The sequence below is a fragment of the Laribacter hongkongensis DSM 14985 genome (assembly GCF_000423285.1).
Classification (GTDB): Bacteria; Pseudomonadota; Gammaproteobacteria; order Burkholderiales; family Aquaspirillaceae; genus Laribacter; species Laribacter hongkongensis.
Genome location: NZ_AUHR01000007.1, coordinates 1 through 54,539, shown reverse-complemented (window position 1 = coordinate 54,539; position 54,539 = coordinate 1). Strand labels below are relative to the sequence as shown.

Here is a 54,539-nt window from a genome sequence, read left to right as displayed (position 1 = left end):
AGCTTCTTCCTGTCGCGCGTAGACAGCCTGCTCGACCCGAAACTGCCGGCACCCTTGCAGGGCAAGACGGCCGTCGCACTGGCCCGCTCGGTCTACCAGCGCTACCAGGAACGCTTCCGCGGTGCCGAATTCGCCCCGCTGCGTGCCCTGGGCGCCCAGCCGCAGCGCCTGCTGTGGGCCAGCACCGGCACCAAGAACCCGGCCTACCCGGACGTGCTGTACGTGGAAAGCCTGATCGGACCGGAAACCATCAATACCGTGCCGGACGCCACGCTGGATGCCTTCCGTGACCATGGCGTGGCGGCGGCCACGCTGGTTGCCGATCCGGCCGGAACCGAAGCCCAGCTGGCTGCCGTGGCGGCCGCGGGCATTGACCTGGCCGCCGAAGGCGAGCTGTTGCAGCAGCAGGGACTGGTGCTGTTCGACAAGGCCTACCAGGCGCTGCTCGACCTGACCGCCTGACCATCACCGGCCAGCCTGCACGACCCCGCCATGCGGGGTCGTGGTATTTGCGGCAACGGATTTGATACCGGCATGCAGCCGATGCACCAAGGATGAAACAGAAATGACCCAGGGATTTTTCCTGACCGGCACCGATACCGATGTCGGCAAGACCTACGCCGCCGTGCGGCTGATCCGGCGCTGGCAGGCCGAAGGCCGGCGGGTGGCGGCGATGAAGCCGGTGGCTTCGGGATCGGTCCGGCGGCCGGACGGCGGGCTCGACAACGGTGACGTGAGCGCGCTGATGCAGGCCACCGGCCAGACCGACCGGGCGCTGATGAATCCTTACTGCTTCGAGCCGCCGGTGTCGCCGCATCTGGCTGCCCGCGAAGCCGGTGTCAGCATCGACCTGCTGCGCATCGTGCAGCAGTACCGCGAACTGGCCGCCGGTTGTGACACCGTGCTGGTGGAGGGCGCCGGTGGCTGGCTGGCACCGCTGACCGACGAGCACGACGTGGCGGCACTGGCCGGTGTACTGGGCCTGCCGGTGATCCTGGTGGTCGGCATGCGGCTGGGCTGCGTCAACCACGCGCGGCTGACCGCAGCAGCGATCCTTGCCAGCGGTTGCCGGCTGGCGGGCTGGGTGGCCAACGCGATCGACCCGGACATGGCGCGTTATGCCGACAATCTGGCCTGCCTGACCGAACGCCTGCCGGCCCCGCTGTTGCTGGAAATCCCGCACGGAAGTTGAGCGCGGCTGTCGTCTGCTGCCGTTGCGGGCTTGCGGCAGCCGGCCTCCCCTGCATATACCGGAGTTACCACTCCGTCATGCCGTGATGCGACGGGTCTTGCGAACCCGTCCTTTCATATCCGGGGGAAGCCATGCACCGACTGTCTGCCGTGCCGTTGTCGCTTCTGCTGCTGGGAAGCCGGCCAGCCATGGCCGAATGGCAGCTGAACCTGCAACCGCCGGTCACCGAGCTGGCCGGGCGCATTTTCAACCTGCACAGCCTGCTGCTGCTGATCTGCGCCGGCATTTTCTTCGGCGTGCTCGGCGTGATGTTTTACGCCATCTTCCGCCATCGCAAGGCGGCCGGGCACACGGCACGGCATTTTCATGAAAACCCGTGGGTTGAAGTGCTGTGGACGGTCATTCCCTTCCTGATCCTGATCGGCATCGCCGTGCCGGCCACCCGCATGGTGCTGGCGCAGAAGGACGCTTCCGGGGCCGAGCTCACCATCAAGGCCACCGGTTACCAGTGGAAATGGGGCTACGAATACGTCGGCGAAGGCGTGCAGTTCATGAGCCACCTGGCCACTCCGCGGGCGCAGCTCACCGGCCAGGAGGGCAAGTCGGCGCACTACCTGCTGGAAGTGGACGAGCCGCTGGTGGTGCCGGTCGGGCAGAAGGTGCGCCTGCTGCTGACGGCCAACGATGTCATCCACTCGTGGTGGGTGCCGGCGCTCGGGGTCAAGCAGGATGCCATTCCCGGTTTTGTGCGCGATGCCTGGTTCAAGATTGACCGCCCCGGCATCTATCGCGGCCAGTGCACCGAGCTGTGCGGCAAGGACCACGGCTTCATGCCCATCGTGGTGGATGCCCGGACGCCGAAGGACTACGCCGCCTGGCTGACAGCCCGCAAGCAGGCCGTGGCGGACGATCCGGGCAAGGTATGGACGATGCCGGAACTGCGGGCACGCGGCGAAAAGGTGTTCCAGCAGAACTGCATGGCCTGTCACCAGGCCGACGGGCGCGGCATTCCCGGTTCGTTTCCGGCGCTGGCCGGTTCCCGGATTGCCACCGGTGACCCGGCCGCACACATCGAGATCGTGCTGTACGGCAGCAAGAAGAATCCGGCCATGGCGGCGTTCGGGCGGCAGCTGTCCGATACCGACATCGCTGCCGTGATTACCTACGAGCGCAATGCGTTCGGCAACCAGACCGGCCAGATGATCGAGCCGGCCCGCATCGCCGCTGCCCGCCAGGGCAAGGGCTGACCTGACGGAGGCCGTGATGAGCAGTGTTGTCGATTCCGCGCTGGAACCCCGCCTGACCAGTCATGCCGGGCATCCGCACGGCTGGCGCCGCTGGCTGTTTGCCACCAACCACAAGGACATCGGCACGCTGTACCTGTGGTTTGCGTTTGCCATGTTCCTGTCCGGCGGCGTGATGGCGCTGGCGATCCGGGCCGAGCTGTTCCGGCCGGGCATGCGGCTGCTGGAGCCGGAACTGTTCAACCAGTTCACCACCATGCACGGTCTGGTCATGGTGTTCGGCGCCATCATGCCGGCCTTTACCGGGCTGGCGAACTGGATGATTCCGCTGATGATCGGCGCGCCGGACATGGCGTTTGCCCGCATGAACAACTGGAGCTTCTGGCTGTTGCCGCCGGCTGCGGCGCTGCTGCTGCTGTCGTTTGCCGTGCCGGGCGGCGCGGCGGCAACGGGCTGGACCATGTACGCGCCGCTGTCGACCCAGATGGGCATGGGCATGGACATGACCATCTTTGCCGTCCACATCCTTGGCATCAGCTCGATCATGGGCGCGATCAACATCATCACCACCATCCTCAACCTGCGCGCTCCGGGCATGGGACTGATGCAGATGCCGATGTTCGTGTGGGCCAGCCTGATCACGGCCTACCTCATCATCGCGGTGATGCCGGTACTGGCCGGGGCGGTGACCATGGTGCTGACCGACCGTCATTTCGGCACCCATTTCTTCAATGCCGCCGGAGGGGGGGACCCGGTGCTCTACCAGCATGTTTTCTGGTTCTTCGGTCATCCTGAGGTCTACATCATGGCGTTGCCGGCCTTCGGCATCATCAGCCAGGTCATCCCGACCTTCGCCCGCAAGCCGCTGTTCGGCTATGCCTCGATGGTGTATGCCACTGCCAGCATCGGTATCCTCAGCTTCATGGTGTGGGCGCACCACATGTTCACCACCGGCCTGCCCGCCGTTGCCCAGCTGTTTTTCATGTACGCCACCATGCTGATTGCGGTGCCGACCGGGGTCAAGGTGTTCAACTGGATCGCCACCATGTGGGAAGGCAGCATGACGTTTGAAACGCCGATGCTGTTTGCCATCGGTTTTGTCTGCCTTTTCACCATGGGCGGGCTGTCCGGCGTGGTGCTGTCGGTGGCGGCAGTGGACGTGCAGCTGCATGCAACCTACTACGTGGTGGCGCACTTCCACTACGTGCTGGTGGCGGGGGCGCTCTTCAGCCTGTTTGCCGCGCTGTATTACTGGTTTCCGAAAATGACGGGCCGCATGTATTCGGAGCGCCTGGGCCGGCTGCATTTCTGGTGGTCGCTGGTGTGGTTCAACGTCACCTTTTTCCCCATGCATTTCCTCGGGCTGGCCGGCATGCCGCGGCGTATTCCGGACTATGCCCTGCAATTTACCGGGTTCAACAGCATTGCCACTGTCGGTGCCTTCATGTTCGGGTTCGGCCAGCTGCTGGTGCTGGCCAACATCCTCTGGAGCCTGCGCTACGGTCCGCCGGCCCCGGCAAAACCGTGGGAGGGCGCCGAAACGCTGGAGTGGACCGAACCCAGCCCGGCCCCCTATCACTCGTTTGCCGATCCGCGCGAAGTCGAACACGCCGAATTCGGCCTGAACGGCGTGGTGGTCCGGCGATGAGGCGCGCGCATCGCACCGCCTGGGTCCTGGCGTCGGTGGCGGCGGCGTTCTTTGCCGGCATCGTGCTGCGGCAGTGGCTGTTCGGAGGGCTGGGCGGATGAATGCGGCAACCGAGCGTGCCAACCGTCACCTGCTGGCACGGCTGATGGTGGTGGCCGTCGTGATGTTCGGCTTTGCCTGGGCGCTGATTCCGTTTTACCGGGAAATCTGCGCCGCACTGGGGCTGAACCAGCTGGAAAAACCGGCTGCCGCTCCGGTCAATACCCAGGTGGACTGGTCGCGCACGGTCGGCGTGTCTCTGGATGCCAATCCGCAGCCGGGCTCTCCCCTGCTGCTGGTGCCGATGACACGCGCAGTGACGCTGCATCCGGGCGAACTGGGCCGGGTGGACTACCTGATCGTCAACCAGAGTGCGCATCCCGTCTGGGCGCAGGCGATTCCGGCCTACGTGCCGACCCATGCCGCACAGTGGTTTCACAAGCTGGAGTGTTTCTGTTTCCGCGAGCTGCTGCTGGCACCGGGCGAGCAGCGCAAGCTGCCGGTGGTGTTCGTGGTGGACCGCTCCCTGCCGGCTTCGGTCGGGCAGGTGACGCTGTCGTACCGCGTCATCGAAGTGGCCGGCAGGCAGGCGACCTGAAGATGAAAAGCCTGCTGGCCATCCTGTCGGCGTTTTTCGGGGTGCGGGGCAGCCGTCGGGCCGCGCAGGACAGCCGCGACCTGTCGGTGCGGCAGATTCTGGTCACGGCCATGGTGCTGGCGCTGCTGCTGGTTGCCGGGCTGATCGTGCTCGCCAGTCTGGTGGCGACCTAAGGAGGGGCAGTCATGCAACGCGATCCGGATGTTCCGGCCGGCTATTACGTACCGGCACCCAGCCGCTGGCCGGTCATTGGTGCGGCAGCGCTGTTCCTGATCGGCCTGGGCGCGGCGCTCAGCGTCAATGCGCTGGTGCCGGGCTACTGGACGCTGGCGGCCGGCGTGGCCGTGCTGCTGTGGATGCTGTGGGGCTGGTTCCGCGACGTGATCCGCGAATCGGTGCGCGGCAGCTATGCCCGGCAGGAAGACCAGTCGTTCCGCTGGGGCATGGGCTGGTTCATTTTTTCCGAAATCATGTTTTTCGGCGCGCTGTTCGGTGCGCTGTTCTACGTCCGGGTGATTGCGCTGCCGGATCTGGGCGGCCCGGGGGGCACCGGGCTCTGGGACGGTTTCCGGCCGGACTGGCCTGCCGTCACCGGCCCGGGCGACATCCGGCCCTACCGGCCGATGGCGGCGTGGGGGCTGCCGGCCGTCAATACCCTGATCCTGCTGTCGTCCGGGCTGACACTGACGCTGGCGCATCTGGCCCTGCTGGCCGGCCGGCGCCGCCGGGTGCAGTGGTGCCTGGGCGCAACGGTGCTGCTGGGTGCGTTGTTCCTGGGCCTGCAGGCATGGGAATACCGGCACGCCATGCACGAGATGGGACTGTCGCTGGCATCAGGTGCCTACGGCATGACGTTTTACCTGCTGACCGGTTTTCACGGCCTGCACGTTTTCCTGGGCGCGCTGATCCTGTCGGTGGTGTGGTTGCGGCTGATGCGCGGGCATTTTGACGAGCGCCACCATTTCGCCTTCGAGGCCGCCGCCTGGTACTGGCACTTCGTTGACGTGGTGTGGCTGGTGCTGTTCGTCTGCGTCTACTGGCTGTGATCAGAACGCCCGGTGCGGTGCCCACCAGCCCAGCCCGGCGCCGGTAAATAGCAGCAACAGCAACAGGGCCGACAGACCGACCCGCCACATCAGCCGGCGGGCCAGCCGGTGCGAGCCGGCCGGTTCGAGCAGCAGGGCCAGCAGTCCGGACAGCAGGGTGAACACGATCAGCAGGAGCAAGGCAAGGATGAGGGCAGTCATGACAGGGCATCCCGGAAGGCCGCAACGCCTTGAGTGTAGGCCAGTCCGGCAGCACGGGGGCTGGCGGCTGGTACTGGTCGGGCTGACCGTGGTGTTGTGCTGCGGGCTGGCCGTCTGGCAATGGCAGCGGGCGCAGCAGCAGGCCGGCCTGGCCGCAGCCTGGCAGACCCGGCAACAGGCGCCGGTCCGGCAGGTGGTTTCTGCTCCGGCCGTGCCGGTGGCGGACTGGACCGGACGGCGGGTGGTCCTGCACGGGCAGTGGCATGAGGCTCGCCTGTGGCTCGACAACGTGACCGAAGAAGACCGGCCGGGCCGGCGGCTGTACGGGATTTTCGTGCTGGCAGACGGGCTGGCCGTACTGGTGGAGCGCGGCTTTGTCGGCCGGGGCGAGGCGGCTCCGCCTGTTTCCCTGTCGTCCAGCGTGTCCGGCATCGTGCAGGGCTGGCCCGGTCGGCGGCTGGTGCTGGCCGGGCCGGTGCGGCAGGGCGAGGTCTGGCAGGCGCTGACGCCGGAAGAGGTGATGGCGGTCTGGCCGGTGCGGCTGGCGCCGTGGCTGGTCCGTGAGGGCGCCGGCACGGCCGTGCTGCCTGGGTTGCCGGCCGAGCGGCATCGCGCCTATGCCGTGCAGTGGGCCGTGCTGGCGCTGGTGCTGGCAGCGAGCGGTGTTTTCTGGATACGACGGACGGGGAGACCGGCATGACACGTACTGGCCGTGCGGGCGGACGCCTGCTGTTGCTGGGGCTGCTGGGGCTGTCGGCCTTGCCGGTCCTGCTGGCGACGCTGGCCTACCTGGTCTGGCCGCCGGACGGAGGGCGCAGCTACGGTGAGCTGGTGGCGCAACCCTTGCCGTTTCATCCCTTGCCGGGGCGCTGGCTGCTGGCCCGGCCGCTGGCGGAGCCGCAGTGCGATGCGGCCTGCCGGACCGCCCTGCAACAGGGGCAGCGCATCCGGCGGGCCCAGGGCGAAGACGGGCAGCGGCTGGTGGTGGCCGGACTGGGTCGCCAGCCGGTGAGCGGCGTGCCGGCCGGCGTGACGACGCTGGTGCGCGCCGACTGGCCGGCAGTCTTGCAGGTGCCGGGGCTGGTGCTGATTGATCCGCACGGCAATCTGGTACTGCGTTATCCGCCCGATGCGGAGCCGGAGCGGGTGGCGAAAGAAATCGGACGTGTCCTGAAAACCAACCAGGGGCTCTGAAATGACGGCAATACGGCGTTGGGCGCGGCTGGCCTGCCTGCTGGCGATGATCGTGGTGCCGCTGGGGGCTTATGTACGGCTGTCGGATGCCGGTCTGGGCTGCCCGGACTGGCCGGGCTGTTATGGCCATCTGGCCGTGCCGGACCAGCCGCACGAGCAGGCGGCGGCTGCCCGGGCATTTCCGGGGCTGCCGCTGGATGCCGGCAAGGCGGCCAAGGAGATGCTGCACCGCTATCTGGCCGGAGGGCTGGGATTCATGATTGCCGGGGTGGCCTGGCTTGACTGGCGGCGTGCCCGCCGCCGGGGCGAGGCCGGCTGGCGGGCAAGCCAGACGCTGGTGCTGGTGGTGACGGGGCAGGCGCTCCTGGGCATGTGGACGGTGACGCTGCTGCTGAAGCCGGCCATCGTCACCCTGCACCTGCTGGGCGGCATGCTGGTCCTGAGCCTGCTGGCGTGGCTGGGCTGGCGCGATGGCCGGCCGGTCGGGCCAGTGTCGAAGCGGGAACGCCGGCTGGCATGGCTGGCCGTGGCCGTGGTGGGGGGGCAGGTGGTGCTGGGCGGCTGGGTCAGCAGCAACTATGCCGGACTGGCGTGCGGTACCGGCGTGCCGCAGTGTCGTGGTCAGTGGTGGCCGGACGACATGCGGTTTGCCGACAGCTTTCACCTGTGGCGCGAACTGGGACAGACCGCGGACGGCGCGATGCTGGATCTGGCGCACCTGACGGCCATTCACTGGCTGCACCGGCTGGGGGCGCTGGCCGTGGTCCTGCTGGGCAGTGTGTGGATCCGGCATTTGTGGCAAAGGACGGAGCGACGGCCGTTTGCCCTGTGGCTGGCGGTCTTGCTGCTGGGGCAGGTGGCTTTGGGGGTGCTGAACGTGGTGTGGCAGTTGCCCCTGCCATTGGCCGTGGCGCACAACCTGGTCGGGGCCCTGCTGTTTGCCAGCGTGTTCTGGCAGGCCTTGCAGTGGCAGACCGCCGGCCAGCAGGTACTGCGTGCACGCCGGCTGGCGGTGATTCCGGATTTTGCACGGTGATGGTCAGGTTGCGGTCTTGCCTGGTGCATGACTGCATGGACGGCCGGTAACAAGGCGTTTTCCGGTGCAGGTGATGCGGCGGGGGAACAGGGCCGGCGAGGCATTGTCCTGGCTGGCAGGTGTGCAGTTGGATTGTGTGGAGGAGCTTGTCATGGCCAGCGTTCCGTTGTCGTCTTCGGGGGTTCCGCTACGGGCGGTGGTGGCCGGGTTGTGGTCACTGACCAAACCGCGGGTGGTGGCGCTGATCGTGTTCTGCGCTGCCATCGGTTATGTGCTGGCGGTGCCGGGATGGCCGGCGGCCGGGCCTCTGCTGCTGGCCATGACGGGTATTGCGGCAGTGGCGGGCGGTGCGGCGGCGGTGAACTGTCTGGTGGAGCGCACCATTGATGCCCGCATGGGACGCACGCGCCGGCGGGCGCTGGTGGTGGGGGTGGTCTCGCCGCGGCTGGCGCTGGCTGCAGCGCTGGGGCTGACTGGTGCCGGGCTGCTGTTGCTGTGGTTCGGCTGCAATCCGTTGACGGCGGTGCTGACGCTGTTGACGTTTTTTGGCTATGCCATCGTTTATACCCTGTGGCTGAAGCCGGCCACGCCGCAGAACATCGTGATCGGCGGCGCCAGCGGGGCCATGCCGCCGGTACTGGGCTGGGCGGCGGCAACCGGCGACACCGGGGTACTGGCCTGGCTGCTGTTCGCCCTGATCTTTGTCTGGACGCCGCCACACTTCTGGGCACTGGCGCTTTACCGGCGGGCCGACTATGCCGCTGCCGGCCTGCCGATGCTGCCGGTGACGCACGGGGAGCAGTTCACGACCCGGGCAATCGTGTTGTACAGCTGGCTGTTGCTGGCGGTCAGCCTGCTGCCGGCTGCGCTGGGGCTGGCCGGCTGGTGCTATCTGCTGGCTGCGCTGGGGCTGGGTGCGCGCTTTGTCTGCCTTGCACAGTCCATGCATCGTGGTTATTCTCCCAGCGTTTCGCGCGCAGTATTTGTTTACTCCATCCGGTATTTGTCCGGGATCTTTGCTGCGCTGTTGTTTGACCATTACGTCTTCTGGCCCCTGGCCTGAGCTTCGCGCCATGCGGGGCCTTCCTCACGATGACACACCTGTTGCGCGCCCTGACTGTCGCGTTGTTCGGTTTGATGCTGGCCGCCTGTTCTCCGCAACCGGGGGCCGCCGGGCCGTCCTTTGCTGCCACCGACGTGACCGGTGCCGGTTACGCGCAGGCGCTGACGCTGGATGGCACAGATGGCCGTCCGCGTTCCCTGGCCGATTTCCGGGGCAAGGCCGTGGTGGTGTTCTTCGGCTATACCCATTGCCCGGACGTCTGTCCGACCACGCTGTCCGAGCTGTCGCAGGCCATGCGCGACATGGGGCCGCTCGCCGACCAGGTGCAGGTACTGTTCGTGTCGGTTGATCCGCAGCGCGATACGCCGGAGCTGCTGCACAGCTATGTCACCGGCTTTGACCGGCGGTTTGCCGCGCTGACGGGATCTGCCGAAGCGATTGCCAGGACTGCCCGTGCCTACAAGGTGGTGTACCAGCAGGTTGCCGGGCCGGTTCCGGCCGATTACACCATCGACCACAGCGCCGGTGCCTATCTTTACGATCCGGCCGGCAGCCTGCGCGTGTATGTGCCGTACGGCAGTGGTGCTGCCGTATTCCGTCATGACCTGACCGTGCTGCTGGGACAGACTCCGCCGCCGTTGACCGCCACGAAGGCCCAATGAACGAGACCTTTTCTGTGACCGACCTTTCCTCTGACCAGGATCCGGCTGTCCCGCACGGGAGCCACAGTGCGCCATTGCCGTCTTCCGAGGACCTGGCCAAGTATGCAATGACCTCGCCGCTGGAGATCGGCCAGCACCTCAAGCGGATCATTTCTGCCAACGTGCTGGTGACGGTATTCTCCAACCACGGCAAGAGCTTCATCCTGACCAAACTCCTGGCCATCGACCTGAAATCGGGCCGTTTTGCCTTCGATGCCGGCAGCAGCGATGACGCCAACCGCCAGTTGCTCAAGAGCGAGCGCAACGTGTTCGTCTGTACCCCGGACGGCATCAAGACCCAGTTCGTCACCGGACCGGTGCAGTCGTTCATCTATGACGGTGCGCCGGCCTTTCTGGCCAGGCTGCCTCCGGAAGTGGTGAAGTTGCAGCGGCGCGAATATTTCCGCATCCAGACCCCGATTGCCAACCCGGTGGTGTGCCGGGTGCATGACTACCCGAACCCGGACGGCAGTGCCGGCATCGTGCTGCCGATTTACGACATCAGTCTTGGCGGCATGTCCCTCGTCCTGCCGGGTGAAATTCCCGGGATGGAACTCGGCAAGATTTTCCGGGACTGCTCGATCGACCTGCGGCAGGTGGGATCGCTGCCGGTGGAAATCGAAGTCCGCAACAAGCTGGTCATGCAGCAGAAAAACGGCCATGAACAACGCCGGATCGGCTGCCAGTTTGTCAACCAGAACAGTCGTGTGCAGAACCAGCTGCAACGCTATATCGCCCAGCTCGAGCGCGAGCGCCGTACCTTGCTGGATTAGTAGGAAGCCGTATGTTGACCATTGCCCTGTCCAAGGGACGCATTTTTGACGAAACCCTGCCGCTGCTGGCTGCCGCCGGTATCGAACCGCTGGAAAACCCCGAATCGTCGCGCAAGCTGGTGATCGGTACCAACCTGCCCGAGGTGCGCCTGATCATCGTGCGCGCCAGCGACGTACCGACCTATGTGCAGCACGGTGCTGCCGATCTGGGCATCGCCGGACGCGACGTGCTGATCGAGCATGGCGGAGCCGGCCTGTACCAGCCGCTGGACCTGGAAATCGCCCGTTGCCGCATGATGGTGGCCGTGCGCGAAGGCTTTGACTACGGGCATGCCGTACAGCAGGGTGCCCGCCTGCGCGTGGCGACCAAGTACCCGCACATTGCCCGCGAGCACTTCTCCAGAAAGGGCGTGCACGTCGACATCATCAAGCTCTACGGCTCGATGGAACTGGCGCCGCTGGTCGGCCTGGCCGATGCGATCGTCGATCTGGTGTCGACCGGCAACACCCTGCGCGCCAACCAGCTGGTGGCGGTCGAGCACATCGAGGACATCAGCTCGCGGCTGGTGGTGAACCTCGCCGCCCTCAAGCTCAAGCACGAGCGCATCCGTCCCCTGCTCGACGCTTTTGCCGCCACCGTGGCGGCCTGACCATCATGTGGGAAAGCCTGGTTTCCATTACCGTGATCGCCGCACTGGCGATGATGAGCCCCGGCCCGGATTTCATTCTGGTGCTGAAAAATGCAGCCCGGCTGCCCCGGCGCGAGGCGCTGGCAACCACGCTGGGCATCAATCTGGGCGTGGCCGTGCACATGAGTTACTGCGTGGCCGGCATCGCGTTCATCATTGCCACCACGCCGTGGCTGTTTTCGTTGCTGAAATATGCCGGCGCCGGCTACCTGATCTGGATCGGCGTGCAGGCTCTGCTGAGCCGTGGCGGCATGGTCCAGGTGCAGGAAAACGGCCAGGAGTTTGCCTCGATCGGCGTCTGGCGCGCCTTCAGCCAGGGGCTGGCGTGCAACCTGCTCAACCCCAAGGCCACCCTGTTTTTCTTCAGCGTGTTTACCCAGCTGATCGACCCGGCCTCCAGCCTGAGCCAGAAGGCGCTGATCGGCGGCATCATCTTCATCCAGGGTGTGCTCTACTGGCCGCTGGTGGTGCTGGCATTGCAGCACCCGCGCGTGATCCGGGCCATCCGGCGCGTCCAGCGGTCGGTGGACCGGCTGCTGGGCGGCCTGCTGCTGGCGCTGGGCATCAAGGTAGCGCTGTCCTGAATCCGTTATTGCAAGGTGCATTATGACTGTTCGTCGACTTTCCACCCGTAGCGCCGGCTTTGCCGACGCGCTGGCCTCGCTGCTGGCATTCGAATCCGCCCAGGACCCGGCTGTTGATACCGCCGTGGCCGGCATTGTCGAAGACGTGAAACAGCGTGGCGATGCTGCTCTGGTGGAATATACCCACTGCTTTGACCGCTTTGAGGTGGCCAGTGCCGCGGCGCTGGAACTGACCCGCGACGAGCTCAGGAGTGCGTTCGACCGCCTGCCGTCTGCCACCCGAGAAGCATTGCAGGCCGCAGCCGAACGGGTGCGCCGCTATCACGAAAAGCAGCTGGCCGGTTCGTGGTCCTACACCGAAGCCGACGGCACCGTGCTGGGCCAGCAGGTGACGCCGCTGGACCGCGTCGGCATCTACGTGCCGGGCGGCAAGGCCGCCTATCCGTCGTCGGTGCTGATGAACGCCCTGCCCGCGCACGTGGCCGGCGTCGAAGAGATCATCATGGTGGTGCCGACACCCGGCGGCGAGCGCAACGACCTCGTGCTGGCCGCCGCCTATATCGCCGGCGTCAGCCGCGCCTTCACCGTCGGCGGCGCACAGGCCGTGGCGGCACTGGCTTACGGCACGGCCACCATCCCGGCCGTGGACAAGATCACCGGACCGGGCAACGCCTATGTCGCCGCCGCCAAGCGCCGGGTGTTCGGCGTGGTGGGCATCGACATGGTGGCCGGCCCGTCGGAAATCCTCGTGGTGTGCGACGGCAGCACCGATCCGGACTGGATTGCCATGGACCTGTTCAGCCAGGCCGAGCACGACGAAATCGCCCAGGCAATCCTGCTCTGCCCGGATGCCGCCTACCTTGACCGGGTGCAGGCCAGCATCGACCGGTTGCTGCCCGGCATGCCGCGGCGCGCCATCATCGAAGCCAGCCTGCGCAACCGCGGTGCCCTGATTGAAGTGGCCGACCTGGCCGAAGCGTGTGCCATTGCCAACCAGATTGCCCCCGAGCACCTCGAGCTGTCGGTGGCCGACCCCGATGCCTGGCTGCCGCAGCTGCGCCATGCCGGCGCCATCTTCATTGGCCGTTTCACCTCGGAAAGCCTCGGTGATTACTGTGCCGGTCCCAACCACGTGCTGCCGACCAGCCGCACGGCCCGCTTTGCCAGTCCGCTGGGCGTGTACGACTTCCAGAAGCGCAGCAGCCTGATCCGGGTGTCGCAGGACGGCGCCCGGGCACTGGGCCGGATTGCCAGCGTGCTGGCACACGGCGAAGGACTGACGGCGCACGCCCGTTCGGCCGAATACCGGATGGAGGAATGACCATGGCTGCAACCGACTGGGTCCGTCCCGAAATTGCCGAGCTGTCGGCCTACCACGTGGCACCGGCGCGCGACATGCGCAAGCTCGACGCAATGGAAAACCCGTATGAACTGCCGGCTGCCCTGCGCGACGAACTGGCGCAGGAGTTGGCGCAGGCCGCGCTCAACCGTTATCCGGATCCGTCCGGCGGCGGACTGAAAGAAGAGCTGGCCGCCGCTTTTGGCGTGCCGGCCGGCATGCCGCTGCTCCTTGGCAACGGTTCGGACGAAATCATCACGCTGATCACCCAGACGCTGGCCCGGCCAGGCGCCACCGTGCTGTCGGTCGAGCCGGCTTTTGTCATGTACCGCATGAACGCCGTGTTCAGCGGCATGCGTTACGTCAGCGTGCCGCTGACCGACGAGTTTGCGCTGGACCTGCCGGCCATGCTGGCCGCCATCGAGGCGCATCAGCCGGCCGTGGTGTTCGTGGCGTATCCGAACAACCCGACCGGGCCGCGTTTTGCCCGCGACGAGGTGATCCGTATCATCGAGGCGGCACCGGGGCTGGTGGTGGTCGACGAAGCGTACGCCGCCTTTGCCGACGACAGCTTCCTCCCGGACGTGGGGCGCTGGCCCAACCTCGTGGTGATGCGCACGCTGTCCAAGCTGGGACTCGCCGGCATCCGGCTCGGCTTTGCCGCCGGTACGCCGGAGTGGATCAGCCAGCTCGACAAGGTGCGTCCGCCCTACAACGTCAACCTGCTGACGCAGGTGACGGCGCGCTTTGCCCTGCGCCATCTGGAGGTGTTTGCCGCGCAGGCCGCAACGCTGTGCCAGGAGCGCGGCCGGCTGCTGGCGGCCCTGCTGGAGCTGCCCAACGTACGGGTCTGGCCAAGCGAGGCCAACTTCCTGACGTTGCGCCTGCCGGATGCGCGCGCGGCCTTTGCCGCGCTGCAATCGGCCGGCATCCTGGTCAAGAACCTGCACGGGGTGCATCCCCTGCTCGATAACTGCCTGCGGCTGACCATCGGTACGCCGGACGACAATGCCGCCATGCTGGCGGTGCTTTCCTCGATGAAATCCTGACATGCGCCAAGCCACCGTTACCCGCAACACGCTGGAAACCCGGATTACCGTCAGCCTGAACCTCGACGGCAGCGGGCAGGCCCGCTTTGATACCGGCGTGCCGTTCCTGGAACACATGCTCGACCAGATTGCCCGCCATGGCCTGATCGACCTCGACATCACCGCGCAGGGCGACCTGCACATCGATGCCCACCACACGGTCGAGGATCTCGGCATCACGCTGGGACAGGCGTTTGCCCGTGCCATCGGCGACAAGAAAGGCATCCGCCGTTACGGTCATGCCTATGTGCCGCTGGACGAGGCGCTGTCGCGCGTGGTGCTTGACCTCTCCGGCCGGCCGGGGCTGGAATACCACGTCGACTATACCCGCGCCACCATCGGCAGCTTTGATGTCGACCTGTTTTCCGAGTTCTTCCACGGCTTCGTCAACCATGCCATGGTGACCCTGCACATCGATAACTTGCGCGGCATCAACAGCCATCATCAGGCAGAGACTATCTTCAAGGCTTTCGGCCGGGCGCTGCGGATGGCCGTGGAGCCAGACCCGCGCATGGCCGGTGTCACCCCGTCGACCAAAGGAACCCTGACTGCATGAGTGCCAGCAACCGTATCGCCGTGGTGGATTACGGCATGGGCAACCTGCGTTCGGTCGTGCAGGCGCTGGGCCATGTGGCCGGCCGCCGTGCCGAAGTGATGCTGACCTCCGATCCGGCCGTTGTGTCCGCCGCTGACCGGGTGGTGTTTCCCGGCCAGGGCGCCATGCGTGACTGCATGGCGGAGCTTGCGGCCTCGGGCCTGCGGCAGGCTGTGCTGGACGCTGCACGCAGCAAGCCGTTTTTCGGCATCTGCGTAGGTGCCCAGCTGTTGCTCGAGCACAGCGAGGAAGGCGATACCCCGGCGCTGGGATTTTTCCCGGGCAACGTGCGCCGCTTTGCCAGTGGCCAGACCACGGCCGACGGTGCGCGCCTGAAAGTGCCGCACATGGGCTGGAACGAAGTCCGCCAGGTCCGTCCGCACCCGCTGTTTGCCGGCGTGGACGATGCGGCCCGTTTCTATTTCGTACACAGTTATTACATGGCTCCGGCCCGTGCGGAACTGGCGCTGGGCCTGACGGATTATCCGCAACCCTTTGCCAGCGTCATCGGTGGCGGCAACGTGTTTGCCACCCAGTTCCATCCGGAGAAAAGCACTGATGCCGGTTTGCAGCTGCTGAGGAATTTTGTCGACTGGGACGGCCAGGCGGGCTGACCGCCCGACCGGTCCGACAACGATTGCGGGCGCAGGGCGCCCGGCGGGCGAGGCGATCCGGGGTCCGGCGCCGCGCCGGTCTTTTGAAACCGCGACCCCGGTTTTTCATCCATATCGCTGCCATGCTGCTCATTCCCGCCATCGACCTGAAAGACGGTCAGTGTGTTCGTCTGCGCCAGGGGTTGATGGAGGACGCCACGGTGTTCTCCGACAACCCGGTTGAAGTTGCCCGCCTCTGGCGCGACCAGGGTGCCCGCCGCCTGCACCTTGTCGACCTCAACGGCGCCTTTGCCGGCAAACCGAAAAACCTCGGCGTGATCCGCTCCATCCTCAAGGAGGTGGCGGACGACCTTCCAGTACAACTGGGGGGCGGCATCCGTGACCTCGACACCATCGAGCTGTACCTCGACGCCGGCCTGTCCTACGTCATCATCGGTACCGCCGCCGTCAAGACGCCGGGCTTCCTGCGCGATGCCTGCGACGCGTTTCCGGGACAGGTGATCGTCGGGCTGGATGCCAAGGACGGCAACGTCGCCATCGACGGCTGGGCCAGGCTGACCGGCCAGAACGTGATCGATCTTGCCTGCCGCTTCCAGGACTATGGTGCGGCCGAGGTCATCTATACCGACATCGGCCGCGACGGCATGCTGTCCGGCGTCAACGTCGAGGCGACCGTCAAGCTGGCGCAGGCCCTGTCGATTCCGGTGATCGCCTCGGGCGGCCTGACCAACCTCGACGACGTGCGCGCCCTGTGTGCCGTCGAAAGCGAGGGGGTGACCGGTGCCATTACCGGCCGGGCCATCTACGAAGGCACGCTCGACTTCCAGGCGGCACAGGCGCTGGCTGACCAGCTGTCGTCCGCCGAGGTCTGATGCCGGCGGCCTGCTGCCGGTTCCGGGGCAGTCCGGTAGCCGGGCGATGATGCTGCTTGCCAAGGCCGGGCTCGGCACACTGGCCGTGCTGCTGATCGCCTGGCTGTCGAAAAGCCGGCACTATTACCTCGCCGGGCTGGTACCGTTGTTTCCGACTTTTGCCCTGATCGCGCACGCCGTGGTCGGGGGTGAGCGCGGAGCCGCGGCGCTGAAGGCCACCGCCCTGTTCGGTCTGGCGGCACTGGTGCCGTATGCCGGCTATCTGCTGGCCGTCTGGCTGCTGGCCGGCCGGTTGTCCCTGCTGCCGGTGCTGCTGGCAGCCACGGTCGTCTGGCTGGTGCTGGCCTGGTGCCTCGTGGCCGGCTGGAGCCGGCTGATGGCCTGATCCCTGATCCTGTTTCCTGTCTGAAAGAAGTACATGCTCGCCAAACGCATCATTCCCTGCCTCGACGTGACCGCCGGCCGCGTGGTGAAAGGCGTCAATTTCGTCGGTCTGCGCGATGCCGGTGACCCGGTCGAGATCGCCCGCCGCTACAACGAGCAGGGTGCCGACGAGCTGACCTTCCTCGACATCACGGCCAGTTCCGACGCCCGTGACATCATCCTGCACGTGATCGAAGCGGTGGCCGAGCAGGTGTTCATCCCCCTGACCGTCGGGGGGGGCGTGCGGCAGGTCGAGGATGTGCGCCGGCTGCTGAACGCCGGAGCCGACAAGGTGTCGATCAATACGTCGGCAGTCACCCATCCGGAGCTGGTGGCCGAGGCGGCCGGACGTTTTGGCTCGCAGGCCATCGTGGTGGCGGTGGATGCCAAGGCGGTGACGCCGGACAACGACCGCTGGGAAGTCTTCACCCACGGCGGACGCAAGCCGACCGGGCTGGATGCGGTGGAATGGGCGCGCAAGATGCAGGAACTGGGGGCGGGCGAGATCCTACTTACTTCGATGGATCGCGATGGCACCCGGATAGGGTTTAATCTAGCGCTGACGCGCGCCGTGAGCGATGCCGTGGATATCCCGGTGATTGCCTCGGGGGGCGTCGGCAACCTGCAGCACCTGGTTGACGGTATCAAGGAGGGACATGCCGACGCCGTACTGGCGGCGAGCATTTTCCACTTTGGCGACTACACCGTGCGGCAGGCCAAGGAACTCATGCAATCCCAAGGAATCGAGGTGCGACTGTGAGCAATACCCACCCGCAAGACTGGCTGGAACTCGTTCACTGGAACGAGCAGGGACTCGTCAACGTTATCGCCCAGGACGCTGCCAGTGGCCGCATCCTGATGGTGGCGTGGATGAACCGCGAGGCGCTCGAGCTGACAGCCGACACGCATGTCGCGCACTACTGGAGCCGTTCGCGCAACCGCCTGTGGCAAAAGGGAGAAGAATCCGGTCACCGGCAGACCGTGCGCGACATCCGTCTGGACTGCGACGGTGATGCCGTGCTGCTGACGGTCGAACAGACCGGCGGCGTGGCCTGCCACACCGGGCGCGAATCCTGTTTTTACCGCCGGCTGGAAAAGGGCGGCTGGCACGTGGTCGAGCCGGTACTCAAAAATCCGGCAGACGTGTACGGTCATCCGACCAAGGCATCCTGAGCCCCTGCCCCCCGCGACGAGCGGGGGCAGGGTACACTTGACGGCGCTTTTCCCATTCCAACCGCGAGGCCGACCATGATCCAGTCCGACGTGCTGTACAGCATTGCCGATACCCTTGAGGCGCGCAAAAGCGCGGCTTCCAGTTCGTCCTATGTCGCCAGCCTGTTCCAGAAGGGCGAAGACGCGATCCTGAAAAAGGTCGCCGAAGAGTCGGCCGAAGTGCTGATGGCCTCCAAGGACGGTGACAAGCTGCACCTGGTACGCGAAACGGCCGACCTGTGGTTCCATTCGCTCGTGCTGCTGGCCTACCACAACCTGCGCCCGGAAGACGTGCTGGCCGAACTCAAGCGCCGCGAAGGCATCTCCGGACACGACGAAAAAGCCTCGCGGCAAACTTCCTGAACTTCTCTGCCTGCATCGCAAGGACCGCACCGCATGAGTGACTGCATCTTCTGCAAGATCGCCGCTGGCGACATCCCGGCCACCCTGGCCTATCAGGACGACCAGTGCGTCGCGTTTCACGACATCCAGCCCAAGGCACCGGTGCACCTGCTGGTGATTCCGCACCGTCACATTGCCTCCCTGCTGGAGGTCGAGGCAGCCGATGCTCCGTTGCTGGGACATCTGCTGGCCGTGGCGGCCCGGCTGGCGCGCGAGCACGGACTGACTGCCGGTTACAAGACCCAGATCAACACCGGGCATGCCGGCGGGCAGGAAGTTTTCCACTTGCACATCCACGTACTCGGTCAACCGCAGTAAAATCCGCCACGTTTTCCGCCGTTCCGGCCAGCTCCGGCTGGCCAAGTCGTACAGAAAGATAAAATCATGGGTTCTTTCAGCATTTGGCATTGGGTCATTGTTCTGGTGGTGGTCGTGCTGATTTTCGGCACCAAGAAGCTGCGTAACGTCGGCCAGGATCTGGGCGGCGCCGTCAAGGGGTTCAAGGAAGGCATGAAGAGCGAGGGCGAAGACGCCGCCCAGACACCGCCGGCTGCCCAGAAAGAAGGCGGCCGGGTGATCGACGCCGAGCCGGCTGACAAGAAGTAACCGTGTTCGACATCAGCTTTGGCGAGATGCTGTTGATCGGCATCGTCGCCCTCGTGGTTATCGGGCCGGAAAAGCTGCCCTCGGTGGCCCGCACGCTCGGGGCACTGGTCGGGCGCATGCAGCGTTACGTCAATGACGTGAAGGCCGACATCCAGCGCGAAACCAGCATGAGCGAGCTCAAGCAGCTCGGGGCCGAGGTCACCAGTGCCGCACAGAACCTGCGGGACAGTGTGACCCGGCAGGTCGATGAAGTGCAGGCATCCGTCGAATCGGTCCGCCAGGACCTGACCGAACCGGTGGCCGAAGCCGGTCAGGCCGTGCAGGACGCTGTCACGGCTACGGCCGACGAGCTGGCGGCTGCCACCGAGGCCGCCCGGGCCGCCGTGGCACCGGATGCCGTACCGGCTGACGGGGATGCGCCCGCCCGCAGCGAAGAACAGCTTGACCTCTTCGAGGCCCGGCCGCAGGCCGGAACGCCCCCTCCGGCGGCTGCCGGCGACACCAAACCGCAGACTTCCGCATGACCGAACAACCTCTTGTGGCGCACCTGATCGAGCTGCGCCAGCGGCTCGTCCGCGCCATCATCGGCATCGTCGTCATCTTCGTGGTGCTGTTTCACTGGTCGGGCGACATTTACGCCCTGCTGGCCAAGCCGATGATGGACGTGCTGCCTGCCGGCACCAACATGATTGCCACCGACGTCACCACGCCGTTCTTCGTACCGATGAAGGTGACCATGATGGTGGCGTTCGTGCTGGCGCTGCCCAACACGCTGTACCAGATCTGGGCCTTTATCGCGCCAGGGCTCTACAGCCACGAAAAGCGCCTGATCGTGCCGGTCATGGCTTCGTCGATCCTGCTGTTCGTGCTCGGCATGGCCTTTGCCTATTTCCTCGTCTTTCCGGTGGTCTTCGGCTTCATGACCGCAGTGACGCCGACCGGGGTGTCGATGATGACCGACATCGACAAGTACCTGTCGTTCGTCCTCGGCATGTTCCTCGCCTTCGGCATCACCTTTGAGGTGCCGGTCATCGTGGTGCTGCTGACCCGGTTTGGCGTGCTGACGGTCGAAAAGCTGCGGCAGGGCCGGCCGTACGTGATCGTGGGCGCCTTCATCGTGGCGGCCATCGTGACGCCGCCGGACGTGCTGAGCCAGATCATGCTCGCCGTGCCGCTGTGGCTGCTGTACGAATTCGGCATCATCTTGTCAGTCTGGCTGGGCAAGGGCCAGTCCAGGGCCGGAGCCGAGGATACGCCGGCATGAACCGGGTAACCCTGCTGCACTGGAGTGCCATCACCAGCCTGATCGCGCTGATCCTGCTGACGCTGGCGTGGGAGCTGTGGCTGGCTCCGCTGCGCGAGGGCGGCAGCTTGCTGGCGCTCAAGGCCGTACTGCTGCTGCTGCCGCTGTTCGGCGTGCTGCGCGGCCGGGTGTATACCTACCAGTGGGCCAGCATGGCGATCCTGTTCTTCTTTGCCGAAGGCGTCATGCGGGCGTGGGCGGATCTTGATCCCCTGTCGCGCCTGTGTGCATGGGGCGAAATCCTGCTGTGTCTGGTGTTTTTCGCCAGCGCAGTGTTCTATGCAAAGTACGCCCGGCTGGCCGGAGTGCCGGTGCGCTGACGGCCAGGGCAGTTTCCGCAAGCGGTTCCAGCCGGCGATGACCTTTCAGTCATCGCCGGTTTGCTGTCGGGCCTGCCAGGCCTGCCACGCTGCCGTGGCCCGCTGGCCGGTGGCGCAGAAAGCCAGCACCGGGCGCGGTGCATTTGCCAGTGCCCGTTCCAGCCGGACTACATCGGCGGGCTGCATGGCGTGTGGCACGACCGGAATGTAGAAGCTCTGCATGCCGGCCTTGGCCAGTTCTTCATGGCGTGGCTGGGCTGCGCCGCCCTCACCGTCGGGACGGTGGTTGATCAGGGTGCGGAAGCCTTGGGCTGCCAGACCGGGCAGGTCGGCCGGCGTGACCTGCGGAGCAACGGCGTAGTCGTCCGCCAGAGCAGTGATGGAAAGCCCCATGGACCGAAACCTCGAAAACGGATGACAGGTTTCCGGTATAGGCGGCGTTCGTCATGCCGGGCGGTTTACCCGACCGGCGCAGGGGCTGGCAGGTTGAGCGCAGCGCGGGCATTGGCGCTGGTTGCTTCGGCCACTTCCTCGATGCTGATGCCGCGCAGGCTGGCCAGTTCGGCAGCGTAGCGGGCGATGAAGGCCGGTTCGCTGCGCGGAGCCCAGGCGGGTGGAATGTCGGGCGCGTCGGTTTCCAGCACGATGCTGTCCAGCGGCAGGCTGGCGGCCAGCCGCCGGATTCGCTGGCTGCCGGAGTAGGTCATGGCGCCGCCAAAGCCGAGCTTGAACCCTTGGCGGATCAGGGCCTGAGCCTGTTCCGTGCTGCCGTTGAAAGCATGGGCAATGCCGCGCCCGATGCGCTGCTGGCGCAGGCATTTCAGCACTCGGTCAACCGAGCGGCGCACGTGCAGGATGACCGGCAGGTCATGGCGGCGGGCAAGCCGCAGCTGCTCGGTCAGCAGGTATTCCTGCCGGGCCGGGTCCAGCTCCGGCAGATGGAAGTCCAGTCCGATTTCGCCGACGGCACACGGCTGCTCGCGGGCCAGCCATTCGTCGAGCCGGTCGAGGTCGGCGGGCTGGTGTTGCAGCAGATACACCGGATGCAGGCCGAATGCCACGGCACAGCCATGCTGCTCACGCATGGCCCGGACCCGGGAAAATCCTGCACAGGTGATGGCGGGCACTACCAGTTGCCGGATGCCGGCTGCGCGGGCGGCTGCGGCGACCTGGTCGCGGTCGGCGTCAAATTCCCTGGCATCCAGATGGCAGTGGGTATCGATGAAGTCCATGCCTGCCAGTGTAGCCCGTGGCTTACTGCGCCGGGCGGGCAGGTAGGACGGCGGCCGTGGTGACTGGCGGTGGTGCGGGGCGCTGGAGCGGTGCCACCGGTGGTGGTGGCGTGCGGCGTACGGTTTTTTTCTCGGTACGGACGCGGTCCAGACCGGAATGATAGGGCGATGGCTTGGCTGCCTGGGCGCCGGGTGTGGCCAGACCGGCAGCAACCAGCAGGGCGAGCAGCATGTTGGACATGGCAGGACTCCGGACAGGGCGACAGCCGCCGGAATGTCATGGCTCCGGCGAGGATGGACGGATTATTCCTGCCGGAGCGGCCGGTCTGCCAGCGGCAAAATGTCGGCGGATGTAACGTCGCGTAGCGCCCGGTCGCTGGTCGTGTGCGGTCCTTGTTCCAGGAGATGCGTCTTTCGGCCGGTTCCAGCGGTCACGCCAGCTCTGCTGGCATCATGCCGGGCCGGGGAGTACCGGAGAGGAGATGATCCGCGCCGGTACGGAGCGTACCGGGCGATCCGGTGTTGCGGCCAGGGGCATTGCACGGCCGGCCGGTCAGGCTGCCGGGGGCAATGTCAGTGGCGAAGGCCAGCTCAGGGTCAGGCGCGCGCCGCCCAGCTCCGGTGCTTCGTCGATCCGTACTTCACCCCGGTGCCAGTGCATGATGCGGGTGACGATCGCCAGCCCCAGTCCGTAGCCGCCGGTCTTGCGGTTGCGCGAAGCATCGAGCCGGGTAAAGGGCTTGAGGACCTGCTCACGGCTGTCGGCCGGAATGCCCGGACCATCATCGTCGATGTGCAGGACGACCTGGCCGTCCTGCCACAGGGCCGTCAGGGCCACCTGCCCGCCCGCGTGGCGGCGGGCGTTGACCAGCAGGTTGCTGACCGCCCGCCCCAGATAGTAGGGATCACCCAGTACCTGTGCCGTAGGGGCGAGGTCGCAGTGGAATACGACCGGATGCTCACCCCAGTCAAAGCCGCCCAGGATTTCCGCCAGCCAGGGCTTGAGCGTGACCGGCTGGGTGTGGATGTCCAGCTCCTGCCGCTCAAGGCTGCCCAGCAGCAGCAGCTCGTCGGTCATGTCGTTGAGCTGGTCCAGTTCCCGGTTGATCTGGCCGATCACCTTGTCGGTCATCGGGTTGTCTTCGGACAGGCCCTTGAGCATCTCCAGCCGGTAGCGCAGGCGGGCGATCGGTGTGCGCAGGTCGTGCGACACGGCATTGATCATGACCTTGCGGCTGGCCAGCAGTTCTTCGATGTCGCCGGCCATGCCGTTCATGGTCTTGCCGAGATCCACCAGCGCCGATGCTTCCGGCAGGCTGGCTCGGGCGGCAAAATCGCCGTTGCCGAGCTTCTGCGACACCTGCGACAGCTCGCGCGCGTGCTTCCACAGCGGGCGGATCCACAGATAGGTCGGGATGCCGAGCGACAGGCACAGCGACAGCACGGCCAGCACGTCGATCCATTGCAGGGTGCCGACGTAGTGGAAGTAGCTGACCGGTCCCATGGCAACCAGATAGTCACTGTGCGGAATGCGCTGGAGGAAGAGGTTGCTGTCTTCCAGCCGGATGATGCTGCCTTCCTGTAAGGCCTTCTGGTTGGCCGGTGACAGCACGAAGGTATCCAGCGGCTCGATTTCGACCGGCAGCGGAATGCGGCTGCGGATGTTGTTGAGCGCGTCCTCCCACTCGGCTTCCGGATAGTCGGACAGTTCGCGCTCGATCAGGTACAGCGACGTTTCGAAAATGTCGACCAGGTAACGCTGGGTGGTGTTCTGCACCACGTTCTTGTAGATGGCGCCGACCACCAGTACCGAAAACAGGAAGCTGGTAACGACGGTCAGGTAGAACTGCAGGAAGAGTTTGCGCATGGGCGGACCGGAGCAGGCCGGAAAGGACGGCGGTCACCGGCACGGAGCCGGCGGCCGCGGAGCTGGCAGGGAGTCAGTGCCAGACGTCGTTGGCGAACAGGTAGCCCTTGTGGCGGATGGTCTTGATCTTCTTGGGGTCGGCGGTGTCGTCATCGAGCTTCTTGCGCAGGCGCGAAATGGCGACGTCGACCGAACGGTCCAGCCCGTCGTAGTGCACGCCGCGCAGCTTGTAGAGCAGGTCTTCGCGCGTCAGCACTTCGCCGGCGTGGCTGGCGAGCTCCCACAACAGGTCGAAGTCGCCGGTCGAGAGGGCGATGGTTTCGCCGCACAGGCGCACGGTGCGGTTCATGTGGTCGATCTGCAGCGAACCGAAGTCGAGGATGCGCGCGCCCTTGGGCGTGGGCACAGCCACCACGGGCGTGTCGGGGCTGCTGGCGGCCTGGCGCAGGTGGGCGCGCAGGCGGGCCAGCAGGACGGACGGCGGCGTGGTTTTCAGCACGTAGTCGTTGGCACCCAGCTCGAAGCCGAGGATCTGGTTCATGTCGCTGTTGAGCGAGGTGAGCATGACGATCGGCCCCTGGTACTGGCCGCGCAGTTCGCGGCACAGGGTCAGGCCGTCCTTGCCCGGCAGCATGATGTCGAGCAGGACCAGATCGGGAGGGGCGGCCAGAATGGCATCGAATGCCGTATCGCCGCGGTCGATCACGGTGACGTCCAGCCCGTAGCTGCGCAGGTAGTCACTGATGAGTTCGGCGAGTTCGGCGTCGTCTTCGACAAAGGTGATGCGCGGGTTCACGGCAGATTTTCCCGGTGAGTGCTCGATGGCCTGATTGTAACGATTTGTGTGACGGACGTGGGCAGTGAACCTGCAATCGGCATACCAGTAGTTTTACCGAGTCCTCCCGGCAATTGCGCCGATTATCCCGTAGCGGCAGGCGGGATATTGTTCGCGCATTGATTGCCGGACCGAACATAACAAGGAAAACCACCATGCCGACCTCCCGCCTGACCTGTACTTTGCTGGCCGCCGGACTCCTGTCCCCGCTGGCCTGGGCCGACAATGCCCCGGCGAAAATCTCGCTGATCGACCGGCCGGTACCGAGTCTCGATACCCTCAAGGATGACGCCTACGGCAAGCTGGTGCGGCGCGGGCATGAGCTGGCCACCCGCACGTTTGCCCATATCGGGCCGGAAGTGAAAAACCCGAAGATGCGCTATGCCGGCAACAACCTGTCGTGCACGTCCTGCCACCAGGACAGCGCCACCAAGCCCTATGCCATTCCGTGGGTCGGCGCCTTTGCCAGCTTCCCGCAGTACCGGGCACGCGAAGATGCCGTCAGCACCATCGAAGAGCGCGTCAACGGCTGCATGGAGCGCAGCATGAACGGCAAGCCGCTGCCGCTGGGCTCGGATGAAATGAAGGCATTTGTGGCCTATATCCATTTCCTGTCGCAAGGCATCCCGGTCGGTCAGGAAGTTGAAGGTGCCGCCACCAAGGCGACCAGGGTGCCCGACCGCCGTGCCGACCTGGTTGCCGGCAGGCAGGTTTACCAGGCGCAGTGCGTGGCCTGTCACGGGCCGGATGGTCAGGGCGTGCGTGCCGGCGCAGCGGGTTCGGCGCAGGGGTACGTGTTTCCGCCGCTGTGGGGCAAGGACAGTTTCAACAACGGTGCCGGCATGAACCGCCTGCTGACCGCCACCCGCTTCATCCGTCACAACATGCCGCAGGGCACCACCTTCAAGGCACCGGTCCTGACCGATGACGAGGCATTCGATGTGGCGGCCTATGTCCTGTCGCAGCCGCGCCCGGTCAAGGCCGGTCTGGACAAGGATTTCCCGGCCCGCTGGAACAAGCCGGTCGATGCCGCCTTCCCGCCCTACGTTGACGGCGCACCGGCTGACCAGCACCGTTTCGGTCCGTATCCGCCGCTCCTGGAGGCGGCCAAAAAGCGTCAGCCCAACTGAAGCGGCTGACCGGCTTCGGCCTGCCGGGAGAGCGCCTCCGGAGCGGCGCTCATCACCAGCCGCACGAGGTCGGCCAGATTGCCGGCCCCGGTCTTGTCCATCAGGTTCAGCCGGTGAGAATGCACGGTTTTTTCGCTGATGCCGAGCTGGGCGGCGATGCGCTTGTTCGGATGGCCGGCGGCTGCCAGACAGGCGATTTCGTATTCACGCGGTGTCAGCCGGTCCAGCCGGTCCTGTGCCTGCTGCCGGCTGTCACGCAGCCGCTGGCGCATCTGGCCGTGACGGTGGGCTGATTCCAGCGCGGTCAGCAATTGCTGTTCGCGAAACGGTTTTTGCAGGAAATCCGTAGCGCCGGCCTTCATGGCTTCAACGGCCAGTTCAACGTCACCGTGCCCGGTCATGAACAGGACCGGAAAGGTCGAGCCGCGCCGGACCAGCTCCTGGTAAAGCTCCAGTCCGTTCATGCGCGGCATGCGGATGTCGAGGATCAGGCAGCCGGCGCCCGGATAGGGCGGATCGGCCGCGAGGAAGGCGGCGGCCGAATCGTATTCGACGGTGGACCAGCCGGAGGATTCCAGCAGAAACGTCAGTGACTGCCGGAACGGCTCGTCGTCGTCCACGATGTGGGCGACGGGCAGGCATTCAGTCTGAAGAGTGGTGGTCATGCGGGGGCAGGGTGAAAGTCAGGCACAGGCCGGGCGCCGGGGTGTTGGGCGCAGCGGTCAGGTGGCCGCCGTGCGCTTCGATCAGGGTGGTGCAGATGGACAGCCCCAGTCCCAGTCCGTCCGGCTTGGTGGTGAAAAATGGCTCGAACAGGCGCGCCAGGGTTTCCGGCGTGATTTCCGGTCCATGGTCGCGCACGCTGACCCGATAGGGAGTCTCATGCAGGTCGACCAGGACATCCAGTGCACACGTATTGTCTTTCTGGGCATCGCTGCCGTTTTTCAGCAGGTTGAGGATGACCTGCTGGATCTGCATCGGATCGACCCTGACCGGCAAGGCCTGGCCGGGAGGCTGCCGGGTGTGGACGCGGACCGGCGGTGCATGCGGCATCAGCGTGCGGAACAGTTCGACGCTCTGCCGCACCAGGGTATCCAGCCCGTGCAGCTCGCGTACGTGCGGACGCTTGTGGATCAGGGCACGGATGCCGGCCAGTACGCTGCTGGCCCGGCGTGCTTCGGCCGCGATGGCCTGGGCGGCGGTCAGGGTGGCGGCATCGGTTAACTGGCCGCTGGCCGCCCGTCTTGGCAGGCTGTCGGCGTAATTGGCAATGCTGGCCAGTGGCTGGTTGAGTTCATGGGCCAGGGTGCCCGCGACTTCTCCGAGCAGCGACAGCCGTCCCAGGTGTTCGACCTCGGCCTGCTGGACGTGCAGTCTGGCCGCCATGCGCTGGCGTTCGGCCTCGGCGGCTCCGAGGGCTTCGGTCCGGCGCCGTACCAGCCGTTCGACATGAACGGTGTAGCCCAGCCAGAACAGGATGAAGGCCAGTGCAGCGGCCAGCCAAGGCCAGAAGCGCTGGAACAGGATCAGCGGACTGTCGTAGGCCAGCCCGGCATAAGGGCCGATGCGCAGGGTGCGCAGTACGTCATGGGCTGGCAGGTAGTCGGCCGGCACGCTCCAGCGCGGGGCGGTGGACGATGAGGCAGGCGGGTGGTACAGCGCCAGTGCCACGTCGTGCGCCAGCTGCGGCGGGGTATGCGGCGTGCTGGCAAAGGCCCAGCCCGGAAACAGGATCGAGCTGGACGCGCAGGGCAGGTCGGGAATGTCACGGGTGACAACGGGGCGAAGGCGTCCGGCCGGTAGCTGTCCGCTGTGTTCCAGGCTTTCCAGCAGGCAGGTCCGCAGGACGCCGGCATCGGCTTCGCCGGTCAGGACGGCATCCACGACGCTTTGCATCGGATAGCCGGTAAAGCGCATGGTCGGTGGAGCCGGGTGGTCTGGAAGCTGCTGCTGCCAGTCGGCGGCAAAAATCTGGTATCCGCCGAATGCTTCGGGCGAGACGGCTGCCACGGTCTTGCCGGCAAGGTCTTCCAGTGTCTTGATGTCGTTGCGGTCTGCCCGGATGACCAGCACCGAGCCGACCACCTGCTCCGGTCTGGGCGGGGAGTCGATCTGCTCGGTGGCGATGCGCGACAGGCCGAAGCGGGCTTCCATGTCGACATAGTGGCCGGGGTTGGTGATCAGGAACGTCAGTTGCCGGCGGCTCAGGGCGCGTTCCATGCCGTTCGGGTCCAGCGGCTGCAACCGGAACTGATGGGCCGGCAGCTGTTGCTGCAACTGCTCCAGCAACGGCTGCCAGCGTTGCTCGGCCGCCCGGGAGCCCTGCCAGGCCAGGACGCCGATGGTGACGGTCTGGGCCCGGGCAGCGGGCAGGATGAAACCGTTGCCGGACAACAGGCCGGCAAGAATCAGGACAAAAGGGAAAAGTCGCGGCATTTTTTATGACAAGCAACCGGTACGGCGCGCAGTGTAGCACTGTCCACCGCGACTTCCTGGCTGGTCAGAGCCGTTCGATGGCTACGGCCGTAGCTTCGCCGCCACCGATGCACAGGCAGGCCACGCCGCGCTGCATCTGCCGGTGTTCCAGCGCATGCAGCAGGGTGACCAGAATGCGGGCGCCGGAGGCGCCGATCGGGTGACCGAGGGCGCAGGCGCCGCCATGGACGTTGACCCGGGCAGGATCCAGCTCCAGTTCGTGCAAGGCGGCCAGTGCCACGACGGCAAAGGCTTCGTTGATTTCGTACAGGTCGACGTCCTGCGGCTGCCATTGCAGTTTTTGCAGCAGTTTCCGGACGGCGAACACGGGAGCGGTGGTAAACCAAGGCGGCTCATGGGCAAAGCTGGCATGACCGGCAATGCGGGCCAGGGGAGTCAGGCCCCGGCGCAGGGCTTCCGACTGGCGCATCAGTGCCAGGGCAGCAGCTCCATCGGAAATGGAGCTGGAGTTGGCCGCGGTGACGGTGCCGTCGCTGGCAAAGGCCGGCTTCAGGCTGGCGATCCGCTCCGGGCGGGCCGTGAGCGGTTGTTCGTCTTGGTCGATGCGGGTGTGGCCATGGCGCTGTACGAGATCGACGCCGACGATTTCGGCTGCAAACGCACCGGTCTGCTGTGCGTGCAGGGCGCGTTCGAGCGAGCGCCGGGCATAGTCGTCCTGCTGCTCGCGGCCAAAGCCGTAGTGCCGGGCGCAGCGTTCGGCAAACACACCCATCAGGGTGCCTTTTTCGTAGGCGTCCTCCAGCCCGTCGAGGAACATGTGGTCTTGAGTCACGCCGTGCCCCAGACGCTGGCCGGTACGCATTTTCGGCAACAGGTAAGGTGCGTTCGACATGCTTTCCATGCCGCCTGCCAGCACGATGCGGGCGCTGCCGGCCAGCAGGGCGTCGTGTCCCTGCATCACGGCCTTCATGCCGGAGCCGCACATCTTGTTGATCGTGGTGCAGGGCACATGCGGCGACAGTCCTGCTGTCAGGGTAGCCTGACGCGCTGGAGCCTGCCCCTGCCCGGCCGGCAGTACGCAGCCCATGATGACTTCGTCGACCGCTTCGCTGGCGATGCTGGCGCGGCGGGCGACTTCGGCCAGGGCTGCGGCTCCCAGAGCGCTGGCGGGCAGGCTGGACAGGCTGCCCTGCAGACCGCCGATGGGGGTACGGGCAGCGGCAACAATCACGACCGGATCGGTGGAAGACATGTTTTTCTCCTTTGCTTTTACGTAAACGGAAACTTTGCGGCAAACAGCCACCTGCCAGTGGCACATCAATCGTCGGTTTGCGAGCCCGGGCCGCCGGTACGCTTTTCCAGCAGGCGTTCACAGGTCTGCCGCAGCGACTGTACTTCACGCATCACGACATTGATGTCCTCGATCTGCTGCATCAGACGTTGTTCACGCTGGCTGAGGATCTTGAGGAATTCCATCAGTTGCGGTGCATCGTCATAGGCAGCGTCATACAGGCCGAACAGCTCACGGATTTCCTGGAGTGTGAGGCCGATGCGCTTGCCTCTCAGCGTCAGCAACAGGCGTGTACGGTCGCGGCGCGAGTAAATGCGGTGCTGCCCCCGGCGTTCCGGCGCAATCAGGCCCTGGTCTTCGTAGTGGCGAATGGTGCGGGTGGTAACGTCAAATTCGCGTGCCAGTTCGCTGATGGTGTAGGTCTTGTCCAAACCGCTCATGCTGCTGCTCCTGCTTTGAAAGGCGATTTTATCGCGTTGCAACATTTCGCGCGCGGCTGTTATGGAGTTGTAATGAACGCATGAATTTCAAAATTGACGTTAACGTAAACGTATATTAGCGTGCCGGTGTCAATCAAGAGAAGGGGAGCGCCATGAAATTGCCGACAATCGCCGTGCTGGGAGCTGGCCAGATGGGAAGCGGCATTGCCCAGGTGTGTGCCCAGGCCGGGCTGTCCGTGCGGTTGCTGGATGTGGACCACGCCGCCTTGCAGCGTGCCCGGGCCGGCATGGAGGCGAGTCTTGCCAGACTGGCTTCCCGCAGCGCCCTTGACCCGGCTGCCGTACTGGACCGCATCGAGCCGGTGTCTGCCATGGAGGCCTTGGCCGGCTGCGACTGGGTGATCGAGGCGGCCCCCGAGCGGCCGGAACTCAAGCTGCGCCTGCTGGCTGACGCAGCCCGGGTCGTGGGGCCGGCAGCGGTTCTGGCCAGCAACACGTCTTCCATTGCTCTGACACGGCTGGCGGCCGCAGTGCCACAGCCGGAGCGGGTGATCGGCATGCATTTCATGAATCCGGTGCCGGTTATGAAGCTGGTCGAGGTGATCCGCGCCAGCCAGACCAGCGATGCGGTGCATGAAGCCACCGTGGCGCTGGCGCGACAACTGGACAAAGAACCGGTCAGCGTCAATGACTCGCCGGGCTTTGTGTCCAACCGAATCTTGATGCCGATGATCAACGAGGCGGCCTTTTGCGTACATGAGGGCGTGGCGACTGTCGAGGCGGTGGACCAGGTCATGACCCTTGGCATGGCGCATCCGCTCGGACCGCTGAAGCTGGCCGACCTGATCGGGCTGGATACCTGTGTGGCGATCATGGACGTGCTGTGGCATGACTTGCGCGACAGCAAATACCGCGTGTGTCCGCTGCTGGTCCGTCATGTCGAGGCTGGCTGGCTTGGACGCAAGAGCGGGCGCGGGTTTTACCGCTACGACCGGTGATGCGCTGCCGCATCGAAAAGGCTTGCGCATGCTGTTCGGGTGGTTTAGCTTGCGCCCACAAGTTTACGTTCACGTAAATGTAATACGCCCAAAGAGGTGTCATCCATCACGAGGAGATAGTGCATGGCCAATCCGCTTGATCTGCCGGAAGGGCATCGGCGCACCACGGCGCCCGCTCCCCCCGACACGTTTCCCAAACTGCTGCGGCAACACGCCGACGTACGCGGCCAGCAACCTGCCATGCGCGAAAAGGATCTGGGCATCTGGCAGAGCTGGAACTGGAAACAGGTGGCCGACGAGGTGCAGGCGCTGGCCTGCGGGCTGGCGGCGCACGGTTTCGGGCGCGGTGAGCGGCTGGCCGTGATCGGTGACAACCGGCCGCGACTGTACTGGAGCCTGCTGGCGGCCCAGAGCCTTGGCGGTGTGCCGGTGCCGCTATATCAGGATGCCGTGGCCGACGAGATGGTGTTCGTACTGGCCGATGCCGGCATCAGCGTGGCCGTGGTCGAAGACCAGGAGCAGGTCGACAAGCTGCTGGAGATCCGTGACCGCCTGCCGGACCTGCGCCTGATCGTGTACGACGATCCGCGCGGCCTGCGCCACTATGATGCACCGGGCCTGATGAGCTGCGACACCCTGCTTGGCGAGGGACGGCTGTTTCACGAGCAGCACCCGCTCTTTTACACCGGCATGGTGGATGCCTCCCGTGGCAGCGACATGGCCATCATGCTGTATACCTCCGGCACCACCGGCCAGCCCAAGGGCGTGGTACATACTTTCGACAGCATGATCCATACCGCCCGGGGAGCGGCCGGGCTCGAAGGACTGACCGACCGCGAAGAAGTCCTCGCCTATCTGCCCATGGCTTGGGTAGGCGACAACCTGTTCTCGTTTGCCCAGTCGCTGGTGTGCGGGTTTTGCGTCAGCTGCCCCGAATCGTCGGAAACCGTGATGACCGACATGCGCGAAATCGGGCCGACCTATTACTTCGCTCCGCCGCGGGTATTCGAAAACCTGCTGACGCAGGTCTCCATCCGCATGGAAGACGCCGGCCGCATCAAGCGCTGGCTGTTCCGCTATTTCATGGCCCACGCCCGCCGGGTCGGCGTCCGCATCGTTGACGGGGAAACGGTCGGATTCTGGGACCGGCTGGGCTACCGGCTGGGCGACTGGCTGGTGTACGGCCCGGTCAAGAACGTGCTGGGCTTTTCGCGCATCCGCCTGGCCTACACCGCCGGTGAAGCCATCGGGCCCGAGCTGTTTGCCTTCTACCGCGCCCTCAACATCAACATCAAACAGCTTTACGGTTCGACCGAAGCCTACGTCATGGTGTGCGTGCAGCCCAACGGCGAGGTCAAGTCCGACAGCGTCGGCCGGCCGGCACCCGGCGTGGAAGTACAGCTGGACGACAGCGGCGAAGTGCTGTTCCGCAGTCCCGGTACCTTCCACAGCTACTGGAACCGCCCGGACGCCACGCAGGAAACCCGGGATGCCGACGGCTGGGTGCGGACGGGTGACGCCGGCTTTTTCGACGATGACGGGCACCTGCGCATCATCGACCGCGCCAAGGATGTCGGCCGCCTGAACGACGGCACCCTGTTTGCGCCCAAATACCTTGAAAACAAGCTGAAGTTTTTCCCCTTCATCAAGGAAGCCGTCACCTTCGGCGACGGCTGCGACTTTGTCACCGCCTTTGTCAGCATCGACCTCGAGGCCGTGGGCAACTGGGCCGAGCGTCGCGGGCTGGCCTACACCGGCTATACCGACCTGGCGGCCCAGCCGGCAGTTTATGAACTGATCCGCGACTGCATCGAGCAGGTCAACCGCGACCTGGCTGCCGATCCGCGGCTGGCCGGTTCGCAGGTCCACCGTTTCCTGCTGCTGCACAAGGAGCTGGATGCCGACGATGGCGAACTGACCCGCACCCGCAAGGTCCGCCGCCGTTTTGTGGCCGAGCGCTATGCCGACCTGATCGCCGCGCTGTACGGCAACCACGCCCGGGGCGTGATCGAAACCCAGGTCAGGTTCGAGGATGGACGCAGCGGCTGGCTGCGCGCCGATCTGGCCATCGAGGCTGCCCGTACCGTTGCCATGGAGGTGGCTGCATGAATCCGCACCGTCAAATCGGCGACGTCATCCTCGAAGCCAGCCACATCTCGCTGCGCTTCGGTGGCGTCAAGGCGCTGACCGACATCAGCCTTGATGTCCGTGAACATGAAATCCTCGCCATCATCGGCCCCAACGGTGCCGGCAAAAGCTCGATGCTCAACGTCATCAACGGTGTCTATCACCCGCAGGAAGGTGAGGTGCGCTGGAAAGGACGGGTGCGCGAGCGCATGAGCCCGCATCTGGCTTCCCGCCAGGGCATTGCCCGCACGTTCCAGAACATCGCCCTGTTCAAGGGCATGTCGGTACTCGACAACATCATGACCGGCCGCAACCAGAAAATGCACGCCGGCCTGCTGGAGCAGGCGCTGTGGTGGGGCCGGGCCGAACGCGAGGAAATGCGCCACCGCCGCCGGGTCGAGGAAATCATCGACTTCCTGGAAATCCAGCCGATCCGCAAGACACCGGTCGGACGCCTGCCCTACGGTCTGCAAAAGCGGGTGGAACTCGGCCGGGCGTTGGCAATGGAGCCGACCCTGCTGCTGCTGGACGAGCCGATGGCAGGCATGAACGTCGAGGAAAAGCAGGACATGTGCCGCTTCATCCTCGACGTCAACGATGCCTTCGGCACCACCATCGTGCTGATCGAGCACGACATGGGTGTGGTGATGGACCTCTCCGACCGGGTGGTCGTGCTCGATTACGGCAAGAAAATCGGCGACGGCCCGCCCGACGAGGTCAAGCGCAATCCGGCCGTGATCGCGGCCTATCTCGGAACGTCACACTGATTGGGAGCGGATATGTCGTTTTTTCTCGAGGTTCTGGTCGGCGGACTGCTGGCCGGCGTGATGTATTCGCTGGTGGCGCTGGGATTCGTGCTGATCTACAAGGCGTCCGGCGTATTCAACTTTGCCCAGGGTGCACTGGTGCTGTTTGCGGCGCTGACTTTTGTCAGCCTGCAGGCCATGGGCCTGCCGTTCTGGGGCAGCCTGCTGGCGACACTGGTGATCATGGTCGGCATGGGTATCGCCATCGAGCGCGTGGTACTGCGGCCACTGGTCAACCAGCCGCCGATCACGCTGTTCATGGCCACCATCGGCCTGTCGTTTTTCATCGAAGGGCTGGCACAGCTGGTCTGGGGTACCGAAGTACACGGGCTGGAGCTCGGCATTACCGACGAACCCTTTGAAGTGGCCGGCGTGTTCATCTCCCGGTTCGACCTGTTTGCTGCCGGCCTGTCGGCCCTGCTGGTGGCCGTACTGGCCGCGTTCTTCCAGTACACCAAGCTTGGCCGCGCCCTGCGGGCGGTGGCGGACGACCACCAGGCCGCGCTGTCGGTCGGCATTCCGCTCCAGCACATCTGGGCGGTGGTGTGGGGCGTGGCCGGTTTTGTGGCGCTGGTTTCCGGCCTCTTGTGGGGCTCGCGCCTCGGGGTGCAGTTTGCCCTGACGCTGGTGGTGCTCAAGGCCTTGCCGGTGCTGATCCTTGGCGGGTTCACCTCGGTGCCGGGGGCAATCGTCGGCGGCCTGATCGTCGGGGCGGGGGAAAAGCTCGCCGAGGTCTATCTCGGTCCCTACCTCTCGGGCGGCATCGAAAACTGGTTCCCCTACATGCTGGCGCTGGTGTTCCTGCTGGTGCGCCCGGAAGGGCTGTTCGGCGAACGCCATATCGAGCGCGTCTAGCGCCCTGCCCTGGAGACTTGTCCCATGATTTATCGTGAATCCGGTCAGTTCAAGACCAGCTATCGTGCCGACAGCGTGATCTTTCCGATCGTGCAGGACCGGCTGTTTGTCGGCGCCCTGCTGCTGGCGGCCTTTGTCGCCGTGCCGGGGCTGGCCAGTGACTACCTGCTGTCCGGCATCCTGATCCCGTTTCTGGTGCTGTCGCTGGCGGCTCTCGGACTGAACATCCTGACAGGCTATGCGGGTCAGCTGTCGCTCGGTTCGGCCGCCTTCATGGCCGTCGGGGCCTTTGCCACCTACAACTTCATGCTGCGCATTCCCGGCCTGCCGCTGTTGCCGGCCCTGCTGCTCGGCGGTGGCGTGGCGGCGGTGGTCGGCGTGCTGTTCGGCCTGCCCTCGCTGCGCATCAAGGGGTTTTACCTGGCGGTGGCGACACTGGCGGCGCAGTTCTTCATCGAATGGGCGCTGACCAAGTTCGGCTGGTTTTCCAACTACTCGAGTTCCGGCGTGATCAGTGCGCCGGCCCTGGAGGTGTTCGGCCTGCCGCTCGATACTCCGGCCAGCAAATACCTATTCACCCTCGGCGTGGTGGCGGTCATGGCGCTGGCCGCCAAGAACATGGTGCGCTCCAGCATCGGCCGCGCCTGGATGGCGGTGCGCGACATGGACGTGGCAGCCGAAGTGATCGGCATCCCGATGCTGAAAACCAAGCTGACCGCGTTTGCCGTGAGTTCGTTCTATTGCGGCGTGGCCGGCGGGCTGTGGGCTTTCATCCTGCTGGGCACGGTCGATCCGCAGGCCTTTGACCTGCACCGCTCGTTCCAGATCCTGTTCATGATCATCATCGGCGGCGTGGGCTCGATCCTCGGCTCCTTCCTCGGGGCCGCCTTCATCGTGCTGCTGCCGATCGTGCTGAACCTGGGCGGGCAGCTGTTGCACGGTGCCGTCAGCTCCTCGTTCCTGTCCAACCTGGAAATGATGCTGTTCGGCGGCCTGATCATCTTTTTCCTGATCGTCGAGCCGCTCGGTCTGGCCCGCCTGTGGCAGATCGCCAAGGAAAAGCTGCGCCTGTGGCCGTTCCCGCACTGAGTCTTACCGGCAGTTCCCAGTCGTTCCAACAGAAGTACGACTTTTTCCACGAGGAGACACTCCATGCAAAAACGCATCCTGATCGCCGCTCTGGGTCTGGCCCTGGCCGGTACGGCACTTGCCGCCGAGCAGTTCATTCCGGTGCCGAGCTACCGCGTCGGTCCTTATGCCTCCGGCGGCACCAAGTACTACGGCGGCATGATTGACTACCTCAACTACGTCAACCTCAAGGAGGGAGGCGTGGGCGGGGTCAAGCTGGCCTACGAGGAGTGCGAGACCGAGTACAAGAACGACCGTGGCGTGGAATGCTACGAGCGGCTGAAAAAGAAGGGCGAATCCGGCGCATCGGCGTTCAACTTCATGTCGACCGGCATCACCTACGCCACCATGGACCGGGCCGACAAGGACAAGATCCCGCTGATGACCATCGGCTTTGGCCGGGCCGATGCCAAGGACGGCAGCGTGTTTCCGTACGTGTTCCCGCTGGTGACCAGCTACTGGAGCCAGGCCACTGCCAAGATCCAGTTCATCGGCCAGCGGCTGGGCGGCATGGACAAGCTCAAGGGCAAGAAGATCGTCAACCTTTACCACGGCTCGGCCTACGGCAAGGAAACCCTGCCGGTGCTGGAAGCCATGGCAAAGAAATACGGTTTTGAACTGGTCAACGTCGAAGTGCCGGCACCGGGCACCGAGCAGCAGTCGCAGTGGCTGGAAGTACGCCGCCAGCAGCCGGACTTCGTCATCCTGCGCAGCTGGGGCGTGATGACGCCGGCCGCGATCAAGGCGGCGGCCAAGGTGGGTTTCCCGCGCGACAAGATTGTTGCCAACTGGTGGGGTGGCTCGGAGGAGGACGTGATTCCGGCCGGTGAAGCCGCCAAGGGCTATATCGCCGGCAGCTATGCCGCAGACGGCAAGAGCTTCCCGCTGATCCAGGATCTGGAAAAAACCCTCTACGCCCAGGGCAAGGGCAACCTGTCCGACAAGGGCGCCATCGGCACCGTCAACTACAACCGCGGCGTGATCGGCGGCGTGATGCTGGTCGAAGCCATCCGGGTGGCCCAGGACAAATACGGCAAGAAACCGCTGACCGGCGAGCAGATCCGCTGGGGCTTCGAGCACCTCAACATCGATGCCGCCCGCCAGAAAACCCTGGGCATCAGCAACATGTTGCCGCAGCTCAAGACCTCGTGCAGCAACCACGAAGGTTCCGGCTATACCCGCTTCATGCAGTGGGACGGCAAGGACTGGAAGCCGGTTTCCGGCTGGATCGCGGCGGACAACAGCGTGCTGGACCCGCTGGTGAAGACCAGTGCCGCCAGGTATGCGCAGGAAAAGGGCATCACCCCGCGCGATTGCAGCAAGGAAAAATAATCCAGCCAGCGGCCCGTGCCGCCGCCCAGGCGGACGCGGGCCGTGTCGGAGAACGTCATGCAAACAGCCACGGCCACCGTGACCGCAGCGCATCCCGCCGTTGCCACCCCGTTCCTGCTGTCGGTCAACAACATCGAAGTCATCTACAACCACGTCATCCTGGTGCTCAAGGGCGTGTCGCTGGACGTGCCCGAAGGCCGCATCGTGGCGCTGATGGGCGGCAACGGCGCCGGCAAGACCACGACCCTGAAGGCGATTTCCAACCTGCTGGGCAGCGAGCGCGGCCAGGTGACCAAGGGCTGCATCGAATACCGCGGCGAGCGGGTGGAGGCCCTGTCGCCGGATGCACTGGTCAAGCGTGGTGTCGTGCAGGTGATGGAAGGCCGGCACTGCTTTGGCCACCTGACCGTGGAAGAAAACCTGCTGACCGGTGCCTATACCCGGAGCCTGGGCCGGGCCGGCATGCAGGCCGCCCTCGAGCGGGTCTACCACTATTTCCCGCGCCTCAAGGTCCGGCGCCAGAGCCAGGCCGGCTACACCTCGGGCGGCGAGCAGCAGATGGTTGCGGTCGGCCGCGCCCTGATGGCCAGCCCGCAGATGATCCTGCTCGATGAGCCGTCGATGGGGCTGGCACCGCAGATCGTCGAGGAAATTTTCGAGATCGTGCGCGATCTCAACCAGAAGGAACGGGTGAGTTTCCTGCTGGCCGAGCAGAACACCAGCATGGCCCTGCGTTATGCCGACTACGGTTACATCCTCGAAAACGGCCGGGTGGTCATGGACGGCGAAGCCGCCGCACTGGCGGCCAACGAGGACGTCAAGGAGTTTTATCTGGGACTGGGCGGCGAAGGACGCAAGAGCTTCCGCGAGGTCAAGCACTACCGCCGGCGCAAGCGCTGGCTGGCCTGAACCGCCGGTACCGTCCATTACAAGGAAAGAGGCTGTCGATGCATGCACCCGATCTGCGTGAATACCGCCCCCGTTCCGAACGGGAGGCCGAATGGTTCCGGCTGCTGCCGCGCCAGCTGGCGTGGGCCAGGGAGCACAGCCCGGCTTACCGGCGCCTGCTGTCGGACATTGATCCGGCCAGTGTTACCAGCTGGGAGGCACTGGCCCGCATACCGCTGACGCGAAAATCACACCTGCTGGCCGAGCAGATGGCCGAACCGCCGTTCGGCGGCTATGCCACGGTCGCAGCCGGAGCTGCCGGACGGGTGTTTGCCTCGCCCGGACCGATTTTCGAGCCGCAGGGCGAGCTGGCCGATCCGTGGCGCATGGGCCGTGCCTGCCGGGCTGCCGGCTTTCGCCCCGGCTGGCTGGTGCACAACAGCTTTGCCTATCACCTGACTCCGGGGGGATTCATGCTCGACCTTGGCTGTCGGGCCAGTGGTTGCGCCGTGTTTCCGGCCGGCCCCGGCCAGACCGAGCTGCAGGTCAACGCCATGCGTGCCCTGCAACCGCACGCCTACGTCGGCACGCCGTCCTTCCTGCACATCCTGCTGCAACGGGCGCAGGAACTGGGCGTGCTGCTGCCCCGGCTACGGCGGGCGCTGGTCAGTGGCGAAGCCCTGACTCCGGACTTGCGCACGGCCTTTGAGGCGGCCGGTCTGGAGGCTTTCCAGTGCTATGCCACTGCCGACCTCGGGCTGATCGCCTATGAGGGTGTTCCCGGCGGCGGACTGGTGTGTGACGAAGACGTACTGGTCGAAATCGTCCGGCCGGGTACGGGTGAACCGGTGCCGGACGGCGAGGTGGGTGAGGTGGTGGTGACTACTTTCCACCCGGCCTATCCGCTGGTGCGCTTTGCTACCGGCGACCTGTCGGCGTTTGCCGGTGAACCCAGCCCGTGCGGTCGTACCGGCCGGGTGCTGAAAGGCTGGCTCGGTCGCGCCGACCAGACCGTCAAGGTGCGCGGGCTGTTTGTCCATCCGGCGCAGGTACATGGTGTGGCGGCACGTTTTGCCGGCCTGGGCCGGGTCCGGCTGGTGGTCGGGCGCCACGAACAGCAGGACAGCCTGCGCCTGCTGGTGGAAACGCCGGAGCCGGCACTGGCACCCGCCGTGGCCGACATGTTCCGCGAGCTGGCGCAACTGCGCGCTGAAGTCGAGTGCGTGGCGCCGGGGTCGCTGCCCAATGACGGCCGTGTGATCGAGGATCGCCGGCCGCACTGAATGTCCTGCGCTCCGGTACGCGGGCAGACCCGCCCGGGGCCGTATCCATAAGTAGCAAGAGGAGAAACAACATGGCTGCCAACAGTCAACCGCCGAACCTGCCGCACCTGATCAACGGGGAATTCGTGCATTCCGATACCCGGCACTGGCGCGATGTCGTCAACCCGGCCACGCAGGAGGTGCTGGCACGGGTGCCGATGGCCACGCAGGCCGAAGTGGCGGCCGCAGTAGCGGCCGGCAAGGCGGCATTTGCCGGCTGGAAGCAGACCCCGGTCGGCACCCGGGCGCGGATTTTCCTCAAGTACCAGCAGCTGATCCGCACGCACATGGCCGAGCTGGCGGCCATCCTGACCGCCGAACAGGGCAAGACCCTGCTGGATGCCGAAGGGGACATTTTCCGCGGGCTGGAGGTGGTCGAGCACGCCGCCAGCATCGGCACGCTGCAAATGGGCGAATATGCCGAAAACGTGGCCGGCGGGGTCGATACCTATACGGTGATGCAGCCCCTCGGCGTGTGCGCCGGCATCACCCCGTTCAATTTCCCGGCCATGATTCCGCTGTGGATGTTCCCGATGGCGATTGCCTGCGGCAATACCTTCGTGCTCAAGCCGTCCGAACAGGACCCGATGGTGACCATGCGGCTGGTGGAGCTGGCGCTTGAGGCCGGCATTCCCGCCGGCGTGCTCAACGTGGTGCACGGCGGCGAGGACGTTGTGAACGCGCTGTGCGACCACCCGGACATCAAGGCGGTCAGCTTTGTCGGCTCCAGCCGGGTCGGCACCCATGTCTACCAGCGTGCCAGCCTTGCCGGCAAGCGCGTGCAGTGCATGATGGGCGCCAAGAACCACGCCGTGGTCTTGCCGGATGCCAGCAAGGAGCAGACGCTCAACCAGCTGGCCGGGGCCGCGTTCGGTGCTGCCGGCCAGCGCTGCATGGCGCTGTCGGTGGCCGTGCTGGTGGGCGAGGCGCAGGCCTGGATTCCGGAACTGGTGACCAAGGCCCGGTCGCTGACGGTCGGTGCCGGCCGTGACAATCCCGATCTGGGACCGGTGATTTCCCGGGCGGCACGTGACCGCATCCACGGCCTGATCGCCGGCGGCATCGAGGAAGGCGCCCGGCTGGAGCTGGACGGACGCGACATCGAAGTGGCCGGCCTGCCGCAGGGCAATTTTGTCGGCCCGACCATTTTCAGTGGCGTCACGCCGCAGATGGGCATCTACCGCGAAGAAATCTTCGGTCCGGTCCTGTGCCTGATGGGCGCCGACTCGCTGGACGAGGCCATTGCGCTGGTCAACGCCAACCCCAACGGCAACGGCACGGCCGTCTTTACCCAGTCCGGAGCGGCCGCCCGCCGCTTCCAGGAACACATCGACGTCGGCCAGGTCGGCATCAACGTGCCGATCCCGGTGCCGGTGCCGCTGTTCAGCTTTACCGGTTCGCGGGCGTCCAAGCTCGGTGATCTGGGGCCCTACGGCAAGCAGGCGGTGCTGTTCTATACCCAGACCAAGACCGTCACCAGCCGCTGGTTTGACGATGCTGCCGCACAAGGGCGCATCCACACCACCATCAGCCTGAGGTAGCGTCATGGACTTTGCCCTGAACGAACAGCAGCGCGCCTTCCAGGACAGTGCGCGCGATTTTGCCCGTCATGAACTGGCCCCGTTTGCCGCCCGCTGGGACGAAGAGGAAACCTTCCCGCTCGACACCTTGCGGCGTGCCGGCGAAATGGGCTTTCTCGGGCTGTATACCCCGGCATGCTACGGCGGACTGGAGCTGTCGCGGCTGGACAGTGCCATCGTGTTTGAAGAGCTGGCCCACGGCTGCACGTCGACCGCGGCCTACCTCACCATCCACAACATGGTGAGCTGGATGATCGCCAGCTTCGGGGCTCCGGCGCTGGCCGAAGCCTGGGTGCCGCGCATGGTCACGGGCGAGCTGCTGGGCAGCTATTGCCTGACCGAGCCCGGAGCCGGCTCGGATGCTACTTCGCTGTCCACCCGCGCCGAGCGGCGCGGTGACCATTACGTCCTCAACGGCAGCAAGATGTTCATTTCCGGTGCCGGCAGCACCCAGGTGCTGGTGGTGATGGCGCGTACCGGCGGCCCCGGTGCCAAAGGGGTGTCGGCTTTCGTGGTGCCGGCCGATGCCGCCGGTGTCCGCTACGGCAAGAAAGAGAAAAAGATGGGCTGGAACAGCCAGCCCACCCGCTCCATCTCGTTTGAGGAAGTGAGCATTCCGGTCGCCAACCGGCTGGGTGAAGAAGGCGAGGGATTCACCTTTGCCATGAAGGGGCTGGACGGTGGCCGCATCAACATCGCCACCTGTGCCGTCGGGACAGCCCAGGCCGCCCTTGATGCCGCACAGCGCTACGTTGGCGAGCGCCGCCAGTTCGGTGCGCCCCTGGCGCAGTTGCAGAACATCCAGTTCCGGCTGGCTGATATGCTGACGGAATTGGTGGCGGCGCGGCAGATGGTACGGCTGGCAGCCTGGCAGCTGGACCAGCAGCAGCCCGAAGCCGGCTGCTACTGCGCCATGGCCAAGCGGCTGGCCACCGATCTGGCATTCAACGTCGCCAACCAGGCACTGCAATGCTTTGGTGGCTACGGCTACCTGAAGGACTTTCCGCTGGAACGGCATGTGCGCGATCTGCGCGTACACCAGATTCTGGAAGGTACCAACGACATCATGCGGCTCATTATCGCGCGCCGTCTGCTGCAGGAAGGCGCGCCGGAGGTTTTGCGATGACGGATTATCCCGGTTTGCAGGTGGAAAAACGCGGCAGTACCGCCGTGGTTACCTTGTCCAACCCCCCGGCCAATACCTGGACCCGCGACAGTCTGGATGCGCTGGTGCGGCTGGTTGACGATCTGGAGGCCGATGCCGGCATCCGGGCACTGGTGCTGGTGGGCGAGGGCAGCAAGTTCTTTTGCGCCGGCGCCGACCTCAAGCTGTTTGCCGACGGCGACAGCGGTACGGCGGCCGTGATGTCGCAGGCCTTCGGCCGCGCGTTCGAGCGCCTGTCGGCCTACCGTGGCGTATCGATCGCTGCCATCAATGGCTACGCCATGGGCGGCGGGCTGGAGGTCGCGCTGGCCTGTGACCTGCGCGTGGCCGAGGCCCAGGCGCAGCTGGCGCTGCCCGAAGCCAGCGTCGGCCTGTTGCCGTGCGCCGGCGGCACCCAGCTGCTGCCGCACCTGGTCGGCGAGGGCTGGGCCAAGCGGCTGATCCTGCTGGGCGAGCGCATCGACGCCGCCACGGCCGAGCGCATCGGTCTGGTCGAGCAGGTGGTGCCGGCCGGCGAAGCCTTGCCGGCTGCCTTGGCGATGGCCGAGCGGGCTGCCCGCCAGAGTCCGGACAGCGTGGTGGCGTGCAAGCGGCTGGTGCAGGCTGCCCGCACGTTGCCGCCGGCACTCAACCTGCCGCTGGAGCGCGAGCTGTTTGTCGGCCTGTTTGCCGGCTCCAACCAGCAGGAAGGGGTCGGTGCCTTCCTGCAAAAGCGCCCGCCGGTCTGGCAGGTCGCCGGAAAGGAGCACGCATGAATCCGGTGCCTTCCGTCATTTTTTCCGAGCAGCTCACGCCCGGCGGCCAGCGCATTGCCACGGCGCTGCTCAACAGCGAGCGTACGCTCAATGCCCTGACGCTCGACATGATCCGGTTGCTGGCCGAGCGGCTGACCCGCTGGCAGCATGACCCGGACATCGCCCTGATCGTGCTGGCCGGCAGTGGCGACAAGGCCTTTTGTGCCGGTGGCGACATCCGGGCCTTGCGCCGCCAGCTGGTCGAAGAACCGGAACCGTGTCCGCATCCTTTTGCCACGGTCTACTTCACCGAGGAATACGCCCTCGATTACCTGATCCACGCCTGCACCAAACCGGTGCTGGTGTGGGGTGACGGCATCGTGATGGGCGGCGGGCTGGGGCTGCTGGCCGGTGCCAGCCACCGGGTGGTGACCGAAACCACCCGCATGGCCATGCCGGAAATCAACATCGGCCTGTATCCCGATGTCGGCGGCAGCTGGTTCCTCAACCGCATGCCAGGACGCATCGGGCTGTTCCTCGGGCTGACCGGGGCGCCGCTCAACGCGGCGGACTGTCGCTACGTCGACCTCGCCGACTACGCCATCGCCCGCGAACACCAGCTCGCCATCATGGCGCAACTGGCGGCCACCCGCTGGTCGGAGCAGCCGGCCGACAACCACGTCCGCCTGAGCGAACTGCTGGCCGGCTTTGCCGCCCGTTCCGTCGACATCATGCCGGCCGGACGCCTGCAGGCGCATTTTGACCGCATCCAGGAACTGACCGATGCCGCTACCCTGCCGGCGCTGGCCGCCCGCTTTGCCACTGCCCGTGACGATGTCGATGTCTGGCTGCGCGAAGCCGTGCGCGGCTTTGCTGCCGGATGTCCGGCCACCGCGGCGCTGACCTGGGAAATCCGCCACCGGGCCCGTCACCTGTTGCTGGCCGAGGTGTTCCGCATGGAACTGGTCCTGTCGGTGCGCTGCTGCTCGATGGGCAACTTTACCGAAGGCGTACGTGCCCGCATGGTCGACAAGGACAATGCACCTCGCTGGCAGCCGGCTACGCTGGAAGACATCCGGCCTGACTGGCTGGAGCAGCATTTCACTTCGCCGTGGGCCGAGTCGCCTCTGGCACATCTGGGAGAAAGCGCATGAGTCGCGTCGCGTTTGTCGGTCTGGGCCACATGGGGGCGCCCATGGCCAAAAACCTGTTGCGGGCCGGTTTTCCGCTGCAGGTGTTCGATCTCAACCTGGATGCCGTCAACGAGCTGACCGCGGCGGGAGCCCGCGGTGCGGCAGACGTGCGGCAGGCCGTACAGGGCGCCGAGGTGGTGGTGTCGATGCTGCCGGCCAGCCGGCATGTCGAAGGCCTGTATCTGGGGGACGAGGGTGAATCCGGCCTGCTGGCGCTGCTGCCGGCCGGCACGCTGGTGATCGACTGCTCCACCATCAGCCCGCACAGCGCCCAGAAAGTTGCCGCTGCCGCTGCCGCCAGCGGTATCGACATGATCGACGCACCGGTGTCCGGTGGTACGGCCGGTGCCGCCGCCGCCACGCTCACCTTCATGGTGGGCGGCAGCAATGCCGCGCTCGACCGTGCGCAGCCCCTGCTGGTGGCCATGGGCAAGAACATCTTTCATGCCGGGGGCAGCGGGGCCGGACAGGTGGCCAAGGTGTGCAACAACATGATCCTGGGCGTGCAGATGATCGCCGTCAGCGAGGCGCTGGCCCTTGGGGCCCGCCAGGGGCTGGACGTCCAGGTGCTCTCGGGCATCATCGACCAGAGCTCCGGTGCCAACTGGGTGACCGAACGCTACAACCCGTGGCCGGGCGTGATGGAAAACGCGCCGGCCAGCCGTGGCTATACCGGCGGTTTCGGTGCCGACCTGATGCTCAAGGACCTCGGCCTGGCGGTCGAGTCGGCCATCGAGGTCAAGGCGGCCGTACCGCTGGGCGGACTGGCGCGCGAACTTTATGCCCAGTGGAGCCAGAGCGGCCACGGCGCGCTGGATTTTTCCAGCATCGTCGGCCTGTTTGTGCCACGCGAAACCGGCGGCTGCCGCTGACCGGCCTCTTGCTGGTCACAACCCGGAGGGGGCGCAGGTTGCGCCCCCGTTTTCATGCGCCGCCGCCCAGTGCCTGGTACAGGATGATCTGGCGCCTGTACTGCTCGAAGCGGTTGTCGAGCCAGCCGGTTTCCGCCGTGCGCCGGATCTGCTGCGCATCCAGCCAGTCCTTGAGGCTGGTGGCGCCGACGCGGTAACGCACGCCGTACAGCCGTTCCACTTCACGTGCCGCCGCCAGCGAGGCCGTCAGCCGTGCATCCTTTTCGGCCAGCTGCTGCCGTGCCGACAGGCTGTCGTGGACTTCCTTCAGTGCACCGTACACCGTCTGGCGGAACTTGGTCTGTGCCTGCTGGTACTCGTTTTCCGACACCTGGACCGACAGCCGTCGCTCGTTCCAGTTCAGGAACGGCAGGGTCAGCTCCGATGCCAGCACGCCGAGCGGATTCTGCAACAGCTGACCCAGTGCCACCGAGCTGGTGCCGAGCGAGCCGGTCAGGCTCAGCACGGGATAAAAGCTGGCCCGGGTGACATCGACGGAAGCAAGACTGGACCGCAGCCGCAGCTCTGCTGCCATCAGGTCCGGCCGGCGGGCCAGCAACCCGGCGGGCAGCCCGGCCGGGACTTCCGGCGGACTGGCCTCCGGCAGCAGCGACGGCTCCGGCAACACGCGCCCGGGCGGGCCGTCCAGCAGGATGGCCAGTGCGCTGCGGGCTTCCTCGCGTTGCTGCATCAGGTCGGTTTCGCTGGCCTTCTGGCTTTCCAGCGACTGGCTGGCCGACAGCACTTCCAGCCGGGAGGCAGCGCCGGCGCGGTATTGCGCCTCTACCAGCTTGAGGGTTTCTGCCGTGTAGGCGGTGTTGGCCTGCGCCAGCGTGAGGCGCTGGTTGAGATAGCCCAGCTGCCAGTACAGGGTGGCGGTGCTGCCGATCAGCGTCAGCCGGGTGCCGGCGAGATCGGCCGCCGTGGCTTCGGCTTCCCATTGGCTGGCATCGTGCTGGCGCGACAGCTTGCCCCAGAGGTCGACTTCGTAGCTGAGTCCGCCGGTCAGTCCGTAGGCATGGGTGACGCTGTCTCCCTGTCCCAGCTGGCGGCTGGCATTGCCGGTCTGGCGGACCGACACACTCGGCAGCTGGTTGCTGAACGCCAGCCCGGCCCGCAGGCGTGCCTGTTGCAGGCGCAGGCCGGCCACGGCCAGATCGTTGTTGCGGGCCAGCACTTCGTCGACCAGGGTGTTGAGCGCCGGATCGTTGAACGCCTGCCACCAGTTGGCGGTGGTCTCGACACCGGCCGGCAGGGCGGGCGGTGTCCAGCGGGCCGGCAGGTCGAGTACCGGAGCTTCATAGGGCGTGCTGGTCCAGCTGGCGCAGCCGCCGAGGGCCAGCAGCAGGGGCAGGAGGACAAGAGGGCTTGTTTTACGCATGGATCAGTCCCTCGACAGGGCGACGACCGGATCAAGCCGGGCGGCATTGCGGGCGGGCAGGTAGCCGAACAGCACGCCGATCAGGGTGGAGCAGGCAAAGGCGGCCACGATGGAGGTGGCCGAATACACCATGCGGAAATTGCTGACGAACTGGTCGAAGGCGACGCCGATGGCCAGCGACAGGCCCACGCCCAGCACGCCGCCCAGCAGGCAGACCATCACCGCCTCGATCAGGAACTGTTGCAGGATGTCGCTCTGGCGCGCGCCGACGGCCATGCGCACGCCGATTTCACCGGTGCGTTCGGTTACCGACACCAGCATGATGTTCATGACGCCGATGCCGCCGACCACCAGTGAAATCACTGCGATCATCGACACCAGCAAGGTCATGGTGGCGGTGGTGCTTTCCACGGTCTGGCGGATGCTGTCACTGTTCATGACGAAGAAATCCCGGGTGCCGTGGCGCTGGGTCATCAGCTTCACCAGCGCCGTTTCGGCGGCCTGGGTCGAGACACTGTCGCTGATGCGCACGGTGATGCTGTTGAGGTAGTCGCGCCCCAGCAGCCGGCCCATGGCGGTGGTGTACGGAATCCACAGGTTGAGGGTTTCACTGTTGCCGAACACGCTTTTCTGTTCTTCGGTCACGCCGATCACCCGCACCGGCAGGTTGTTGACCAGGATCACCTCGCCCAGCGCATTGCCGCTGCCAAAGAGCTTTTGCCGGGTATTGGGATCGATCACCACTTCCTGGGCGTAGCGTGTCACCGCTTCGGCATTGAAAGCCTGGCCTTCGGCCAGCCGCACACCCTTGACCTGGAAATACTGCTGGCCGACGCCGCGCACCTGGCCGGTCAGCGCCGTATTGCCGACCCGCAGCGTGGCGCTGGTGCTGACGCCCGGCGTCACGCTGTCGACAAAGCCCTGCTCGGCCAGTGCTGCGGCATCCCGGTCGTTGAGGGTGTGGATGGCCGACGACTTGCGGTCGCCAAAGCCCTTGCCCGGGTAGATATCGATGGTATTGGTGCCCATGGCACTGATGTCGGAGAGGATCTGCTGGCGTGAACCTTCGCCCAGCGCCACCACCGACACCACCGAGGCAATGCCGATGATGATGCCGAGCATGGTCAGGAACGAGCGCAGCCGGTGGGCCAGCATGGCCCGGCCGGCCATCACGAAGGCTTCGCGCAGGCGGTCGAGCCGGGCACGCCAGCCGCCGGCCGGTGCCTCGGCCGCTGCCGGCAGGGCCGGTGCCGCTTTGCCGGTGGCCCGGGCAGTGGCGGCATCGCTGACGATCTGGCCGTCCTTGAGGGTAATGATGCGTTCGGCGTGCTCGGCGAGGCCGGCGTCGTGCGTCACCATGATGACGGTGTGGCCCTCGGCGTGCAGCTCGTGCAGGATCGCCATCACTTCCTGGCCGCTGTGGCTGTCGAGGGCGCCGGTCGGCTCGTCGGCCAGGATCACCTCGCCGCCGTTGACCAGCGCCCGCGCAATGCTGACGCGCTGCTGCTGGCCGCCGGACAGCTGGCCGGGACGGTGGTGCAGGCGGTTGGACAGGCCCAGCCGTGCCAGCAGCCGGCTGGCGCGTTCGCGGCGGCTGTCCGGCCGCAGGCCGGCGTAGATGGCCGGGATTTCGGCATTGCCCAGTGCGTCGAGGTCGGACAGCAGGTGGTAGCGCTGGAAGATGAAGCCGAAGGTTTCACGCCGCAGGGTGGCCAGTTCGTCCGGCGACAGCCGGCGGGTTTCCTGGCCCTTGACGCAGTAGCGGCCGCGGCTGGGCCGGTCAAGGCAGCCGAGGATGTTCATCAGCGTCGACTTGCCGGAGCCGGAGGCGCCGACGATGGCGACCATTTCACCGGCCTCGATGGTCAGGTGGATGTCCTTGAGGATGGCGACCGTGTCGTCGCCGGCGGCAAACTCGCGCCAGACGCCGTCAACGACCAGCAGGGGGAGCGTGTGCGGCATGGCTCAGAATCCCATCGGCGAGCGGCGGCGGCCACCTGACTGGCTGGGCGGGGCACCGGCATCCTGCTCACCGACAATCACCCGCTCGCCTTCTTTCAGGCCGCTTTTGACTTCGGCCCGGACGTTGTTGTTGAGGCCGACCCTGACCGTGCGGGTTTCGGCCTGTCCGTCGGCATTGAGCACCCGCACCGTGTAATCACCGGACGGCTGCCGTTCGCCCAGCGCGGTCGAAGGGATCGTCAGCACGTTTTTGGCTTCGGCCAGCACGATCGAGACCTGGGCGGTCATGTCGATGCGCAGCTGCCGGTGCGGATTGTCGACGTCCATCAGGCCGTAGTAGTAGATGGCGGTCGAGCCGGCGCTGCTGCCGCTCGAGCTGCTGCTGCCGGTGGTGCTGGTGTCGTCGCTGAGTGCCACCGGGCCGGGGTCGATCGAGCGCAGGGTGGTGCGGTAGCGGGTGTCGGGCGCACCAAGGATGGTGAAATACACCGGCAGCCCGGGCTTGATGCGCGGCACGTCGCCTTCGGAAATTTCGGCCTTGACGGTCATGGTGTCGAGCTGGGCCAGCTTGATCAGTGTCGGCGTGGTCTGGGCGGCGTTGACGGTCTGGCCTTCTTCCACCGGCAGCGATACCACCACGCCGTCGATCGGCGCCACGATGGTGGTGTAGCCGAGATTGAGCCTGGCGGTGCTGACCTTGATGCGGGCCTGCTCGATCTGCGCCTTCAGCTGGCCGACGTCGGCGCTGGCGCTGTCGAGGCTGGCGCGCGCGGCGTCGAAGGCTTCGCGCGAGGTGGCATCGTCCTTGAGCATGGTTTCCTGGCGCACGAAATCCTGGCGTGCCTTGGCCAGGGTGGCGGTCTTGCCGGCCAGCTGCGCCTGGTAGGCGGCCAGCTGTGCCTCGGCATCCAGCAGGGTGTTCTGCTGGGTGCGAGGGTCGATTTCGGCCACGAGGTCGCCGGCCTTGACCGCCTGGCCCAGTCCGACGTGCAGCTTCTTGATCTGGCCGGACACCTGGGCACCGACGCTGACCTGCTTGTAGGCCTTGATGATGCCGGTGGCCAGCACGGTGTCTTCCAGGTTGCCGCGGCCGACCTTGGCGGTGGCGTAGACTTGGGCCGGCTGGCGGGGCCAGAACAGCCCGGCCAGCAGGACGGCTGCGACCAGGACCAGTCCGGTCCGGACACGGCGCTGCTTGAGGAGGGAAGGCAGGGTAAGGGACATGGCGGACATCCGGCGCGAAGCGCCCTGAATACAATGGCGGGATCTGGATGCAAACAGCCGAACCGGCACGCGGTTCGGCTGTCAGGTGCTCAGGCGGCAGGAAACAGCTTACAGCCCGGAAAACGGCAGGCCGTTGTCTTGCACGGGCGGCTGGCCGGCCGGGCCGCCGCGGTGCGGCATCATGCCGGCCTGGTTGTGGTGCTGCATGAATTCGTCACGGCTGAGGAAGCCGTCCTTGTTGGTGTCGATCTGGTCGAACCACTGGGCCAGGCGCGGAGCCTGGCGGGCTTCGTCGCGGCTGATCTTGCCGTCCTTGTCGGCATCAAGCCAGGCAAAGCGCTGGTCGGCCATGTGGCGGAACATTTCGCTGCGGTCGATGTAGCCGTCCTTGTTGGCATCGATCAGGTCGAAGTTCTGGCCCAGCTGCGGGTTGGCTTTGGCTTCTTCACGACAGATCCGGCCATCGCCGTCGGTATCCAGCCGGTTGAAGCCGCCCCCTTGGCCGCGATGATGGCCACGCGGCATTTCGTCGCGGGTGAGGAAGCCGTCCTTGTTGGTGTCGAGGCGGTCGAAGTTCTGGCTCAGGTACGGACGGGCCCTGGCTTCGTCGCGGCTGATCTTGCCGTCGCCGTTGACATCAAGGCTGGCCCAGCCGCCGCCACGTTTGCCGTGGTACGGGCGGAAATGGCCGCGCGGCAGTTCGTCGCGGGTGAGGAAGCCGTCCTTGTTGGTGTCGAGGCGGTCGAATTCCTGGGCCAGGCGCGGCATGGTCTGGGCTTCTTCACGGCTGATCTTGCCGTCGCCGTTGGTGTCGCAGTGCGGACCGTAATCACCGGGGCGGGCCATGGCGGCGCCGGCGGTCAGGGCCAGGGTTGAAGCGATCAGGGCAGCGAGCAGGGTACGTTGGCGGGGCATGTCGGGTCCTCCTGTTTTGATGCTGCCCAGTATGGGCGGTGACCGTGAGGGAATTCGGCAGGAAATGTGAAAGAACTGTGGAACGTGGAGCCGTTACGGTTCGAACTTGTAGCCGACACCGTAGACCGAGCGGATCGGGTCGGCATCCGGCTGCACCTGGGCCAGTTTCTTGCGCAGGTTCTTGATGTGGCTGTCGACGGTCCGGTCCGACACCACCCGGTGGTCGTCATAGACATGGCCCAGTAGCTGGTCGCGCGAGAACACCCGCCGGGGCGAGTCCACCAGCACTTCCAGCAGCCGGAATTCCACCCGGGTCAGCTCCAGTTCGTGGCCGTGGTAGCTGGCCGTCAGCGTGTCCGGGTCCAGCACGAAGGGGGTTGCCTGGCTGTCGGCGGGCATTGCGGCTGCCGGTGCGGCCGCAGCGGGCTGGCTGCGGCGCAGTACCGTGCGGACGCGGGCCACCACTTCGCGCGGGCTGAACGGCTTGCAGATGTAGTCGTCGGCACCGATCTCCAGACCGAGCAGGCGGTCGGATTCTTCGACCCGGGCCGTCAGCATGATGACCGGCAGGCTGGAAAAGCTGCGCAGCGCGCGGCACAGCGACAGGCCGTCCAGCCCCGGCAGCATCAGGTCAAGCAGCATCAGGTCGGGAGGGGCGGCCCGCAGGCGGTCGAGTGCCGTCAGGCCGTTGTCGAGGCATTCGACCTCGAAGCCGGCAGCGTGCAGGTAATCGGCCAGCAGCTGTGCCAGCTTGGGTTCATCCTCGACCACGAGGATGCGGGCAGGGGGAGAGGAAGGAATCATGTCGGACGCAGGGGAAAAGTCAGGTGCAGGGCCAGTCCGCCCAGTTCGGACGGTTCGGCGAGGATGTCGCCACCGTGGGCCAGGACGATTTCCCGGCAGATGGCCAGACCAAGGCCGGAGCCGCCGGCCGCCCGGCGGCGCGAGCTGTCGGCCCGGTAAAAGCGGTCGAACAGGTGTGCCTGCTGCTCGGGCGTGACGCCAGGAGCGCTGTCTTCCCAGTCGAGTTCCAGCGCTTGCGGGGTCTGGCGGCAGCGGATGCGCAGCGTGCCACCCGGGTCGGTGTAGCGCAGGCTGTTTTCAAACAGGTTGTGGAACAGCTGGCGCAGCCGGTCCGGATCGGCAAGCAGTTCGGCATGGCCGGGCAACTGGAGCTGCAAGTGCAGCTGGCGTCCGGCCAGCCGGTCGGCAAAGGCGCCGGCAACGGCATTCAGGCATTCGGGCAGGTCGGTCGGACGCTTGTGGTAGGCCAGCGCGCCGGCATCGGCCAGCGACAGGGCGTGCAGGTCGTCGACCAGTTTGGTGAGCAGTGCCACTTCGCCGGCCAGCGAGCCCAGGGCTTCGGGCGTGAGCGGGCGCACGCCGTCTTCCAGGGCCTCGATTTCACCGCGCAGGACTGCCAGCGGAGTGCGCAGTTCGTGCGAGACATCGGCGATCAGTTGCCGGCGCAGGGTTTCGTTGCGGGCCAGGGCATGGGCCAGCTGGTTGAAGTCGTGCGCCAGGGCACCGAGTTCGTCGCGGCGGTTGTCGGTGACGCGGATGTGGTAGTCGCCGGCTGCCAGCCGGTGGGTGGCGCCGGCCAGTTCGCGGATCGGCCGCAGCAGGCTGCGGGCACTGACCAGGGCTGCCAGTGCGGCCAGCAGCAGGGCGAGTCCGGCCGTCCAGAGCATGGTGCGCTGCTGCTGGGCATAAAAGCGCAGGTCCGGCGGTTCGGCCAGGTGGCGTGAAGGATTGCCGATGACCCAGCCGACGGTGCGGCCGTCGACCACGACGGCACGGCGCAGGGCATTGTGCAGGTCGGGCTGGCCGCGTCCGGCGATGATGGTTTGTCCTTCGGCGTCGAGGAGCCACAGGCGCGGCATCAGCGGGTCGTGCGTAGAGGTGCCGGCTTCGTCGGCCAGCGAGCGCATCAGGCGGGGCCAGGCGCGGGGGTCGTCAAACAGGAATGCCCAGCCGCCGTGGCTGGTGTAGGTATCGGCCAGTTCGCTGGCGACCGTGGTGACCCGTTCCCGGCCCATGCGCTGCACGAAATCCTGGAAGTCGGCCTGAACGCTCCAGCGCCAGACGGTGGCGATGCCGACGACCAGCAACAGGCAGGTTGCCAGCATGATCAGGAAGAGCCTGCCGGTCAGCTTGAGCGAGGGAAGGGCGGTCAAACGCATGTGTGCCACTCTAGCGCGTCTGTTGCCGGGGAGCCAGCCAGGGCCTTCACCGGTTCAGCCCGTCCGGTGGGCCGAGTTCGGTCATGACCCAGTTGCAGAAGGCCCGTACCCGCGGGGACAGGAACTGCGGGCGCGGGGTGAGCAGGTGCATGGGCCAGTCGCGCAGGTGCCATGCCGGCAGGACGCGTTCGAGCTGGCCGGAGGCGATGTAGGGCGCAACCAGGTGCAGGGGGGACTGGAATATGCCCAGTCCGGCCAGTCCGGCCTCCAGCAGCAGGTTGTCGTCGTCGAAGGCGACGGCCCGCTGTACCGGGACGTGATGCAGGCTGTGTTCGCTGTAGAGCGGCCAGACTTCGGGGGCGGTGGAACCAGGGACGAAATAATCAATGACCGGGTGGGCCAGCAGGTCGTCCGGTTCGGTGACAGGGGCGTGACGGGCCAGGTAGCGGGGTGTGGCGCACAACACGATGCGGGCCGGGCACAGGGGCCGGGCGACGTAGTCCGAGTCGGGCAGTTTGCCAAAACGGATGGCACAGTCGAGTCCTTCCCGTACCAGACCGGCTTTGCGGTCCGAGCAGGAAAACAGCAGTTCGACCTGCGGGGCCTGTTCGCGGAAAGCGACCAGCCGCCGGATCAGTGGCGAGCGGGCCAGGCTGGAAGGCACTTCGCACCAGATGCGGCCTTGCAGGCGTTCGCGCTGCGGATTGATTGCAGCGGCAGCGGCATCGACCTGCGGCAGCAGGTGCTGGCAGTGCCGGAGGTAAATTTCACCCTCGGGAGTCGGGCTGACATAACGGGTCGTGCGTTGCAGCAGCCGTGTTCCCAGCTGGTGCTCCAGCGCACTGACGAGTTTGGTGACGGTGGCTTTGGCACAACCCAGCTGGTCGGCGGCCCGGGTAAAGCTGCGGGCTTCGGCAACCCGGACGAAGGCCCGCATGGCATCAAGCGTATCCATGCCGTGATTGACTGTTTCCGGACTGGAAACAGTCAATATACATGTCTCGTCTTTATTCCGGGGCGGGCAAGGTCAAACAATAAACACAAGTGCAATGCGAATTGCGGTTGAAAATTCTTTTGTCTCGGGAGTTTGTCATGGATGTGCTGGTGTTTATGAGCGGGATGCTGGTAGTGGCGCTGCTGTGGTGTGTCGACAAGACTGTGGGGCTGCCGGGTCGTCAGGACTGATGCCATTGCTGTCAGGCGCAAAGTCGGCTTGCATCCGTTCCGATAGCGTCTATGTTCAGATGGCAACAGGGATGTTCTTCATTCGCCTGCCGGGTAACACCGGCAGGCGATTTTTTTGTGGCGCGGTTGCTGGTTGATACAGATCGGTCATGACTATCCGGGGCTACTGGATCAGGCTTTGGACACGGTACTGGAGCCGGGAGAGCAGGCGGCATTTGCGCGTTGAGCCGGGGTGGGCGGATTTTTTTGCCGGGAATTTCGTTTTGAAACAGGTGGATGCCGGATTGTTGCAGGTTTTGTGGGGTTGGGTGTTGACGAGTTGTGGAGAGGTGGGTATAGTTCGCCACCTCGCTGCACGACGCAGCGCCGGCTGGTCCGGGAAGCTCTTTAACAAACGAACAACCGATAAGTGTGAGCGCTTGTGGAAACCCACAGGCTCGCACTTCAAATAGACGCAAGGAAAAACATTTTCTTGTCGTTTCTTTGAGCAAGCCAAGTACTTAGCTGAGATTGAACGAAAGAGTTTGATCCTGGCTCAGATTGAACGCTGGCGGCATGCTTTACACATGCAAGTCGAACGGTAACAGGGACTTCGGTCTGCTGACGAGTGGCGAACGGGTGAGTAATGCATCGGAAC

The 54,539-nt window shown here is 65.7% G+C and carries 61 protein-coding genes and 1 rRNA gene (1 of these 62 running past the window's edge); 45 read left to right on the top strand and 17 right to left on the bottom strand.

What is annotated here, in order from left to right:
• The 8 genes from tal to G542_RS0108495 form a co-directional block, all read left to right on the top strand.
• Positions 1–462, top strand: the end of a protein-coding gene (gene tal / locus G542_RS0108530; protein WP_012695658.1) for a transaldolase. 600 nt of this gene lie to the left of the window's left edge; 462 of the gene's 1,062 nt are visible here — the last part of the coding sequence; its start codon lies off the left edge, out of view; the stop codon is at positions 460–462.
• 103 nt (positions 463–565) lie between these two features.
• On the top strand, positions 566–1,192 hold the full coding sequence (gene bioD / locus G542_RS0108525; RefSeq protein ID WP_027823883.1) for a dethiobiotin synthase: 627 nt from the start codon (positions 566–568) through the stop codon (positions 1,190–1,192).
• 131 nt (positions 1,193–1,323) lie between these two features.
• Complete coding sequence (gene coxB, locus G542_RS0108520; protein WP_027823882.1) at positions 1,324–2,439, top strand: cytochrome c oxidase subunit II; 1,116 nt, start codon at positions 1,324–1,326, stop codon at positions 2,437–2,439.
• 16 nt (positions 2,440–2,455) lie between these two features.
• A complete protein-coding gene (ctaD, locus tag G542_RS0108515; RefSeq protein ID WP_012695661.1) occupies positions 2,456–4,084 on the top strand; it encodes a cytochrome c oxidase subunit I in 1,629 nt (542 codons plus the stop codon).
• Positions 4,081–4,185 carry a cytochrome oxidase small assembly protein gene (locus tag G542_RS18985; protein WP_211218805.1) on the top strand — a complete coding sequence of 35 codons (105 nt, stop codon included), beginning with the start codon at positions 4,081–4,083 and terminating at the stop codon, positions 4,183–4,185. Before ctaD ends, G542_RS18985 begins: the two co-directional genes overlap by 4 nt.
• Complete coding sequence (locus G542_RS0108505; protein ID WP_027823880.1) at positions 4,182–4,721, top strand: cytochrome c oxidase assembly protein; 540 nt, start codon at positions 4,182–4,184, stop codon at positions 4,719–4,721. Before G542_RS18985 ends, G542_RS0108505 begins: the two co-directional genes overlap by 4 nt.
• A gap of 2 nt (positions 4,722–4,723) precedes the next feature.
• Positions 4,724–4,894 (top strand): DUF2970 domain-containing protein, encoded by a 171-nt coding sequence (locus tag G542_RS18015; protein WP_012695663.1) that lies wholly within the window; start codon positions 4,724–4,726, stop codon positions 4,892–4,894.
• Between the two features lie 12 nt (positions 4,895–4,906).
• A complete protein-coding gene (locus G542_RS0108495; protein WP_027823879.1) occupies positions 4,907–5,767 on the top strand; it encodes a cytochrome c oxidase subunit 3 in 861 nt (286 codons plus the stop codon).
• Here G542_RS0108495 and G542_RS0108490 read toward each other — a convergent pair whose 3' ends face one another.
• Positions 5,768–5,968: a DUF2909 family protein gene (locus tag G542_RS0108490; protein WP_027823878.1), complete on the bottom strand. Its 201-nt coding sequence runs from the start codon at positions 5,966–5,968 to the stop codon at positions 5,768–5,770. It abuts the gene before it with no gap.
• On the opposite strand from G542_RS0108490, the gene G542_RS0108485 reads away from it, so the two are divergent.
• From G542_RS0108485 to G542_RS0108380, 22 genes are all read left to right on the top strand, one after another.
• Positions 5,967–6,668, top strand: a complete 702-nt coding sequence (locus tag G542_RS0108485; protein ID WP_012695666.1) for an SURF1 family cytochrome oxidase biogenesis protein — start codon at positions 5,967–5,969, stop codon at positions 6,666–6,668. The two genes, G542_RS0108490 and G542_RS0108485, sit on opposite strands and share 2 nt — an antisense overlap.
• Complete coding sequence (locus G542_RS0108480) at positions 6,665–7,162, top strand: redox-active disulfide-containing membrane protein (protein ID WP_012695667.1); 498 nt, start codon at positions 6,665–6,667, stop codon at positions 7,160–7,162. Before G542_RS0108485 ends, G542_RS0108480 begins: the two co-directional genes overlap by 4 nt.
• Before the next feature lies 1 nt (position 7,163).
• Complete coding sequence (locus tag G542_RS0108475) at positions 7,164–8,198, top strand: COX15/CtaA family protein (protein WP_051189978.1); 1,035 nt, start codon at positions 7,164–7,166, stop codon at positions 8,196–8,198.
• A gap of 151 nt (positions 8,199–8,349) precedes the next feature.
• Positions 8,350–9,261: a heme o synthase gene (locus G542_RS0108470; RefSeq protein ID WP_012695670.1), complete on the top strand. Its 912-nt coding sequence runs from the start codon at positions 8,350–8,352 to the stop codon at positions 9,259–9,261.
• Between the two features lie 29 nt (positions 9,262–9,290).
• Positions 9,291–9,923 carry an SCO family protein gene (locus G542_RS0108465; RefSeq protein ID WP_012695671.1) on the top strand — a complete coding sequence of 211 codons (633 nt, stop codon included), beginning with the start codon at positions 9,291–9,293 and terminating at the stop codon, positions 9,921–9,923.
• Positions 9,924–10,030: 107 nt separating this feature from the next.
• Positions 10,031–10,735 (top strand): flagellar brake protein, encoded by a 705-nt coding sequence (locus G542_RS0108460; RefSeq protein WP_228369910.1) that lies wholly within the window; start codon positions 10,031–10,033, stop codon positions 10,733–10,735.
• 11 nt (positions 10,736–10,746) lie between these two features.
• Positions 10,747–11,385, top strand: coding sequence for an ATP phosphoribosyltransferase (gene hisG / locus G542_RS0108455; protein WP_012695673.1), 639 nt, complete (start codon positions 10,747–10,749; stop codon positions 11,383–11,385).
• 5 nt (positions 11,386–11,390) lie between these two features.
• A complete protein-coding gene (locus G542_RS0108450; RefSeq protein WP_027823874.1) occupies positions 11,391–12,008 on the top strand; it encodes a LysE family translocator in 618 nt (205 codons plus the stop codon).
• A 22-nt stretch (positions 12,009–12,030) separates the two neighbouring features.
• Positions 12,031–13,329 (top strand): histidinol dehydrogenase, encoded by a 1,299-nt coding sequence (gene hisD, locus G542_RS0108445; protein WP_012695675.1) that lies wholly within the window; start codon positions 12,031–12,033, stop codon positions 13,327–13,329.
• Between the two features lie 2 nt (positions 13,330–13,331).
• Entirely contained in the window at positions 13,332–14,396 is a 1,065-nt protein-coding gene (gene hisC / locus G542_RS0108440; protein ID WP_012695676.1) for a histidinol-phosphate transaminase, read from the top strand.
• Between the two features lies 1 nt (position 14,397).
• Positions 14,398–14,991, top strand: coding sequence for an imidazoleglycerol-phosphate dehydratase HisB (gene hisB / locus G542_RS0108435; protein ID WP_012695677.1), 594 nt, complete (start codon positions 14,398–14,400; stop codon positions 14,989–14,991).
• Entirely contained in the window at positions 14,988–15,644 is a 657-nt protein-coding gene (gene hisH / locus G542_RS0108430) for an imidazole glycerol phosphate synthase subunit HisH (RefSeq protein WP_027823871.1), read from the top strand. Before hisB ends, hisH begins: the two co-directional genes overlap by 4 nt.
• Before the next feature lie 122 nt (positions 15,645–15,766).
• Positions 15,767–16,516 (top strand): 1-(5-phosphoribosyl)-5-[(5-phosphoribosylamino)methylideneamino]imidazole-4-carboxamide isomerase, encoded by a 750-nt coding sequence (hisA, locus tag G542_RS0108425; protein WP_012695679.1) that lies wholly within the window; start codon positions 15,767–15,769, stop codon positions 16,514–16,516.
• A gap of 46 nt (positions 16,517–16,562) precedes the next feature.
• Positions 16,563–16,901 (top strand): GlpM family protein, encoded by a 339-nt coding sequence (locus G542_RS0108420; protein ID WP_027823870.1) that lies wholly within the window; start codon positions 16,563–16,565, stop codon positions 16,899–16,901.
• Positions 16,902–16,934: 33 nt separating this feature from the next.
• Positions 16,935–17,699, top strand: a complete 765-nt coding sequence (gene hisF / locus G542_RS0108415; protein ID WP_012695681.1) for an imidazole glycerol phosphate synthase subunit HisF — start codon at positions 16,935–16,937, stop codon at positions 17,697–17,699.
• The gene (hisI, locus tag G542_RS18500; RefSeq protein ID WP_012695682.1) at positions 17,696–18,112 is read left to right on the top strand and encodes a phosphoribosyl-AMP cyclohydrolase; all 417 of its coding nucleotides are present in this window, start codon (positions 17,696–17,698) and stop codon (positions 18,110–18,112) included. The genes hisF and hisI overlap by 4 nt, the downstream gene beginning before the upstream one ends.
• 75 nt (positions 18,113–18,187) lie before the next feature.
• Positions 18,188–18,514, top strand: coding sequence for a phosphoribosyl-ATP diphosphatase (locus G542_RS18495; protein WP_012695683.1), 327 nt, complete (start codon positions 18,188–18,190; stop codon positions 18,512–18,514).
• Between the two features lie 33 nt (positions 18,515–18,547).
• A complete protein-coding gene (locus G542_RS0108400; RefSeq protein ID WP_027823869.1) occupies positions 18,548–18,871 on the top strand; it encodes a histidine triad nucleotide-binding protein in 324 nt (107 codons plus the stop codon).
• A gap of 66 nt (positions 18,872–18,937) precedes the next feature.
• On the top strand, positions 18,938–19,159 hold the full coding sequence (gene tatA / locus G542_RS0108395; RefSeq protein ID WP_012695685.1) for a Sec-independent protein translocase subunit TatA: 222 nt from the start codon (positions 18,938–18,940) through the stop codon (positions 19,157–19,159).
• A gap of 2 nt (positions 19,160–19,161) precedes the next feature.
• On the top strand, positions 19,162–19,683 hold the full coding sequence (gene tatB / locus G542_RS17505; protein ID WP_012695686.1) for a Sec-independent protein translocase protein TatB: 522 nt from the start codon (positions 19,162–19,164) through the stop codon (positions 19,681–19,683).
• Complete coding sequence (gene tatC / locus G542_RS0108385; protein WP_012695687.1) at positions 19,680–20,423, top strand: twin-arginine translocase subunit TatC; 744 nt, start codon at positions 19,680–19,682, stop codon at positions 20,421–20,423. Before tatB ends, tatC begins: the two co-directional genes overlap by 4 nt.
• Positions 20,420–20,782 (top strand): DUF2069 domain-containing protein, encoded by a 363-nt coding sequence (locus G542_RS0108380; protein WP_012695688.1) that lies wholly within the window; start codon positions 20,420–20,422, stop codon positions 20,780–20,782. The genes tatC and G542_RS0108380 overlap by 4 nt, the downstream gene beginning before the upstream one ends.
• Positions 20,783–20,827: 45 nt before the next feature.
• On the opposite strand, the gene G542_RS0108375 is transcribed toward G542_RS0108380, so the two are convergent.
• The 5 genes from G542_RS0108375 to rstA form a co-directional block, all read right to left on the bottom strand.
• Entirely contained in the window at positions 20,828–21,175 is a 348-nt protein-coding gene (locus G542_RS0108375) for a protein tyrosine phosphatase family protein (protein ID WP_027823868.1), read from the bottom strand.
• Between the two features lie 65 nt (positions 21,176–21,240).
• On the bottom strand, positions 21,241–22,014 hold the full coding sequence (locus tag G542_RS0108370) for a TatD family hydrolase (RefSeq protein WP_012695691.1): 774 nt from the start codon (positions 22,012–22,014) through the stop codon (positions 21,241–21,243).
• Between the two features lie 22 nt (positions 22,015–22,036).
• Positions 22,037–22,255 (bottom strand): hypothetical protein, encoded by a 219-nt coding sequence (locus G542_RS0108365; protein ID WP_012695690.1) that lies wholly within the window; start codon positions 22,253–22,255, stop codon positions 22,037–22,039.
• A gap of 312 nt (positions 22,256–22,567) precedes the next feature.
• Complete coding sequence (rstB, locus tag G542_RS0108360; RefSeq protein ID WP_012695692.1) at positions 22,568–23,881, bottom strand: two-component system sensor histidine kinase RstB; 1,314 nt, start codon at positions 23,879–23,881, stop codon at positions 22,568–22,570.
• Between the two features lie 73 nt (positions 23,882–23,954).
• Positions 23,955–24,677, bottom strand: a complete 723-nt coding sequence (gene rstA, locus G542_RS0108355; RefSeq protein WP_027823867.1) for a two-component system response regulator RstA — start codon at positions 24,675–24,677, stop codon at positions 23,955–23,957.
• A gap of 194 nt (positions 24,678–24,871) precedes the next feature.
• Between rstA and G542_RS0108350 the strand changes: the two genes are divergently transcribed.
• On the top strand, positions 24,872–25,846 hold the full coding sequence (locus tag G542_RS0108350; protein ID WP_012695694.1) for a c-type cytochrome: 975 nt from the start codon (positions 24,872–24,874) through the stop codon (positions 25,844–25,846).
• On the opposite strand, the gene G542_RS0108345 is transcribed toward G542_RS0108350, so the two are convergent.
• The 4 genes from G542_RS0108345 to G542_RS16355 all read right to left on the bottom strand — a co-directional run bounded on the left by G542_RS0108345 (position 25,834) and on the right by G542_RS16355 (position 30,013).
• On the bottom strand, positions 25,834–26,511 hold the full coding sequence (locus tag G542_RS0108345; protein ID WP_012695695.1) for a response regulator transcription factor: 678 nt from the start codon (positions 26,509–26,511) through the stop codon (positions 25,834–25,836). The genes G542_RS0108350 and G542_RS0108345 overlap by 13 nt on opposite strands.
• The gene (locus G542_RS16360) at positions 26,489–28,282 is read right to left on the bottom strand and encodes a sensor histidine kinase (RefSeq protein ID WP_012695696.1); all 1,794 of its coding nucleotides are present in this window, start codon (positions 28,280–28,282) and stop codon (positions 26,489–26,491) included. The genes G542_RS0108345 and G542_RS16360 overlap by 23 nt, the downstream gene beginning before the upstream one ends.
• Before the next feature lie 64 nt (positions 28,283–28,346).
• On the bottom strand, positions 28,347–29,534 hold the full coding sequence (locus G542_RS0108335; RefSeq protein WP_027823866.1) for an acetyl-CoA C-acyltransferase: 1,188 nt from the start codon (positions 29,532–29,534) through the stop codon (positions 28,347–28,349).
• 65 nt (positions 29,535–29,599) lie between these two features.
• Positions 29,600–30,013, bottom strand: coding sequence for a MerR family transcriptional regulator (locus tag G542_RS16355; RefSeq protein ID WP_012695698.1), 414 nt, complete (start codon positions 30,011–30,013; stop codon positions 29,600–29,602).
• A 152-nt stretch (positions 30,014–30,165) separates the two neighbouring features.
• On the opposite strand from G542_RS16355, the gene G542_RS0108325 reads away from it, so the two are divergent.
• From G542_RS0108325 to mmsB, 13 genes are all read left to right on the top strand, one after another.
• On the top strand, positions 30,166–31,011 hold the full coding sequence (locus G542_RS0108325) for a 3-hydroxyacyl-CoA dehydrogenase family protein (protein WP_012695699.1): 846 nt from the start codon (positions 30,166–30,168) through the stop codon (positions 31,009–31,011).
• Positions 31,012–31,134: 123 nt separating this feature from the next.
• Entirely contained in the window at positions 31,135–33,120 is a 1,986-nt protein-coding gene (locus G542_RS0108320) for an AMP-binding protein (protein ID WP_012695700.1), read from the top strand.
• A complete protein-coding gene (locus G542_RS0108315; protein WP_012695701.1) occupies positions 33,117–33,905 on the top strand; it encodes an ABC transporter ATP-binding protein in 789 nt (262 codons plus the stop codon). The genes G542_RS0108320 and G542_RS0108315 overlap by 4 nt, the downstream gene beginning before the upstream one ends.
• 12 nt (positions 33,906–33,917) lie before the next feature.
• On the top strand, positions 33,918–34,799 hold the full coding sequence (locus G542_RS0108310) for a branched-chain amino acid ABC transporter permease (protein WP_012695702.1): 882 nt from the start codon (positions 33,918–33,920) through the stop codon (positions 34,797–34,799).
• A gap of 24 nt (positions 34,800–34,823) precedes the next feature.
• Complete coding sequence (locus G542_RS0108305) at positions 34,824–35,888, top strand: branched-chain amino acid ABC transporter permease (protein WP_012695703.1); 1,065 nt, start codon at positions 34,824–34,826, stop codon at positions 35,886–35,888.
• Between the two features lie 63 nt (positions 35,889–35,951).
• Entirely contained in the window at positions 35,952–37,259 is a 1,308-nt protein-coding gene (locus G542_RS0108300) for an ABC transporter substrate-binding protein (RefSeq protein WP_012695704.1), read from the top strand.
• 57 nt (positions 37,260–37,316) lie between these two features.
• Positions 37,317–38,168 (top strand): ABC transporter ATP-binding protein, encoded by an 852-nt coding sequence (locus G542_RS0108295; RefSeq protein ID WP_012695705.1) that lies wholly within the window; start codon positions 37,317–37,319, stop codon positions 38,166–38,168.
• Positions 38,169–38,206: 38 nt separating this feature from the next.
• Positions 38,207–39,430, top strand: a complete 1,224-nt coding sequence (locus G542_RS0108290; protein WP_027823864.1) for a phenylacetate--CoA ligase family protein — start codon at positions 38,207–38,209, stop codon at positions 39,428–39,430.
• 71 nt (positions 39,431–39,501) lie between these two features.
• Positions 39,502–41,010, top strand: coding sequence for a CoA-acylating methylmalonate-semialdehyde dehydrogenase (locus G542_RS0108285; RefSeq protein ID WP_027823863.1), 1,509 nt, complete (start codon positions 39,502–39,504; stop codon positions 41,008–41,010).
• Between the two features lie 4 nt (positions 41,011–41,014).
• Positions 41,015–42,175, top strand: coding sequence for an acyl-CoA dehydrogenase family protein (locus G542_RS0108280; protein WP_027823862.1), 1,161 nt, complete (start codon positions 41,015–41,017; stop codon positions 42,173–42,175).
• On the top strand, positions 42,172–42,969 hold the full coding sequence (locus G542_RS0108275; protein WP_012695709.1) for an enoyl-CoA hydratase: 798 nt from the start codon (positions 42,172–42,174) through the stop codon (positions 42,967–42,969). Before G542_RS0108280 ends, G542_RS0108275 begins: the two co-directional genes overlap by 4 nt.
• Positions 42,966–44,102 carry an enoyl-CoA hydratase/isomerase family protein gene (locus G542_RS0108270; RefSeq protein ID WP_027823861.1) on the top strand — a complete coding sequence of 379 codons (1,137 nt, stop codon included), beginning with the start codon at positions 42,966–42,968 and terminating at the stop codon, positions 44,100–44,102. The genes G542_RS0108275 and G542_RS0108270 overlap by 4 nt, the downstream gene beginning before the upstream one ends.
• The gene (gene mmsB, locus G542_RS0108265) at positions 44,099–45,013 is read left to right on the top strand and encodes a 3-hydroxyisobutyrate dehydrogenase (RefSeq protein ID WP_027823860.1); all 915 of its coding nucleotides are present in this window, start codon (positions 44,099–44,101) and stop codon (positions 45,011–45,013) included. Before G542_RS0108270 ends, mmsB begins: the two co-directional genes overlap by 4 nt.
• Before the next feature lie 52 nt (positions 45,014–45,065).
• Here the strand turns inward: mmsB and G542_RS0108260 are convergent, their stop codons facing one another.
• The 7 genes from G542_RS0108260 to G542_RS16345 all read right to left on the bottom strand — a co-directional run bounded on the left by G542_RS0108260 (position 45,066) and on the right by G542_RS16345 (position 53,672).
• Complete coding sequence (locus tag G542_RS0108260) at positions 45,066–46,433, bottom strand: efflux transporter outer membrane subunit (RefSeq protein ID WP_027823859.1); 1,368 nt, start codon at positions 46,431–46,433, stop codon at positions 45,066–45,068.
• A gap of 3 nt (positions 46,434–46,436) precedes the next feature.
• The gene (locus G542_RS0108255; RefSeq protein ID WP_027823858.1) at positions 46,437–48,395 is read right to left on the bottom strand and encodes a MacB family efflux pump subunit; all 1,959 of its coding nucleotides are present in this window, start codon (positions 48,393–48,395) and stop codon (positions 46,437–46,439) included.
• Positions 48,396–48,398: 3 nt separating this feature from the next.
• Positions 48,399–49,619 (bottom strand): efflux RND transporter periplasmic adaptor subunit, encoded by a 1,221-nt coding sequence (locus G542_RS0108250; protein WP_027823857.1) that lies wholly within the window; start codon positions 49,617–49,619, stop codon positions 48,399–48,401.
• 108 nt (positions 49,620–49,727) lie between these two features.
• The gene (locus G542_RS18980; protein WP_051189977.1) at positions 49,728–50,534 is read right to left on the bottom strand and encodes an EF-hand domain-containing protein; all 807 of its coding nucleotides are present in this window, start codon (positions 50,532–50,534) and stop codon (positions 49,728–49,730) included.
• A 93-nt stretch (positions 50,535–50,627) separates the two neighbouring features.
• Positions 50,628–51,338: a response regulator gene (locus tag G542_RS0108240; RefSeq protein WP_012695716.1), complete on the bottom strand. Its 711-nt coding sequence runs from the start codon at positions 51,336–51,338 to the stop codon at positions 50,628–50,630.
• The gene (locus G542_RS0108235) at positions 51,335–52,717 is read right to left on the bottom strand and encodes an ATP-binding protein (protein ID WP_027823856.1); all 1,383 of its coding nucleotides are present in this window, start codon (positions 52,715–52,717) and stop codon (positions 51,335–51,337) included. The genes G542_RS0108240 and G542_RS0108235 overlap by 4 nt, the downstream gene beginning before the upstream one ends.
• A gap of 46 nt (positions 52,718–52,763) precedes the next feature.
• A complete protein-coding gene (locus tag G542_RS16345) occupies positions 52,764–53,672 on the bottom strand; it encodes a LysR family transcriptional regulator (protein ID WP_034985373.1) in 909 nt (302 codons plus the stop codon).
• Between the two features lie 742 nt (positions 53,673–54,414).
• Between G542_RS16345 and G542_RS0108220 the strand changes: the two genes are divergently transcribed.
• Positions 54,415–54,539, top strand: a 16S ribosomal RNA gene (locus G542_RS0108220); the annotation flags it as partial.

Coding starts and splice junctions, on each gene's coding strand:
- bioD (WP_027823883.1), top strand. CDS start 566: ATGACCCAGGGATTTTTCCTGACCGGCACCGATACCGATGTCGGCAAG.
- coxB (WP_027823882.1), top strand. CDS start 1,324: ATGCACCGACTGTCTGCCGTGCCGTTGTCGCTTCTGCTGCTGGGAAGC.
- ctaD (WP_012695661.1), top strand. CDS start 2,456: ATGAGCAGTGTTGTCGATTCCGCGCTGGAACCCCGCCTGACCAGTCAT.
- G542_RS18985 (WP_211218805.1), top strand. CDS start 4,081: ATGAGGCGCGCGCATCGCACCGCCTGGGTCCTGGCGTCGGTGGCGGCG.
- G542_RS0108505 (WP_027823880.1), top strand. CDS start 4,182: ATGAATGCGGCAACCGAGCGTGCCAACCGTCACCTGCTGGCACGGCTG.
- G542_RS18015 (WP_012695663.1), top strand. CDS start 4,724: ATGAAAAGCCTGCTGGCCATCCTGTCGGCGTTTTTCGGGGTGCGGGGC.
- G542_RS0108495 (WP_027823879.1), top strand. CDS start 4,907: ATGCAACGCGATCCGGATGTTCCGGCCGGCTATTACGTACCGGCACCC.
- G542_RS0108485 (WP_012695666.1), top strand. CDS start 5,967: ATGACAGGGCATCCCGGAAGGCCGCAACGCCTTGAGTGTAGGCCAGTC.
- G542_RS0108490 (WP_027823878.1), bottom strand. CDS start 5,968: ATGACTGCCCTCATCCTTGCCTTGCTCCTGCTGATCGTGTTCACCCTG.
- G542_RS0108480 (WP_012695667.1), top strand. CDS start 6,665: ATGACACGTACTGGCCGTGCGGGCGGACGCCTGCTGTTGCTGGGGCTG.
- G542_RS0108475 (WP_051189978.1), top strand. CDS start 7,164: ATGACGGCAATACGGCGTTGGGCGCGGCTGGCCTGCCTGCTGGCGATG.
- G542_RS0108470 (WP_012695670.1), top strand. CDS start 8,350: ATGGCCAGCGTTCCGTTGTCGTCTTCGGGGGTTCCGCTACGGGCGGTG.
- G542_RS0108465 (WP_012695671.1), top strand. CDS start 9,291: ATGACACACCTGTTGCGCGCCCTGACTGTCGCGTTGTTCGGTTTGATG.
- G542_RS0108460 (WP_228369910.1), top strand. CDS start 10,031: ATGACCTCGCCGCTGGAGATCGGCCAGCACCTCAAGCGGATCATTTCT.
- hisG (WP_012695673.1), top strand. CDS start 10,747: ATGTTGACCATTGCCCTGTCCAAGGGACGCATTTTTGACGAAACCCTG.
- G542_RS0108450 (WP_027823874.1), top strand. CDS start 11,391: ATGTGGGAAAGCCTGGTTTCCATTACCGTGATCGCCGCACTGGCGATG.
- hisD (WP_012695675.1), top strand. CDS start 12,031: ATGACTGTTCGTCGACTTTCCACCCGTAGCGCCGGCTTTGCCGACGCG.
- hisC (WP_012695676.1), top strand. CDS start 13,332: ATGGCTGCAACCGACTGGGTCCGTCCCGAAATTGCCGAGCTGTCGGCC.
- hisB (WP_012695677.1), top strand. CDS start 14,398: ATGCGCCAAGCCACCGTTACCCGCAACACGCTGGAAACCCGGATTACC.
- hisH (WP_027823871.1), top strand. CDS start 14,988: ATGAGTGCCAGCAACCGTATCGCCGTGGTGGATTACGGCATGGGCAAC.
- hisA (WP_012695679.1), top strand. CDS start 15,767: ATGCTGCTCATTCCCGCCATCGACCTGAAAGACGGTCAGTGTGTTCGT.
- G542_RS0108420 (WP_027823870.1), top strand. CDS start 16,563: ATGATGCTGCTTGCCAAGGCCGGGCTCGGCACACTGGCCGTGCTGCTG.
- hisF (WP_012695681.1), top strand. CDS start 16,935: ATGCTCGCCAAACGCATCATTCCCTGCCTCGACGTGACCGCCGGCCGC.
- G542_RS18495 (WP_012695683.1), top strand. CDS start 18,188: ATGATCCAGTCCGACGTGCTGTACAGCATTGCCGATACCCTTGAGGCG.
- G542_RS0108400 (WP_027823869.1), top strand. CDS start 18,548: ATGAGTGACTGCATCTTCTGCAAGATCGCCGCTGGCGACATCCCGGCC.
- tatA (WP_012695685.1), top strand. CDS start 18,938: ATGGGTTCTTTCAGCATTTGGCATTGGGTCATTGTTCTGGTGGTGGTC.
- tatC (WP_012695687.1), top strand. CDS start 19,680: ATGACCGAACAACCTCTTGTGGCGCACCTGATCGAGCTGCGCCAGCGG.
- G542_RS0108380 (WP_012695688.1), top strand. CDS start 20,420: ATGAACCGGGTAACCCTGCTGCACTGGAGTGCCATCACCAGCCTGATC.
- G542_RS0108375 (WP_027823868.1), bottom strand. CDS start 21,175: ATGGGGCTTTCCATCACTGCTCTGGCGGACGACTACGCCGTTGCTCCG.
- G542_RS0108370 (WP_012695691.1), bottom strand. CDS start 22,014: ATGGACTTCATCGATACCCACTGCCATCTGGATGCCAGGGAATTTGAC.
- G542_RS0108365 (WP_012695690.1), bottom strand. CDS start 22,255: ATGTCCAACATGCTGCTCGCCCTGCTGGTTGCTGCCGGTCTGGCCACA.
- rstB (WP_012695692.1), bottom strand. CDS start 23,881: ATGCGCAAACTCTTCCTGCAGTTCTACCTGACCGTCGTTACCAGCTTC.
- G542_RS0108350 (WP_012695694.1), top strand. CDS start 24,872: ATGCCGACCTCCCGCCTGACCTGTACTTTGCTGGCCGCCGGACTCCTG.
- G542_RS0108345 (WP_012695695.1), bottom strand. CDS start 26,511: ATGACCACCACTCTTCAGACTGAATGCCTGCCCGTCGCCCACATCGTG.
- G542_RS16360 (WP_012695696.1), bottom strand. CDS start 28,282: ATGCCGCGACTTTTCCCTTTTGTCCTGATTCTTGCCGGCCTGTTGTCC.
- G542_RS0108335 (WP_027823866.1), bottom strand. CDS start 29,534: ATGTCTTCCACCGATCCGGTCGTGATTGTTGCCGCTGCCCGTACCCCC.
- G542_RS16355 (WP_012695698.1), bottom strand. CDS start 30,013: ATGAGCGGTTTGGACAAGACCTACACCATCAGCGAACTGGCACGCGAA.
- G542_RS0108325 (WP_012695699.1), top strand. CDS start 30,166: ATGAAATTGCCGACAATCGCCGTGCTGGGAGCTGGCCAGATGGGAAGC.
- G542_RS0108320 (WP_012695700.1), top strand. CDS start 31,135: ATGGCCAATCCGCTTGATCTGCCGGAAGGGCATCGGCGCACCACGGCG.
- G542_RS0108315 (WP_012695701.1), top strand. CDS start 33,117: ATGAATCCGCACCGTCAAATCGGCGACGTCATCCTCGAAGCCAGCCAC.
- G542_RS0108310 (WP_012695702.1), top strand. CDS start 33,918: ATGTCGTTTTTTCTCGAGGTTCTGGTCGGCGGACTGCTGGCCGGCGTG.
- G542_RS0108305 (WP_012695703.1), top strand. CDS start 34,824: ATGATTTATCGTGAATCCGGTCAGTTCAAGACCAGCTATCGTGCCGAC.
- G542_RS0108300 (WP_012695704.1), top strand. CDS start 35,952: ATGCAAAAACGCATCCTGATCGCCGCTCTGGGTCTGGCCCTGGCCGGT.
- G542_RS0108295 (WP_012695705.1), top strand. CDS start 37,317: ATGCAAACAGCCACGGCCACCGTGACCGCAGCGCATCCCGCCGTTGCC.
- G542_RS0108290 (WP_027823864.1), top strand. CDS start 38,207: ATGCATGCACCCGATCTGCGTGAATACCGCCCCCGTTCCGAACGGGAG.
- G542_RS0108285 (WP_027823863.1), top strand. CDS start 39,502: ATGGCTGCCAACAGTCAACCGCCGAACCTGCCGCACCTGATCAACGGG.
- G542_RS0108280 (WP_027823862.1), top strand. CDS start 41,015: ATGGACTTTGCCCTGAACGAACAGCAGCGCGCCTTCCAGGACAGTGCG.
- G542_RS0108275 (WP_012695709.1), top strand. CDS start 42,172: ATGACGGATTATCCCGGTTTGCAGGTGGAAAAACGCGGCAGTACCGCC.
- G542_RS0108270 (WP_027823861.1), top strand. CDS start 42,966: ATGAATCCGGTGCCTTCCGTCATTTTTTCCGAGCAGCTCACGCCCGGC.
- mmsB (WP_027823860.1), top strand. CDS start 44,099: ATGAGTCGCGTCGCGTTTGTCGGTCTGGGCCACATGGGGGCGCCCATG.
- G542_RS0108260 (WP_027823859.1), bottom strand. CDS start 46,433: ATGCGTAAAACAAGCCCTCTTGTCCTCCTGCCCCTGCTGCTGGCCCTC.
- G542_RS0108255 (WP_027823858.1), bottom strand. CDS start 48,395: ATGCCGCACACGCTCCCCCTGCTGGTCGTTGACGGCGTCTGGCGCGAG.
- G542_RS0108250 (WP_027823857.1), bottom strand. CDS start 49,619: ATGTCCCTTACCCTGCCTTCCCTCCTCAAGCAGCGCCGTGTCCGGACC.
- G542_RS18980 (WP_051189977.1), bottom strand. CDS start 50,534: ATGCCCCGCCAACGTACCCTGCTCGCTGCCCTGATCGCTTCAACCCTG.
- G542_RS0108240 (WP_012695716.1), bottom strand. CDS start 51,338: ATGATTCCTTCCTCTCCCCCTGCCCGCATCCTCGTGGTCGAGGATGAA.
- G542_RS0108235 (WP_027823856.1), bottom strand. CDS start 52,717: ATGCGTTTGACCGCCCTTCCCTCGCTCAAGCTGACCGGCAGGCTCTTC.
- G542_RS16345 (WP_034985373.1), bottom strand. CDS start 53,672: ATGGATACGCTTGATGCCATGCGGGCCTTCGTCCGGGTTGCCGAAGCC.